Below are 55,302 nucleotides of genomic sequence, written 5' to 3' on the forward strand. Positions count from 1 at the left end.
CCGATTGCCGGCGGCTACATCGCCCGTGTGGGGTCGCAGAAGGTGGTCAAGGTCACCGCCATCATCCTGTCGCCGTTGCTTCTGCTTCTGACGCTTGTCCCCGATGTCTGGACGGCGGCTGTCGCCATGTTCCTGCTTGGCGGTTTTGCCGGCGCGATGGACGTCGCGATGAACGCCAATGCGGTCGAGGTCGAGAAATCCATGCGCCGTGCGATCATGTCGTCCTGCCATGCCTATTGGAGCCTCGGCGGCCTGATCGGTGCCGGTATCGGCGGTTTCCTCATGGCCCGCTTCGGTGTGCTGCCGCATGTCCTTGTCGTCACTGCGATCTGCCTGGTACTGATCGTCGCCGCTTGGCCGATGATCCTGGCTGACAAGCCGCATCCAGGCGCAGCCAAGGAAAAGCTGCGCCTGCCGATGACGCCGCTCCCCTGGCTGATCGGCATCATGGCGCTGTTCTCGATGGTGCCTGAGGGCACAGTGCTCGACTGGGGTGCGCTTTATCTGCGCAACGAGCTTGGCGCCTCCGTTGAGCTTTCCGGCTTCGGCTTTGCCGCCTTCTCCGCCACCATGGCGACCATGCGTTTTGCCGGCGATTTCGTGCGGGATCGCTTCGGCGCCAAACGGACGCTCCGCATCTGCACCGTCACGGCACTCGTCGGCATGATCGTCGCGGGCACGGCGCCCAATGCCTATATCGCCATCCTCGGTTTTGCGATCGCCGGCATCGGCATCTCCAACATGGTGCCGATCGCGTTCTCGGCCGCCGGCAACATGCCGGGCCTGCAGCCGGGCATCGGGCTCTCGGTCGCGACCTTCATGGGCTATTCCGGCATGCTGTTCGCACCGTCGCTGATCGGCTTCGTTGCCGAGCATACGGGCTTTGCCATCATCTTCGCCTCGGTGCCGCTGCTCTTCATCGTCGTGCTTCTCTTGTCGCACCATGCGATCCATGCGGATCACGCTAAGGGGCACTGAGACGGAACGGCGCCATCAAATCGCCGTCAGGGCATGATGTCGCCGTTGACAATCAGGCTTTCCTCATCCACCTGATGGGCAAATGGCCAGGGCGAGTTGAGGAAAGTCCATGCGGGTTCTGCCCGCATCCTCGCCCGGCTCAGTGACCCACGAAGAGGCCTTCATGTCTTCCGCCTTCGATTTCGATCCGCAGCCCCGCCGCGCCTCCGTCGCCGTCGATGTCGGCGGCGTCATCGTCGGGGGCGGCGCACCGGTCGTGGTCCAGTCGATGACCAACACCGATACGGCCGATATCGATGGGACCGTGGCCCAGGTGGCCGCGCTGCACAAGGCCGGTTCGGAACTGGTGCGCATCACCGTCGACCGCGACGAGAGTGCGGCGGCGGTGCCGAAGATCCGCGAGCGGCTCGAGCGCCTTGGTCTTGACGTGCCGCTCGTCGGCGACTTCCACTATATCGGCCACAAGCTGCTTGCCGATCATCCGGCCTGCGCCGAGGCGCTTGCGAAGTATCGCATCAATCCGGGCAATGTCGGGTTCAAGGACAAGAAGGACAAGCAGTTCGCCGAGATCGTCGAGATGGCGATCCGCTACGACAAGCCGGTGCGCATCGGTGTCAACTGGGGTTCGCTCGACCAGGAACTGCTGACGCGGCTGATGGACGAGAACAAGGCGAACGGTTTTCCGCTGACGGCGCAAGAGGTGACGCGCGAGACGATCGTGCAGTCGGCGCTGCTCTCGGCGGAACTCGCCGAAGAGATCGGTCTGCCGCGCAACCGCATCATCCTTTCGGCCAAGGTTTCCGGCGTTCAGGACCTGATCGCCGTCTATGCCATGTTGTCGGCCCGCTCGGACCACGCACTGCATCTCGGCCTCACCGAGGCCGGCATGGGCACGAAGGGCATCGTCGCCTCGTCCGCTTCGCTCGGCATCCTCATGCAGCAGGGCATCGGCGATACGATCCGCATTTCGCTGACGCCTGAGCCCGGCGGCGACCGCACCCGCGAGGTGCAGGTGGCGCAGGAATTGCTGCAGGTCATGGGTTTCCGTCAGTTCATCCCTGTTGTTGCCGCCTGTCCCGGCTGCGGACGCACCACGTCCACGGTGTTCCAGGAACTCGCCCAGAAGATCCAGGACGACATCCGCCGCAACATGCCGGTCTGGCGCGAGAAGTATCCCGGCGTCGAGGGCCTGAAGGTCGCGGTCATGGGCTGCATCGTCAACGGCCCGGGCGAAAGCAAACATGCCGACATCGGCATCTCTTTGCCCGGCACCGGCGAAATGCCGGCCGCCCCCGTATTCATCGACGGGGAGAAGGCAATGACGCTGCGCGGCCCCAACATTGCCGGCGACTTCGAGACGCTGGTTTCCGATTATATCGAGAAGCGCTACGGCCGCGGTCAGGCGGCCGCTGAGTAAGCAGCCGCGCTTTGTCTACGCTGTGGCCTCAGAGCCGTGATGTCAGCAGCTTGAAGCCGGCAAAGGCGAAGAAACCGGCCATCAGGCTTTCGATCAGCCGCCTGGACTTCAGATAGGCGCGGTGTACCGGCGTGAGCGAGAAGACGATCGCAAAGCCGCAGAAGGTCATCAGACCCAAGACCATGCAGCCGCCGATAAAAGTGGCGGTAACGCCGACCGGCGCGCCCGCGGGCATGCCGAGTGACACCAGCATGATCCAGGAGAAGATCGCCTTGGGGTTCGTCAGGTGGATGCCGAGCCCCTTGAGATAGAGCCGCTTCAGCGAGGTCTGCACCTTTGCCGTCGGCACGATCGCGCTCTTGTCGCTGCGCATGGCAGCGCGTAGCGCGTTATAGGCGAGCCAGAAGAGATAGCAGGCGCCGGCGATCTTCAAGACGATGATCGCGTGGCCATAGGCGCGGATCAGCGCCGAGAGACCGGAGGCCGTCAGCATTGCCCAGGTGTAACTTCCCGTCAGAACGCCAAGGGCAAGCGCCAGGCCCGCCTTTCGTCCCTGGCTGACCGAGGTGGTGATGATCGCCAGGATCGCCGGCCCCGGCGATGCGGTCGCGATCAGATAGGCGGTCCAGGCAATGAGAAGCTGCGGCAGATAGGGCGTCAGGTCGAACATGTAAGACAAGCTCCGGCTCGGTCGCCGGAGGCTAGATCAGTCCATCGCTTGTTTGAAACGGCGAAAATGTCACCGAGACAACTTAGAGGATCTCGTCTAGCGCCTCGATCAGGCGCGCGCATTCGGCATCGGTGCCGATGGTGATGCGCAGGAAATCGGAGATGCGCGGCTTGGCGAAATGGCGCACCAGCACGGCGCGCTCGCGGAGCGCCTTCATCAGCGTTTCTCCTCTATGGCCGGGATGCCGTGCGAAAACGAAGTTTGCCGACGAAGGCAGCACCTCGAAGCCGCGCGCTGTCAGTTCGGCCGTGAGCCGGTCGCGCGACGCGATGATCTTGGCGCGAGTGTCCTCGAACCAGGCTTCATCCTCGATCGCGGCGATGGCGCCGGCCTGGGCCGGACGGCCGAGCGGATAGGAGTTGAAGCTGTCCTTCACCCGCTCCAGCGCCTCGATCAGCGGGCGCTGGCCAATGGCGAAGCCGACGCGCAAGCCCGCAAGTGCGCGCGACTTGGAGAAGGTCTGGACGACCAAGAGGTTCTCGTATTTCGAAACCAGTTCTGCGGCCGACTGGCCGCCGAAATCGACATAGGCCTCGTCGATGACGACGGGCTGGTCCGGATGGCTTGCGACCAGCCGCTCGATGTCGGCGAGCGGCAAAGCGATGCCGGTCGGGGCATTCGGGTTCGGCAGGATGATCGCGCCGCAGGGCCGGTCGTAGTCGGCGAGATCGATCTCGAAGCGATCGCTGAGCGGGATCTCGACCGTGTCGATCTCGAAGAGCCGCGCATAGGTCGAATAGAAGCTGTAGGAGATATCCGGATAGAGCAGCGGCGCGTCGTGCTTCAGCAAGCCGGCGAAGATGTGCGCCAGCACCTCGTCCGAGCCGTTGCCGACGAAGACTTCTTCGGCGGTCACGCCATAGCGTACGGCGATGGCCTGGCGCAGCTTCAGCGCCAGCGGGTCCGGATAAAGGCGAAGATCGCTGCTCGCTGCCGCGGCGATCGCGTCGAGCACCTTCTCAGACGGACCGTAGGGGCATTCGTTGGTGTTGAGCTTCACCAGGTTGGCGATGCGCGGCTGTTCGCCAGGCACGTAGGGCTTCAGCTTGGAGACGATCGGCGACCAGTATTTGCTCATGGATCTAGCTCCTGCGATTGGCGATGAAACGGGCGGCTTCGACGAGAATGGCCGAGCGCACTCCATAGGGCGCAAGCAGCGCTTCTGCTTCGGCGACCAGTTGCTCCAGCCGGTCTTCCGCCCAGGTCTGGCCGTTGAGCGCGACCAGCGTGCCCTTGCCACGGGCGGCGTCCTTGCCGGTTGCCTTGCCCATGGTCTCAGCATCCGCGGTAAGGTCGAGCAGGTCGTCGGCAAGCTGGAAGGCAAGGCCGATCTTTTCGCCGAAGGCGCGAAGCCGCGCGCGGTCCTCCTTCGCGGCGCCGGCGACGATGGCGCCAGCCTCGCAGGCAAAGCGGATCAGGGCACCTGTCTTCATCGCCTGCAGCGTGACGATCCCGGCCTCGTCCGGTGGCGACTTTTCCGCGGCCAGGTCGAGCGCTTGTCCGCCGGCCATGCCGCCGTGGCCGGCGGCGCGTCCGAGCGCCAGGATCAGTTCCACCTTCTGCGCATCCGAAAGCGCTGTCTCGGGTGCTGCGATGATATCGAAGGCAAAGGTCAGCAGGCTGTCGCCGGCAAGAATCGCCGTCGCCTCATCGAAGGCCCTGTGCACGGTCGGCTGGCCGCGGCGCATGTCGTCGTCGTCCATCGCCGGCAGGTCGTCATGGACCAGCGAATAGCAATGCACGCATTCGAGTGCCGCGCCGACGCGCAAGGCCGCATCGCGATTGCCGCCGAGCAGATCGGCGCATTCGATCACCAGGAAGGGGCGCAGACGCTTGCCCCCGTTCAGCACGCCGTGGCGCATGGCCGCGAGCAGGTTTGCCGGCCGGGCGATTTCGTCGGCTTCCGTCGTCTGGCCGAGCAGACGTTCCAGCAGACCCTCGACGGTGCGGGCATTGGTGGCGAGGCGACGGGTAAAAGGCGATGTGTCCTGGCTCATGCGCGCTCTTTGACATGGGCGAAGAGGGCTTTCAACGGGGATTCGTGTCGCAGCCGCGCGCTTTCCCTGGGACAGCCTTCTCCGCGCCTTGCCTTTTGCCAGAAAGCCCGTTCAACTCTGCCTGCGCATGCACTAAGAGAAGCGGATGGACAGCGAGGTGAACAGTCAGGCCGCGAACGTCGTTCCGGAAGCGCGCGAGGAGGGCGAATTGCCTTCCAGTCGCTGGTCTTCGCTTCGCCGGACGTTGCGCACGCGTCGCCGCCAGATCGTCCTGGCTGTCCTGGGCTTTCTCGTCCTTCCCTACGCGCTGATCGTTCTCTACCTGGTGGAGTTCATCCATCCCGTCTCGACGCTCATGCTGCGCGATCTCGTGCTGCTGCGCGGCTACGATCGGCAATGGGTCGAGTTCGATGATATCGCCCCGGTTCTCGTGCAGTCGGTGATGATGTCGGAGGACGGGCAGTTTTGCGCCCATGACGGCGTCGACTGGGGCCAGATGCGGGGCGTGGTCGAGGATGCGCTCGAAGGGGAATCCACCCGCGGCGCGAGCACCATTCCGATGCAGACGGTCAAGAACCTCTATCTCTGGAACGGTCGTTCCTTCCTGCGCAAGGGCATGGAACTGCCGCTGGCGGTCGCCGCCGACTTCGTGTGGAGCAAGCGGCGGATGATGGAGATCTATCTGAATATCGCCGAATGGGGCGACGGGATCTATGGTATCGAGGCGGCCGCCCGCCATCATTTCGGGGTTTCAGCGTCGAAGCTCTCGCGCCGGCAGGCGGCGCTGCTTGCGGTGTCGCTGCCCAATCCGAAGGAGCGCAACGCCGGAAAACCAGGCCGCGGTCTCAAGCGTCTGGCGAACCTGATCGAGCGCCGCGCCAGCCGCTCCGGCGGTTACATCACCTGCCTTTATAATTAGGATCAGACCTTTTCATTGGATGGGCTCGTCGGGCGATGTCATGCTCGCGTTGTAGAGTTCTGCCATCTGGGCCTCTCTCCCTTCGAAAGGCCCGATTGCTCCATGACCCTGATTTCCCCCTCGCTTCTCGCCCTTGGCCGCAGCGCCAACGATGCCCCGCCGAGACATCTCGGCACGCGCTACAACACCCAAGGCCTCTTCCTGCTGGAACCGGGCAACACGGTCGTGTCTCACGTTGCCGCCGGATCGCCGTCCGAGGCCGCCGTGCTTGCGGTGCGCGACCGGTTGATGGCGATGCCCGAGGCGCGGCAGTTCGCCTTTACCCAACCGTCCAGCCTGCACATGACGATCTTCCAGGGCATCATCGAACACCGCCGGAAGCTCCCTTACTGGCCGGCTGGCATGCCGCTCGATACGCCGATCGAGGTGATGACGGCGTACTACCGCGAACGGCTTGCGCATTTTGCGCCGCTGGAGCAGTTCCGCGCCCGCGTGACCGGGATCACGCCGACGGGCCTTGCACTCGAAGGCGACGGTGCCGCCGACCGCGCCTGTCTCAAGGCCTGGCGCGACGCTTTCGCGGAAGCCTTCGGCTATCGACATCCGGATCATGACGACTACCAATTCCACATCACCTATGCCTACCCCGTCGACTGGCTCGACGATGCGGCGCTGCCGCGCTGGCAGGCGATGCTGGACGAGCAGCTCGCTTTTCTGCGCGAGCAGGCGCCGGTGATCGCGCTCGATCCGCCGGCCTTCTGCTCGTTCGAGGACATGAACCATTTCGAGGAACTGATCGTTTTCTCGGAGAGACCAGCAATCAAGGAACAGAAATGACCGGACTTACACTCTATGTCGGCAACAAGAACTATTCGTCCTGGTCGATGCGGCCATGGATCGCGATGACGGCAGTCGGCATCGATTTCTCGGACGTGGTCATTCCGTTCGATTTCGCCGCCGGCAATCCGGAGATCCGGGCGATCTCGCCGACCGGAAAGGTGCCGCTGCTGCGCCACGGGGACCTGCTTATCTGGGAATCGCTGGCGATCATCGAATATGTCGCCGAACTCTTTCCCGACGCCGGGCTGTGGCCGGCCGACCCTCAGGCGCGCGCCCGGGCGCGCAGCTATTCGATGGAGATGCTGTCCGGTTTTCGCGCTCTGCGTGGTGCCTGCCCGATGAACATCCGTCGGCCAAAGCAGGCGCTGGACGTTGGCGCGGACGTCCGCGCGGACGTGGCACGTATCGAGCAGATCTGGACGGAGGCGCTTGCGCGTTCCGGTGGCCCGTTCCTCTTCGGGTCCTTCAGCGCGGCCGATGCGATGTACGCGCCTGTGGTTAACCGCTTCGACGTCTACGATCTCGTTGCGGATCGAGAAACGCTCGGCTACATGAACCGCGTGAAGGCACATCCGGCGTTCCTGAAATGGGAGGAGGCCGCCCGCGCAGAGCCGTGGGTCGTCGCCGAAGACGAGGTCTGAAAAGGTCGAGTCGAAAAATTGCCCGTGGGGACTGGTCAAACGGCAGTTGTCCATGTATAAGCGCGCCAAATTTCCGTGATTAACATCTGTTTTACACGGCCATTTCGGCTGCTGAACAGTGTTTGCCCGATAAGTGGAGAATGAAATGGCTGTACCTAAAAGAAAAACGAGCCCGTCCAAGCGTGGCATGCGCCGTTCGGCTGACGCTCTGAAGACCCCGACCTACGTCGAAGACAAGAACTCCGGCGAACTGCGTCGCCCGCACCACATCGACCTGAAGACCGGCATGTACCGTGGCCGTCAGGTTCTGACCCCGAAGGAAAGCGCATAAGCGTTTCCGTTCGCGGATTAGGTTCAAAGGGCTGGCTCTGCCGGCCCTTTTGTTTTGCATCTGACATGATCTTGCTTGGACGCCGTGGTATCGCTGGCGCCTTGCGTGACGACGCCGCATAAACATGGTCCACCATAAACGCGGTCAAGGAGTTCTGATGCTTGCTGCCATACCGCTGCTGATCCTGCCTTTTGCAATCTACAATCTCGCGATGATCGGAATGTTCGGCGGCCTCGCCGGCCTGAACGCCGACATGGTGTCGCTCTCCATGCTATCAGGCGCGACCTGGACGATGCGCTTCGGCGACCTTCTGATCGTCGGCGCCCTGCTGCTGCTCTTCGTCGAATTGCTGAAAGCGACGCGCACGAGCAGCCGCGCACTGATGGATCATCTGCTCTCGATGATCCTGTTCATCGTCTTTTTGATCGAATTTCTGCTGCTCGCACCGGCGGCAACGCAGCTCTTCTTCATCCTGATGACCATCAGCTTCATCGATGTTATCGCCGGCTTTGCCGTGTCGATGCGCTCGGCCGGCCGGGACGTGTCGATCGGCCTCTAGGTCCAGACGGTTCGGGGCGACGCCGCCCCGATTTCCGCGATCTCTGTTCAGGTGAGGTGAAGGCAGGAACCGTTTTCCTGCCTGGTGGTCCTGCTTAGCCGAGATTGTCGAGCTTGGTCTGGAGCGCGCGAAGCTGCTCCTTCAGCTCGTCGATATCCTTGGCTTCGGCCTTCTTCGTTTCCTTCACGGGCGGCGCGGTGATGAAGGGTGAAAACATCTGCATGGCCTGATGGAACATCTCGGTGTTGCGACGCACCTGCTCTTCGACAAGTTGCAGCGGAACCTGCAGGTTTTTGCCGAGCGGCGTGTCGCCGAAGGCCTTGTTGATCTGCTCGCGCATCTGCGACTGCTGCTCGGTGAAAGCCTGCATCGAGTGTTCGAGATAGCTCGGCACCACCATCTGCATCTGGTCGCCGTAGAACGAGATCAGCTGGCGCAGGAAGGAGATCGGCAGCAGCGTGTTGCCGGTCTTGGACTCCTGCTCGAAGATGATCTGCGTCAGCACGGAATGGGTGATGTCCTCGCCGGATTTTGCATCCTGAACGATGAAGTCCTCACCCTTCTTCACCATCACAGCCAGGTCGTCGAGCGTGACATAGGTGCTGGTCCCGGTGTTGTAGAGCCGCCGGTTCGCATATTTTTTGATAACGATCTGGCCTTCGTGCTTCGCCATCAGGGTCTCCTCTCCCCCATCATCCCGTCTTTATTGCGTTTTTCAGAGTATCCGCAAAAGCGCGCCGCTGACAATGTCTTTGTGCGTTGCGGCGACGCAAGTGCAAAATCTTGCGGTTGCGTTTTAGGTGACGCTTTTGTGGCACTGCATCAAGGCGTTTGACTTGCGTCGCGCGCTTTGCCAGTCTGCCTGCATTAGGCAAGAAGATCTGAGGAAACGTCCCATGAGCAATCCCTCCATCGTGATCGCCAGCGCCGGCCGCACCGCGGTCGGTTCCTTCAACGGTGCCTTTGGCAATACGCCGGCGCACGAACTTGGCGCTGCCGTCATCAAGGGCGTGCTCGAGCGGGCAGGCGTCGAGGCTGCCGAGGTCGACGAGGTGATCCTCGGCCAGGTGCTGCAGGCCGGCGAAGGCCAGAACCCGGCGCGCCAGGCGGCGATGAAGGCGGGCGTTCCTCAGGAAAAGACCGCCTGGGGCATGAACCAGCTCTGCGGCTCGGGCCTGCGCGCCGTCGCGCTCGGCATGCAGCAGATTGCAACCGGTGATGCTGAGATCATCGTCGCCGGCGGCATGGAGTCCATGTCGATGGCGCCGCATTGCTCGCATCTTCGCGGCGGCGTGAAGATGGGCGACTTCAAGATGATCGACACGATGATCAAGGACGGCCTGACCGACGCCTTCTACGGTTATCACATGGGCATCACCGCCGAGAACGTCGCTCGCCAGTGGCAACTCAGCCGCGAGGAGCAGGATGCGTTCGCACTCGCCTCGCAAAACAAGGCCGAAGCGGCCCAGAAGGCCGGGCGCTTTGCCGACGAGATCATTCCCTTCATCGTCAAGGGTCGCAAGGGCGACGTCACCGTCGACCAGGACGAATATATCCGCCATGGCGCAACGCTCGACCAGATGACGAAGCTGCGCCCCGCCTTCGACAAGGAAGGCACGGTCACCGCCGGCAACGCTTCCGGCCTCAATGACGGCGCCGCAGCCACCCTGCTGATGACCGAGGCACAGGCCTCCAAGCGCGGCATCCAGCCGCTCGCCCGTATCGTTTCCTGGGCAACCGCCGGCGTCGATCCGCAGGTCATGGGCACCGGCCCGATCCCGGCGTCGCGCAAGGCGTTGGCAAGGGCCGGCTGGGCGATCGGCGATGTCGAACTGGTGGAAGCCAACGAAGCCTTCGCTGCCCAGGCCTGCGCGGTCAACAAAGACCTCGGCTGGGATCCGTCGATCGTCAACGTCAATGGCGGCGCGATCGCCATCGGTCACCCGATCGGCGCTTCCGGCGCCCGCGTGCTCAACACGCTGCTTTTCGAAATGAAGCGCCGCGGCGTTTCCAAGGGGCTTGCAACCCTCTGCATCGGCGGCGGCATGGGCGTCGCCATGTGCGTCGAGCGGTTCTGATCGGTCTGGCGGCATGAACAGCGCCAGGTGGGTTCCATTTTCCCTGCTTCTGGCCGGTTCGCCGATCGTTTCTGCACATGCCAATCCCGCGCCTCTTAACGAGGCGCGGCTGGTAGAGTGCATGCTGGAACATACGACTTCCGACGAGGAGAGCGTTTTCAAGGACGTGATGGTCGCGGCCTTGAACGATGACGGCGGCGCATTGAAGGTGTCGCTGGAGCAGCTCTCCGCGGTGATGATGGGTCTCGCGCTGGAGAAGTGCGAGGTGGCTCTGTCCGCGCTGGCTACGCCGCAGTTTCAAGCGGCCGCCGGGCTCTACGGGCAACAGGTCGGCGAAAAGCTGATGCAGAAGGCATTCGAAAAACTGAACTGATCAAGTGGGAGGCGCATATGAGCAGGGTAGCATTGGTCACGGGTGGGTCGCGCGGCATTGGTGCGGCAATTTCCATCGCACTCAAGAATGCCGGCTACAAGGTGGCTGCCAACTATGCCGGCAATGACGAGAAGGCTCAGGCCTTCAAGCAGGAAACCGGCATCCCGGTCTACAAATGGGACGTTTCCAACTATCAGGCCTGTGCCGAGGGCATCGCCAAGGTCGAGGCCGATCTCGGTCCGGTCGATGTGCTCGTCAACAATGCCGGCATCACCCGAGATGCCATGTTTCACAAGATGACGCCGGAGCAATGGGGTGAGGTGATCGGCACCAACCTCACCGGTCTCTTCAACATGACGCATCCGCTCTGGTCGGCCATGCGCGACCGTGGCTTCGGTCGCGTCATCAACATCTCGTCGATCAACGGCCAGAAGGGCCAGGTGGGTCAGGCCAACTATTCGGCGGCCAAGGCCGGCGATCTCGGCTTCACCAAGGCGCTCGCCCAGGAAGGGGCTGCCAAGGGCATTACCGTGAACGCGATCTGCCCCGGCTATATCGGCACGGAGATGGTGCGGGCGGTGCCGGAGAAGGTGCTCAACGAGCGCATCATCCCGCAGATCCCGGTCGGCCGCCTCGGCGAACCGGAAGAAATCGCCCGCTGCGTGGTGTTCCTCGCCTCCGACGATGCCGGCTTCATCACCGGCTCGACGATTTCGGCGAACGGCGGACAGTTTTTCGTCTGAGCATCAGACAAGCCGAACATTACCGGACGGCGCCTTTCGAGGCGCCGTTTCCATGCGGCGGCAGCGCTGAAAATCCTGCTCGAAATCCTGAAGTTGCGCTGGCAGTTCCGTTGCCGGAGTGGGGCGTAGACACTATATCTTGTGGAGAACAAAGGTGGAATGACGCGCGGTCTGCGAGTCGCTGCCGAATGTTCCCGCACTGGTCGCGACTCTAAACTGCGATTCTCATTCTCTCACTTGGGTGAATCCCTGACGAATTTCGTGAAAAATTTTCCAGGCTTTCCAGAGTCTTGGATTCGGAATCCTTGGACCTGTCAGGCAATGGCAGAGCCGGGATTGTTGCGCGCCAAAGGGCCTGATGCGCGGAATCAGCTCCAGATTCAGCATGTGGTGCAACGTTCGGCGTTGAAATCTATATGTAGTCGTGAACATACAGTGAATCACAATGAGTCGTCGATTCGTCGCCGATTCGTTCCACGGCTGTTCCAATTGTCGATTGCGCCGACCACAACAGGTGGTGCAATGGGCTAAGAGATGCCAAGCGATAGGTTTTAGTTGTCGGCGCCCCTTGCGTTTGGCTCGGTGCGTGGGCATGTGTTTGCCGCCAGCGTGAAAAGACGCTGCCGTAATTTCTGAATGCCCGGGATCGATGACGTGTCCGTTCACCCCATGATCCTGAGCGGCCGCGGTGTCACCGCGGTGCTCGGGCCTACCAATACCGGCAAGACGCACTACGCGATCGAGCGCATGATTGCGCACGACAGCGGCGTCATCGGCCTGCCGCTGCGGCTTCTCGCGCGCGAGGTCTATACGCGCCTGGTCGAAAGGGTCGGCCACCACAATGTCGCGCTGATCACCGGCGAGGAAAAGATCACCCCGCATCGCGCGCGCTATTCGGTCTGCACCGTCGAGGCCATGCCGCGCGAGACGACGGCGTCCTTCGTCGCGATCGATGAAGTGCAGCTTGCCGGAGATCTCGAGCGCGGCCATATCTTCACCGACCGGATCCTGCACCTGCGGGGTCGCGGCGAGACGCTGCTGCTCGGTGCCGGAACGATGCGGCCGATCCTCGAGCAGTTGCTGCCCGGCATCACCGTCGTCGAGCGGCCGCGCATGTCGCAATTGCTCTATGCGGGTTCGAAGAAGATCACCCGCCTGCCGCACCGCACGGCAATCGTCGCCTTCTCTGCCGACGAGGTCTATGCGATCGCCGAGCTGATCCGCCGCCAGCGCGGCGGTGCCGCCGTCGTGCTCGGCGCGCTGTCGCCGCGCACGCGCAATGCGCAGGTGGCGCTCTACCAGGAAGGTGACGTCGAATATCTGGTCGCGACCGACGCGATCGGCATGGGCCTCAATCTCGACGTCGACCATGTCGCCTTCGCGCAGGACCGCAAGTTCGACGGCTATCAGTTCCGCAATCTCAACCCGGCCGAACTCGCGCAGATCGCCGGCCGCGCCGGCCGGCACTTGCGTGACGGTACGTTCGGTGTGACCGGCCGCGTCGATCCCTTCGACAACGAGCTGGTCCACCGTATCGAGGCGCATGAGTTCGATCCGGTGAAGGTACTACAGTGGCGCTCGAAGGCGTTCGACTACGCTTCGATTGCCGCTCTGAAGAAGAGTCTTGAGGCCGCGCCGACGGTTCCCGGCCTTGCCCGGGCGCTACCTGCGGTAGACCAGCAGGCGTTCGAGCATTTGGCCCGCTACCCTGAGGTCGTCGACATCACGACCAATGCCGAGCGGGTGGAAAAACTGTGGGAAGCCTGCGCGCTGCCGGACTATCGGCGCATTACACCGGCTCAACATGCCGACTTGATCTCGACGATCTACGCGGATCTTGTCCGCCGCGGTACCGTAAACGAAGATTTCATGGCCGAGCAGGTCAGGCGGGCCGATCATACGGACGGTGAGATCGACACACTTTCGGCGCGAATCGCGCAGATCAGGACATGGACTTATGTGTCGAACCGGCCAGGATGGCTGGCCGATCCGACACACTGGCAAGAAAAGACGCGGGAAATTGAAGATCGATTATCCGACGCACTACATGAACGGTTGACGAAACGCTTTGTTGATCGCAGGACATCTGTGCTCATGAAGCGCCTGAGAGAGAATGCTATGCTGGAAGCTGAAATCAGTGTGAATGGTGATGTCTTCGTTGAAGGTCATCACGTAGGACAACTAACCGGTTTCCGGTTTACGCTGGCGACCGGCGGCGATGGCCCGGATGCCAAGGCTGTGCAGGGTGCTGCCCAGAAGGCGCTGGCGCTCGAGTTTGAGGCACGCGCCGCGCGGCTGCATGCTTCCGGCAACAACGACCTGGCGCTTTCGTCGGATGGTCTTGTGCGCTGGCTCGGCGATCCCGTCGCCCGTCTGACGGCAAGCGACCACGTCATGCGCCCGCGCGTCATCCTGCTGGCCGACGATCAGCTGCAGGCGAACGCCCGCGAGCACGTTCTGGCGCGCATCGAGCGTTTCGTGAACCATCACATCGGAACGGTCTTGAAGCCGCTCGACGATATTTCGCGCGCTGAAGATCTCGAAGGTCTCGCCAAGGGCCTCGCCTTCCAGCTCGTCGAAAACCTCGGCGTACTGTTCCGCCGCGATGTCGCAGACGACGTCAAGTCGCTCGACCAGGACGGTCGCGCTTCGATCCGCAAGTACGGCGTTCGCTTCGGCGCCTACCACATCTTCCTGCCGGCGCTCCTGAAGCCGGCGCCGGCCGAACTTATCACGCTCCTCTGGGCGTTGAAGAACGACGGCCTCGACAAGCCCGGCTATGGCGACCTCATCCCGATGCTCGCCGCCGGCCGTACGTCTGTCGTTACCGATCCGTCTTTCGAGCGGACCTTCTACAAGCTCGCCGGTTTCCGCTTCCTCGGAAAGCGCGCGGTGCGCATCGATATCCTCGAGCGCCTCGCTGACCTTATTCGACCGCTCCTTCAGTGGAAGCCGGGCACGCAGCCGCGTCCGGAAGGCGCCTATGACGGTCGCCGCTTTACAGCGACCACCTCCATGCTCTCGATCCTCGGTGCAACGCCCGACGACATGGAAGAGATCCTGAAGGGCCTCGGCTACCGCGCAGACAGCGTCAAGGCCGAGGAGGCCCAGGCCTTCCTCATGGGTCAGGATGGTGGTGCTGCGGCTGCTGCCGCCGCTTCCGAACCGGTCGCTGCGGTTGATGACGCCGATGCCGGCGACAGTGCGGCAGAAGCCGAGACTGCAGTCGTCGAGGCACCTGCTGCCGAGGCCGAAAAGGCCGAAGCTGACGTTGCCGTCGCTGCCGACGGGGCCCAGCCTGCTGAGGCTCAGGTGACCGAGACCCAAGTGACGGAGACCGGCGAGCCGGTCGAAGCCAAGCCCGTTCTGCTCTGGCGTCCTGGCACCCGTCAGGACAACCAGCGCCAGGGCGGTGGCCGCCACGAGGGCGACCAGCGTCGCGGCGGTCAGCGCCACGGGCGTGGCCAGGGCCAGGGCCAGGGCGAAGGACGTGAAGGCGGGCGCAAGGGTGGTCAGCAGGCGCGTGGCAAGCGCCATGACGGTGGCAAGCCGGAAGGCGGCCCGCGTCAGGATCGCGGCGAGCGTCATGATCGTCACGACCGCGGCGGCAAGCCGGGTCAGGGCAAATTCGAGGCGCGTCCGCCGCGTCGCGAAAAGCCGGTGGATCCGGATTCGCCCTTCGCCAAGCTTGCTGCTCTCAAGGAGCAGATGAAGAAGTAAGGTAGACCATGGAAAAACAGCCTGCGTCCAACCCGGCATCGCGCCAGCGTCTCGACAAGTGGCTGTTTTTCACGCGGCTGATCAAATCCCGATCGCTTGCGCAAAAGGCGATCGAGGGTGGCCGTGTCGCCGTCAACGACGAGCGCGTGACGCAGTCGTCGTTTCAATTGAAGACGGGTGATATGCTCGAACTTGCGCTCGACCGGCGCAGTCTGATCGTTCGGGTCGTGGGCCCGGGTGAGCGGCGAGGTCCCTATGAGGAAGCGCGTCTGCTTTACGACGATCTGACGCCAGAGCAGCCGAAGGAGAAGTTGTCGGCCTACGAGCTTGCCACGCGCGAGCGCGGAGCGGGCCGGCCGACGAAGAAGGAGCGGCGGGAAACCGATCGGCTAAAGCCCGATTTCGATCCGCGCGAGGACTGATGGGCGCCGCCAACCCTGCCCGCCGCTGGCTGTAAAACACGACGCGCTTTTGCGCGACAGCCTTTAGAAAACTCTGCCTTTGCCGTGGCGTTTCGCGCATTGAATATTCTTGCAAAGGGTCCATAAAGCCTTTACCTGACAGACCCACGTTGGGTGCATCGGGTTTGCTTCGGCAGCTATGCGCGCCGGACATTCCTAGCATGCGCGGACGACGAGCATCACCATTGATTGCCGTCTGCCATCAAACGTGAGCATTGGCTGGAGTACCTCATGACGTATGTCGTGACCGACAATTGCATTCGCTGCAAGTATACGGACTGTGTCGAAGTCTGCCCCGTGGACTGCTTCTACGAGGGTGAGAATTTCCTCGTCATTCATCCCGACGAGTGCATCGATTGTGGCGTTTGCGAGCCGGAATGTCCTGCCGAGGCGATCAAGCCGGATACCGAGCCGGGTCTTGATATGTGGCTGAAACTGAACGCGGATTTCGCTTCGAAGTGGCCGAACATCACCGTCAAGCGCGATCCGATGCCGGAAGCGAAGGAGATGGACGGCGTCGAAGGCAAGTACGAGAAGTTCTTCTCGACCGAGCCGGGCCAGGGCGACTGAGACGAAGCGGTCGCCGCCGTTCGTCGAGGCTGACGAAGCAAAGCTGCCGCCGGGGCGCAAAGCTGGGGAAAACACGAGCCGCGCTCGCAGTTGCGAGAATGGTGGCTTGATGGCTGCCATGCAGCAAATTATTGATTTCGGCACTTTTTTGTGATAGGTTCCTTCTACTGATCCACAGAGGGTGTTTTTGCGCGCCCGAAAACCATCACGAAAGCAAACGATCTCCAAAACGCGGTTTCTCCCTAGTACGCAACATGGCGTTGCTCTGTTGTGACCGCATTTTATGAGGCTGTTTGCATTCCTTGGACGGACCAGGATGTACCCACCCGGCGGTATCCCCGTCTATCCCGGGCCTCACTGACCCGGCCCCGGCCAGAATGGCCGGCGCGAAACAGGGAGTTTTTGAAACGAATGACGACCCAGCAGAAAAAATCTTCGACACGCCAGGGCTTCAAGACCGGTGAATCGATCGTCTATCCGGCCCACGGCGTTGGCCAGATCGTGGCGATCGAAGAGCAGGAAGTCGCCGGCATGAAGCTTGAGCTTTTTGTCATCGATTTCGAGAAGGACAAGATGCGCCTGAAAGTGCCAGTGGCCAAGGCCGTCAGCATCGGCATGCGCAAGCTCTCCGAAACCGATTTCGTCGACCGCGCGTTGAAGGTTGTGCAGGGCAAGGCTCGCGTGAAGCGCACCATGTGGTCGCGCCGCGCCCAGGAATACGATGCCAAGATCAATTCCGGCGACCTGATTTCCATCGCGGAAGTCGTGCGCGATCTCTACCGCGCCGAAAACCAGCCGGAACAGTCCTATTCCGAACGCCAGCTCTACGAAGCTGCCCTCGACCGCATGGCGCGCGAAATCGCTGCCGTCAACAAGATGTCGGAAACCGAAGCTGTTCGCCTCGTCGAGGCCAACCTCAGCAAGGGTCCGAAGCGCGGCAAGGCGATCGACGAAGACGACGCTCAGGACGAAGCTGCATAAGCTGTCTGACTGCACTGAGACTACCAAAAAGCCCGGCCATCGCGCCGGGCTTTTTCTTTGATCGCATGGAACTTTTGCCGTCCGGGCGCATTTATAAAGGCCGGCAGAAGCGCGCCGCTTTCGCGCCGGGCGATCTTGCTTCTGTGATCCCGTCACCGTTCAGGTTCGTGACTTCGAAGTTAGGGCGCCGCGTCGTTTCTTCAAGTTTCGACATCGCGGCGCGAGACGCCCCCTGCTGCCGGACACTGCATCCGTCCGGCCTTTTGGACTTCACACGCAATGGCGCCCGGCGCCAGTCACGGAGTGATCGATGAAGACTCTCACTGCAGACCGGCGGATGATCAAGATCGCAATGGAGGCGCCCTATCTCGAGCGCGACGAGGAGCACAAGCTGGCGCAAGCCTGGCGAAACGACAACGATCAGGAAGCCCGCAACAAGATCGCCATGTCGCATATGCGTCTGGTGATCTCGATGGCCGCGAAGTTTCGCAATTTCGGCCTGCCCATGGGCGATCTCGTCCAGGAGGGCCATATCGGTCTCCTGGAGGCGGCGGCCCGTTTCGAGCCGAGCCGCGAGGTCCGCTTCTCCACCTATGCCACCTGGTGGATCCGGGCGTCGATGCAGGACTATGTCCTGCGCAACTGGTCGATCGTCCGCGGTGGCACCAGTTCGGCGCAGAAGGCCCTGTTCTTCAACCTTCGGCGTCTTCGCGCCCGGCTTGCCCAGGGCGACAGGCAGCTTACATCGCAGGCTATGCATGAGGAGATTGCGGCTGCCCTCGGCGTCAGCATCGCCGACGTGCAGACGATGGATGCACGTCTCTCTGGCAGCGACACCTCGCTGCAGGCGCCGGTCGGCGGCAGTGATTCCGATGGCGGTGAACGGCTGGATTTCCTCGCCAGCGACGCGCCGCTGCCGGACGAGCAGGTGAGCGAGATGATCGACGGCGAACGGGCTCGTGTGTGGCTGCGCGACGCGCTGTGCGCGCTGACGGAGCGCGAAATGCGCATCATCCGCGCCCGGCGGCTGACGGAAGAAGGAGCGACGCTCGAAGAGCTCGGCATCGATCTCGGCATATCCAAGGAACGTGTGCGGCAGATCGAAACTCGGGCGCTGGAGAAGCTCCGGGCGGCCTTGGCGACGCGAGCGCCGGCGCTGACCGCAGGCATTCATTGACCGCCTGACGTCGACCGTCTGCCGCCATGCCCGTACTATTCGCCGGAACCCCGCATTGCGCCGGGAAGCGGCACTGTCCGCTGTCAATTTGGCGATGACGATTGGCGCAGCGTGCTTTCGTTCGTGACCGTTCAGGCGCCTCGCGACGTGCTTGCCTAGCAGATGGCAGGCAATTCACGCTCGCAACCGAACGTGCTTCAGCTGCGCCTGTCTCAATCCTATTCGGAAACGATCTTCACCCTGTCGCCCGGCTTCACCGTCGAGCTGACCTGCATCGCATTGATCACCCGGAAGAGGTCGAGCTTACGATCGGTTCCCATCATGCGGGCCGACAACGTGGTGATCGTGTCGCCGGGCCGGACCGTCACCACCCGGATCCGCAGCGGCTTCAGCGACTGCGTCTCAGCGGCCGTCATGCGGCGGAACGTGCTACGCAACTGGTTTGCGGTCGGCTCGAGTGCACTCGACCCCTTGGGCACAGCGGTCAGGAAGCGGTAGATCCGCGTGTCGATGCGGATGACCGTCACGTCGAAATCCCAGCGGTCGGCGGAGGCGCGCGCGGTTGCGGCTTCCAGGCCGTTGACGCTGATCTGCCGGATCGTGTCGGGCTTCAGGCCGGTAACCCAACCGCTGGCGATATAGTCTGTCAGGCTCCGACCGCCCGTGTCGGCGACGCCATCGAAGCGCACGGCGATGTCGCCGGCGCCGGTCGCCAGAACCGCTTCGGCCTTGTTGTCGATCTGGAACCCGGCGGGCACGTCGAAGCGGATGCCGAGTTGGCCGTGCAGGAAGGTCTGGCCGCGCACGTAGCCCTCCTGCGGGCTGTCGCCATAGAGCAGGCCGTCGATGCCGGCGAGATAATAGTCGCGACCGCGGTCGCCGCTGGTGCCTTCCGGACCGAAGGCGCGGGCGTGCCGACGCGCGAGATCGACACGCTGCGGCGCGTTCGGGTGGCTCGACAGGAAGTCGAGGCTCTGGTCGGATTCCGGATCGACCGCCGTGAAGCGGCTATAGGCGGCCATCGAATCGAGGAAGCGCGCCGCTGCATAGGGGTCGTAGCCGGCTTCGCCGAGCATGCGCACGCCGATCACGTCGGCCTGAAGTTCCTGGTTGCGCGAGAAGGCCGCGAGCCGGAGCTTGCCGCGCGCGAGCGCCTGCTTGCCGGCGATATCGGAGGAGAGGACTTCGGAGACCACGCGGCTGGCGATCACTTCGGCTTCCTCGCGCTGCTGACGCTCGATGCCGTGGTTGGCGGTGACGTGCGCCATCTCGTGCGACAGCACGGCTGCGACCTCGGAGGCATCGTTGGCAAGCGCCAGCAGGCCGCGGGTGACATAGAGATAACCACCGGGCAGCGCGAAGGCGTTGATCGCCGGCGAGTTCAGGATGGTGATGCGGTAGGACTGCTGCGGATTCTCGGAGACCGCCGTCAGCGCGCCGGTGATGCGCGCGACCAGGCGCTCAGTCTTGGCGTCCTTGTACTCGCCGCCGTAGCTTGCGACGATGCGCGGATGTTCGCGCGCGCCCAGCTGCGCCCGCGGATCGTTCTTCTGAACTTCCTCGACGATCTGCGGATTGGAGGAGGGCGAAACGGTCGGTTGGTAGGTCTGCTCGATCACGGATTGGCATGCGGAAAGGAGCGTGGTCGCAAGCAATGCAACCACGGCGCGTCCACGCAGCCGTCCGCCCTTCGGCGGGAACCGGTCGTGTGTGACTGTATGCCTCTCCATGCCTCAGCCCGTTCCCATCCATCGCTCCGCCCGCATCCTGCGGACAAGTGGAACGACAGCGTTGAAAGTCCTACTTTTTCAGCCCGGCAGCGTTGCTCTGCCGCGACCTCTCAGTCCTGGTCTTGCTGTATCTGATTTCAGCGCCACCTGCCTAGTTTGTCTCGGTAGAAATAGTTGCCCCGTGGTATCACGGCAACGGATGCGGGAATATTCGCGCCTTGCCGGATATTTCGCGCGTCGCATGGCGCCGCGGTCAAATTGTGGCAATCGGCCAAGGGCGTGGAGAATCCGATCCGTCCTTCAAGTATTGCCGAGAAAGCGGTCGATCGCCGCATTGTCCCGCCGCGCCAGGAAGCGGTCGAGGCTGTCGTTTGCGATGATACGCCCCTGGTCGAGAAAAAGCACGCCGTCGGCCAGGGCCTTCACGTCTTCGGGATGGTGCGTGATCACCAGGATCGTGTTGCCTTCCTCCGCGTGCAGTTGCCGCAGGAGCGAGCGCATGCTGGCGCGCATGCCGGGATCAAGCGCTGCGAAGGGCTCGTCGAGCAGTAGCAGGGGGCGCTTTCGCACAAGCGCGCGGGCGAGGGCGACGCGCTGGCGCTCGCCGCCTGAAAGCGTCGGCGGCAGCCTTTTCCCGAAGCCTTCGAGCCCGACGCGGCGAAGCGCGTCTTCAATCTTCTCGCGGTCGGTTGCGCTCAACCGAAGCGCCGGGTCGATGCCGAGGCCGATGTTGGTCGCGACGTCGAGATGGGCGAAGAGGTTGTTGTCCTGGAAGATCATCGAGACCGGCCGTTCCGACGGCGCCCGATCGGCAACGTTCTCGCCGAGAATGCGCACCTCGCCGCGATCGGGATCCTCGAACCCGGCAATGAGGTGGAGCAGCGTCGATTTGCCGGAACCCGAGGCACCGGCGACGGCGACGATGCCCCCCTTGGCGATGGTGCAATCGAAGGTGAGCTTGGCCGTTTCGAAACGGACCTCGACATCGCGCAACTCTATCGCGGGAACGGGATCGATCATGCTTTGCGTCCTTCCGGCCGGCTGTCATTGGCCGTGCCGAGGATGGTGAATATCAGGCAGAGAAGCCCGAGGAAAAGGGCGAGACCGGCGGCGTCGGCGGTGCGGTAGCTCCCCATACGGCTATAGAGCAGCCACGGCAGCGTCACCATGTCTTGGCTGCCGAAGAGGGCGACGGCGCCGAGGTCGCCAAGCGACAGCGCCATGGCGAAGGAAAGGGCCATCAATAGCGGCTTGCGCAGCGCCGGAAAGTCGATCCATCGCAGACGATCAAAACCACGAATGCCAAGGCTTGCCGTCAGCCGTTCGGACCGTGCCGCATGGGTCGCCATTGCCGGCGCGAGGGTGCGGTGGACGAAGGGCAGCGCCATCAGCGCGTTGATCGCAACGACGATGGCGGGTGCAAAGCGCGCGACGTCACCGAAGGGACGCAAAAGCAGGAACCATCCGGCGCCCAGCACCACCGGCGGCACCAAGAGGATCAGCGAGGTGCTGGCACCGATGGCACCGGCAAAGCCGTGGGAGAGCGACGTCGCGTGACGCGGCGCGGTGGCGGTTGCCGCCGCCCGGATCATCACGGCTGCCATGGTGACGGAGGCGAGTGCCGAGGCGAGCGCGATTGCCGCACTCGTCAGCAGCGCCCGGTGCACCGCCGGATCGCGGGCGAGCTTCAGCAGATCGGCTTCGAGTCCGGAGATGAGAACCGCGACCAGCGGCGCGCCGAGAAACAGAAAGGCAAGCGTGATCCAGGTGCCATCACTCAGGCGCGCGATCCTTGACGCGCCATCGAAACGGCGCACGGTGCGGCCACCGGTCATGCCCTCTTCCGGCTCGGTCGCCAGATGACGAAGCAGGAGCAGCAGCAGGCCGGTCATGGCGATCTGCAGGGCTGACAGCGCGATCGCGCGCGGCGGATCGAAATCGAAACGCAGCGCCTGGTAGATCGCCACTTCGATTGTGCTGGCCGCAGGCCCGCCGCCGAGCGTCAGCACGAGGGTGAAGCTGGTGGCGCAGAGCATGAAGACGAGGCCGGCGGCACCCGGCAGGAGGCCGCGCAGGACGGGCCATTCGATGAAGCGAAAGAGTGCCCGTGACGGCATGCCGAGATTGGCGGCGCTGCGCCAGTATTCGGCGGGGATGCGTTCGAGCCCGGCCAGGAACAGGCGCGCCGCAAGCGGCATGTTGAAGAAGACGTGGGCAAGCAGGATGCCGAACAGGCCGTAAATGCTGACGGGCTGCGCGAGGCCGAGCCAGCGCAGGCCGGAATTGAGGAAACCCTGCCGCCCCCAGATCTCGATCAGCCCGAGTGCGCCAACCAGAACCGGCAGTCCGAGTGGCAGCGCCATCAAGCGCAGCAGCCAGATGCGGCCGGGGAACTGCGGCCGTCGCGCCAGCGCCCGGGCGACGGGGATGGCAAAGAGCACCGACAGCAACGTCGAGAGGGTCGCCTGCAGCAGCGTGAAGCGGGTGACGCGCCAGATGTAGGCGTCAAACAGCGCATCGTCGCTTGCGCCGCCCGTCAGGCTCAGCAAGGCGACGATCGCAAGACCGACGAAAAGGACGAAGACGCCGAGGCAGGCTGCCCCGGCGACCACTGTCATGCGATTTTCGCGCAGTGCGAACAATCCGGCCTCAGTTCTTGCTCATGGCGGCAAGCCATTCGTCGATCCAGGCCTTGCGGTTCTTGGCGACTTCCTCCGAGGGCAGGAGGAAGGTGTTTTCCGGCTTGACCAGCTTATTGAAGGCGTCCGGCAGCGGCTCCTTGGTCGCTGCGACCGGCATCATCCAGTTCGTCGTCGGGATGATCGACTGGAAGTCCGGACCGGTCATGAAGGCGAGGAACTGCTTTGCCAGTTCCGGCTCCTTGGCGTTCTTGGTCATGCCGGCGACTTCGATCTGGATGTAGTGCCCTTCGGAGAAGGCAGCGGCCTGGTAGCGCTCGGTGTTTTCCGCGACCATGTGGTAGGCCGGCGACGTGGTGTAGGACAGCACCATCGGCGCCTCGCCCTTGGTGAAGAGGCCATAGGCTTCCGACCAGCCGGGGGTGACGGTCAGAACGCGGTCCTTCAGCTTCGTCCAGGCGGCACCCGCCTCATCGCCATAGACGGCCTTGACCCAGAGCAGGAGGCCGAGGCCCGGCGTCGACGTACGCGGATCCTCGATGACGATCTTCTGCGACGGATCGCCTTCCACCAGCTCCTTCAGGCTCTTCGGCGGCGTCTTCAGCGTCTCGGTGTCGTAGACGACGGCGAAGTGGCCGTAGTCATAGGGCAGGAACGTGTCGTCCGAGAAGTTGCCGGGAACGGTGACGCCGGTTGCCTCGACGCCGTGCGGCACGAAGAAGCCCGTTGCTTTGGCTTCCGCAACGAGGTTGGTGTCGAGGCCAAGCACGATGTCGGCCTTGGAAGCCTCGCCTTCGAGCTTCAGGCGGGTGAGCAACTCGACGCCGTCGGCCACGCCGACATAGTTGACCTTGCATTCGCAGGTCTTCTCGAAGGCTTCTGCGACCTTGGCGCCCGGGCCCCATTCGGTGATGAAGCTCTCATAGGTGTACACCGTCAGCGTCTTGTCGGCGGCGGTCGCGGCGCCGGAGAAAACAAGGCTCGCGGCCGTCGCAAGGGCTAGCCGGCTAAAGAATTTAAGTTGCGATGAATTGGACATGGCGAGGACCTCTCTCCCAAAGTTCGTTGTTGCATGGGAAAAGGGCGTATCGATCCGATCGCGTCTAATCCCTCCGCCGGTATGAGCCGGATCAGGTTCCGCGGGTTGGCGTTTTGACGCCTCTCAGCCTCCGGCCGCAATGCGGTCGGGAGGCACCCCGTTAGAGCGGCAAGAGATTTACCGCTGCCTCGGTCCCATGGCAAGCGATGTTTACGGCGAAGCAAGGGGACGCTTGGCCAGCACAATGGCTCGTGTTTGCGTATGCCGCCAACTGCGCTACACAACGGCAGCGAGGAGGAAATGTCATGCCCGATATGCTTGTTCGACTTTATGCCCTGCCGGCTGAACCTCAGTCGAAGCTTGGCCTTGGCATCAGCATTCGCCGCGCCATGGCGCCGGAGCGCCGCCTGGTTGTTTCCTGGATCGAAAGGACTTTCGGTGCCGGATGGGCGGGCGAGGCGGAAGCCGCCTTTTCCTCCACCCCTACGCGCATGCACGTCGCTGTCCATGACGGAAAGATCGTCGGCTTTTCCTGCCACGACGTAACGGCACTCGGCTTCTTCGGTCCGACCGGCGTCGACGAAAGCATGCGCGGGCAGGGGATCGGTGAGGCGCTTCTGCTTGCAAGCCTCACGGCGATGCGCGAGGCCGGCTATGGCTACGCGATTATCGGCGGCGTCGGGCCGGCGAAGTTCTACGAGCGGGTGGCCGGCGCCGTCGAAATTCCGGATTCGACCCCCGGCATTTATGCCGGCATGCTTTTCCCCGATCCGGTGCCCGAGGGGCATTGATGGTCTGACCAAAATATCGAGAACCGCTCGTTCGACGGTTTTCTTCGTTTTCCTTCGGCGGTCCTTTGCGCTATGGGCTTTGCCATGTCTCGATCGACCTTCACCATTCTGCTTGGCGGCGCCCTTTCGCTGACCGACCGGCTGGCTCACCAGCTGGCCGCAAGTCGCTTCATTGCGGCTGACGGCGGCATGCGCCATGCCCGATTGCTCGGCATCGTGCCGGATGTCTGGGTCGGTGATTTCGACTCGACCGAGGAAGCCCTTCTTGCGGACTACGCCTCCGTCCCGCGCGAGCCCTATCCGGCGGCGAAGGCCGCGACGGACGGGGAGATCGCGGTCGAGGCGGCGCTGTCGCGTGGAGCCGACCGCCTGATTTTCGCCGGCGCACTCGGCGGCACCCGCAGTGATCACGCCTTCATGCACCTGCTGCATGCTGTTGCCCTTGCCGAGCGTGGCCTTTCCGTGTTGATGACCTCGGGCGAGGAAGAGGCCTATCCGCTGCTGGCCGGCTCGCTCGACCTTGATTTGCCGAAGGGCTGCCTCTTCTCGGTGCTCGGGTTGACCGAGCTTACCGGTCTTTCGATCGTCAATGCGCGCTATCCGCTCGACGATTTCACCTTGCCGTTCGGCTCGTCCCGAACCGTTTCCAACGTTGCGGAGGGTCCCCTTCGCTTCACTCTCCAGAGCGGTCGCGCCATTGTTCTCGCCCGCCCCTATGATCTTTCCGGAGCCTGAGCCTTGGCGCCTCCCATTCTGAAACTCGACGACATCTTCCTCACCTTCGGTGGCGCGCCGCTGCTAGCCGGCGCCAATTTTCAAGTCGAACCGGGCGACCGCATCTGTCTTGTCGGCCGCAACGGCTCGGGCAAGTCGACGCTGATGAAGATTGCCGCGGGTCTGGCCGAGGCGCAGTCGGGCGAAATCTTCCGCCATCCCTCCGCGACCATCCGCTATCTGCACCAGGCGCCGGATTTCGACGGCTACGACACCGTGCAGGCCTATGCCGAGGCAGGACTCGGCCCGAGTGACGATCCCTATCGCGTCGCCTATCTGCTGCAGCACCTGGGGTTGACCGGCGAGGAAGACCCGAAGCGCCTTTCGGGCGGCGAAGCGCGTCGCGCGGCGCTTGCCCGTGTCATGGCGCCGGAGCCGGATATCCTGCTGCTCGACGAGCCGACCAACCATCTCGACCTGCCGACGATCGAATGGCTGGAAGACGAACTGATCCGCAGCCGTTCGGCGCTCGTTCTGATCTCGCACGACCGGCGCTTCCTGGAAAAGGTCTCGACCGCGACCGTCTGGCTCGACCGTGGCCAGTCGCGGCGGCTCGACCGCGGCTTTGCCCATTTCGAGGCCTGGCGCGACGAGGTGCTGGAGGCCGAGGAGCTGGAGCAGCACAAGCTCGGCAAAGCGATCGAGCGCGAGGAACATTGGCTGCGCTACGGCGTGACCGCACGACGTAAGCGCAACATGCGCCGCCTCGGTGAGCTGCAGACCATGCGGGCGACCTATCGCGGCCACAAGGGGCCGCAGGGAACGGTACAGGCGACGGCCGCCGACGCCAAGGAATCGGGCAAGCTGGTGATCGAGGCGGAGAAGGTCACCAAGGCCTATGGCGAGCGTACCATCGTCGCGCCGTTCTCGATCCGCGTGCACCGCGGCGACCGCATCGGTCTGGTCGGCCCGAACGGCGCCGGCAAGACGACGCTTCTGAAGATCCTGACCGGGCAGATCGAACCGGGTACGGGTACGGTCAAGCTCGGCACCAATCTCGAAATCGCGACGCTTGACCAGAAGCGCGAAGACCTCAATCTCGACGAAACGCTGGCGCACTACCTGACCGACGGGCGCGGCGACAACCTGCTGGTCAATGGCGAGCAGCGCCACGTCACCGGCTACATGAAGGACTTCCTGTTCCAGCCGGAGCAGGCGCGCACCCCGATCCGCGAGCTTTCGGGCGGCGAGCGCGCAAGGCTGATGCTGGCGCGCATCCTCGCGCGCGCAACCAACCTTCTGATCCTCGACGAGCCGACCAACGACCTCGACATCGAGACGCTCGACCTCCTGCAGGAGATCGTCGCCGGTTTTGCCGGAACGGTGATCCTCGTCAGCCACGATCGCGACTTCCTCGACCGCACCGTCACCTCGACGATTGCGCCGGCCAATCCGGAGGCGCCGGATGGACGCTGGATCGAGTATGCCGGCGGCTATTCCGACATGATGGCGCAGCGCAAGGGCGCGATCGAGGAGAAGCGCAAGGCCGAGAAGGCGGAAAAGGCCAAGGCCGAGGCGGCGGCCCCTGTCGCCGAAGCGCCGAAGGCTGCCAAGGGTAAGCTTTCCTACAAGCAGAAATTCGCGCTCGAAAACCTGCCGAAAGAGATTGCCAAGGCGGAAGCCGAGGCTGCCAAGCGCGAAGAAAAGATGGCGGACCCCAATCTTTTCACAAAAGATCCAAATGCTTTTGCGAAGCTGGCGCAGGAGCTGGAAAAGCTGCGTGCCGACCTCGCTCGCATGGAAGAGGAATGGCTGGAGCTCGAAATGCTGCGCGAGGAGCTTGAGGGCTGAGACACAACAAAGACGGTCCCGCGCGGGATTGCGAAGGTAATACGTTGAATCCTTGCGAGTTTTACCGTTAAACTGGCAAGGGAAAGATGGCCTTCCGCGTTGAACGTTTTCACAGGGTATGATAAGTAAAACTTATTATATCACCTGTGAACGATCATGATGCCCTTCAAGCTAGAATCCGAAACCATTGGAATGCTTCTGACCGATGTCTCGCGCCTCTTGCGCGGGGCCTTCGACCGCAAGGTTAATGCCATGGATCTGGGCATCACGCCTGGCGAGGCGCGCACGCTGATCCAGGTGGCGCTCACCGAGGGCATCAAACAGGCCGAAATCGCCACACGCATGGGCATTGAGCCGATGACGCTGTCGGCCTATCTCGACAGGCTGGAGGCGAACGGGCTCGTCGCCCGCGTTCCCGATCCGGCGGATCGCCGCGCCAAGAATGTCGTCATCACCGAAAAGGCCGGTCCGTTGTTCAACGAGCTGATGACCGGTCTTCGCGAAATGATGGATGCCTATACGGAAGGGCTGGACTCGGAAGCGCGCGCGCTTCTCTGTTCCAACCTGCGCATCCTGCGTGACAATTTGCGTCAGCTCGATCCGTGCCTTGCCGGTAAGGAGACAGCGGAGAAGGCCGAAGTCCGGGTCGGAGCCGCGCAATGACGCGTCGCATGAGCGAGCGGCGCACAAGCATCATCGGTGCCTTCCTGGTGGCGCTCGGCCCCGTTTCCATGGCGCTGTATACGCCGGCGATGCCTGAACTGGTGTGCGCCTTCTCCTCCAGCGAAGCGGCGATCAAGATGACGCTGTCGCTCTATTTCGCCGGCTTCGCCTTTGCCCAGTTGGTGTCTGGCACGCTCTCCGATGTCATCGGTCGCCGCCGCGCGACGCTGATCTTCATGGCGATCTACCTCGTCGGCAGCCTGATGGCGGCCTTTGCGCCTTCCGTCGCGGTGCTTTTGGCCGGCCGCCTGGTGCAGGGCATCGGCGCCTCCGTCGGGATGACCGTGGCGCGTGCGATCGTGCGCGACCAGTTCACCGGGACTGAGGCCGCACGCATCATGAACATGATCGGCATGATGCTGGCCCTCGGACCCGCCGTGTCCCCGACGCTTGGCGGCCTGGCGCTCGGTCTCTTCGGGTGGCAGTCGATCTTCTTCCTGATGGTCGGCTTTGCCGCCATGGCCTGTCTCACCGTGCAGTTTTTCATGGCCGAGACCGCGACCCCGGATCCGGCCAAGGGCCACCTGAAGCCCATCCTTGCGGCCTATCGGCGGTTGGTGAGCGACAGCCGCTTCGTTTCCTCGACACTTGTGATCGGCGGAGCGGTCGGCGCACTTTATGCCTGGGCGACCATGCTGCCCTTCGTACTGATCAATGCGGTGGGGCTGACACCGACCGAGTTCGGCGTCGGCATGCTGATGCAGTCGGGCCTTTTCTTTTCGGGAACCGTGGTGGTGCGGCTGCTGATGCGGCGTTTCACGCCGCAGGCGCTGGTGCCGGCCGGCCTCGTCTTCATCGGTGCGGCCAGCCTCGCGCTTGCCTACACCATGCACGTGCTGCCGCCGAGCTTCCTCTCGGTCATGCTGCCGATCGGGATTTATGCCTTCGGCATCGCCTTCGTCATGCCCTATATGATGACGGCGGCGATGGCGCCGTTTCCGGACATCGCTGGCACGGCGTCGGCAGTGATGGGTTTCGTACAGATGGGCTCGGGGCTGCTTGGTGGCGCGATCGCCGCTGCGGTCGGCGCTCCGGTGCTGGCGCTCGGCACGATCATTCCATGCTTCGGCCTCGTCTGCATCCTGAGCTATGTCTGGTATCGCCGCAACGTTCGCTCGCAGCCGCTCGCCGTGCCGGTCAAGGATCCGCTTTCGGAAGCGGCGGAGTAGAAATCTGGTGCGACATCGGCATCGATACCGCTTCGCCCTGCATACGAAAAAGCCTCCGCGAACGGGTCGCGGAGGCTTCTTTTTTCAAAACGCGTCGTCTTAGCGGTTGCGCGCGGCCAGCGTGCGCAGGCGCAGCGCGTTGAGCTTGATGAAGCCGGCGGCGTCCTTCTGGTCGTAGGCGCCCTGGTCGTCCTCGAAGGTGACGAGCTTGTCGGAGTAGAGCGACTTGTCGCTCTCGCGGCCGATGACCATGACGTTGCCCTTGTAGAGCTTCAACGTCACTTCGCCTTCGACATGCTCCTGGCTCTTGTCGATTGCGGCCTGCAGCATCTCGCGCTCCGGTGAGAACCAGAAGCCGTAATAGATCAGCTCGGCGTAGCGCGGCATCAGCTCGTCCTTGAGGTGGGCGGCGCCGCGGTCGAGCGTGATGCTCTCGATTGCGCGGTGCGCGGAGAGCAGGATGGTGCCGCCGGGGGTCTCGTAGACGCCGCGCGACTTCATGCCGACGAAGCGGTTCTCGACGAGGTCGAGACGGCCGATGCCGTTGTCGCGGCCGTACTCGTTGAGCTTGGCAAGCAGGGTTGCCGGCGACAGGCGTACGCCGTTGATCGAGACGGCGTCACCGCGCTCGAAGCCGATCTTGATGACGGTGGCCTGGTCGGGAGCGGCTTCCGGCGAGATCGTGCGCATGTGCACGTACTCAGGGGCTTCCAGTGCCGGGTCTTCGAGAACCTTGCCCTCGGAGGAGGAGTGCAGCAGGTTGGCGTCGACGGAGAACGGCGCTTCGCCCTTCTTGTCCTTGGCAACCGGGATCTGGTGCTTCTCGGCGAATTCGAGCAGGTCGGTGCGGCTCTTGAACGACCAGTCGCGCCACGGCGCGATGATCTTGATGTCCGGGTTCAGCGCATAGGCGGAAAGCTCGAAGCGAACCTGGTCGTTGCCCTTGCCGGTCGCGCCATGGGCGATCGCGTCGGCGCCGGTCTTCTTGGCGATATCGATCAGGTGCTTGGAGATCAGCGGGCGGGCGATCGAGGTGCCGAGCAGGTAAACGCCTTCATAGACGGCGTTGGCGCGGAACATCGGGAAGACGAAATCCTTGACGAATTCCTCGCGGACGTCCTCGATGTAGATCTCCTTGATGCCGAGCATTTCGGCCTTCTTGCGGGCCGGCTCGAGCTCTTCGCCCTGGCCGAGGTCGGCGGTGAAGGTGACGACTTCCGCGCCGAGTTCGGTCTGCAGCCACTTCAGGATGATCGAGGTGTCGAGACCGCCCGAATAGGCGAGAACGACCTTTTTCACGTCTTTATGCGATGCCATGGTTTCCGTCCGTCTGGTCTTGGGGAGGGCGGCGATGCCGCGTGCAAATCTGCGGCACTTTAGCCAGAACCTGCGGCGATACAAGCGCTAGAACGCTTGACGATGCGAATCCGCTGGCAAAAGCGCAGGCGCAGGATTACTGGAGGCGACCCCCGTGCCGAGGAAACGACGATGGACTTCATTCCCAGCCTGCCGACCCTCCTGACCTTTGCCGCTGCGACGCTGCTTCTGGCGGCCACACCCGGCCCGGACATGACGCTTTCGATCAGCCGGGCGCTCGCCCAGGGCAAGAAGGCCGCGCTCTTCGTCGTGCTCGGCACCAGCTTCGGCATCGTCGTGCATACGCTGCTCGTCGCGTTCGGCATCTCGGCGCTGATCACCGCCTCGCCAACCGCATTCACCATCCTCAAGACCGGCGGTGCCGCCTACCTGCTCTGGCTTGCGGTGCAGGCGATGCGCTTCGGCTCCAGCATTTCGGTGCAGAAGGTCGAGCCGACGGAAGGCAAGGCGCTTGCCAACATCTCGGCCGGCTTCTGGGTGAACCTGTTGAACCCCAAGGTCATCATCTTCTTCATGACCTTCCTGCCGCAGTTCGTCAGCGCCGATGATCCCTCGGTCACCGGCAAGCTTCTGTTCCTCGGCCTGTTCTTCATCACCATCGGCATGCCGGTGAACATGCTGGTCGTCTTCACCGCCGACTGGCTTGCCTCCTGGCTGCAGCGCAACAAGGGCGTGATGCGGGCACTTGATTTCAGCTTCGCCGGCGTCTTCTCGGTGTTTGCGGTGAAGATTTTCATGACGACGGCGCGGTAAACAAAAACAAAAAGCCCGGACATCTTGGATGCCCGGGCCTTGTTATGAATTAGTCTTCTGTACTCAGCCGATCAGCAGCGCATCGTCGTCGAGCGTCTGGCCGCGGATGCGGCGGAACATGGCGATCAGGTCCTCGACCTGCAGTTCCTTGCGGCTGTCGCCGGCGACGTCGAGAACGATCTCGCCGCCGTGGAGCATGATGGTGCGGTGGCCGTAGTCGAGTGCCTGGCGCATCGAATGGGTGACCATCATCGTCGTCAGCTTGCGCTCGGAGACGATCTTCTGCGTCAGGTTCATCACGAACTCGGCCATGCCAGGGTCGAGGGCTGCCGTATGCTCGTCGAGCAGCAGCACTTCGGAGCCTGCGAGCGTCGCCATGACCAGCGAGACCGCCTGGCGCTGGCCGCCGGACAGAAGGTCCATGCGGTCGCCCATGCGGTTTTCAAGGCCGAGGTTGAGCTCGGCGATGCGTTCGCGGAAATGTTCGCGGCGCTTGGGGCCGAGCGCGGCTGTGAGGCCGCGGGCCTCGCCACGTTTGGCAGCAAGCGCCAGGTTTTCCTCGATCGAGAGTGCGCCGCAGCTGCCGGTCAGCGGATCCTGGAAGACGCGAGCGACGAGTCCCGCGCGCGCAGCGGTACCCTTGCGGCTGACGTCTGTCTTGCCGATCGTCACCTGGCCGGCACTTGGCAGCACATCGCCGGCGAGCACGCCGAGCAACGTCGACTTGCCGGCGCCGTTGGAGCCAATGACGGTGACGAAGGAGCCCTGCTCGATCGTCAGGCTGACGCCGTTCAGCGCCTGCTTCTGCAGCGGCGTGCCCTTGCCGAAGATGACCTCGATGTTGTTGACGCTGATCATGCCGCACCTCCACGACGCAGACGGGGAAGGACGAGGGCGAAGGTGACGAGTGCCGCGGTCACGAAGTTGAGGTCGGAGGCCTGCAGCCCGAGCATGTCGGTCGACAGCGCCAGCTGGATCGCTATACGGTAGAGGATCGAGCCGAGCACGCAGCCGATCAGCGCAATCAGGATGCCGCGGGCACCGAGCAGCGTCTCGCCGATGATGACCGCCGCAAGCCCGACGACGATGGTGCCGACACCCGAGGTGACGTCGGCAAAGCCGTTGGTCTGGGCGAACAGCGCGCCACCGAAGGCGACGAGCGCGTTGGAGATCGCCATGCCGAGATAGATCTGGCGGTTGGTGTCGACGCCCTGTGCGCGGGCCATGCGGGCATTGGCGCCAGTGGCGCGCATCGCAAGACCGGCATCGCTCTCAAGGAAGCGCCAGACGATGATGACGGCGACGATCACGAGCACGCCGATAAACAGCGGCCGGACGTAGAAATCGCGCAAGCCGAGGCCGTAGAAGGGTGACAGCATCGTGTCGGCGTTGATCAGCGCGACGTTCGGCTTGCCCATGACGCGCAGGTTGACCGAGAACAGCGCGATCATCGTCAGGATCGAGGCGAGCAGGTTGAGGATCTTGAAGCGCACGTTAAGCATCGCCGTGACGATGCCGGCTGCGGCACCAGCGACCATCGCCACGCAGGCGGCAAGCCACGGATTGACGCCGGCGATGATCAGGACCGCGGTGACGGCGGCGCCCAGCGGAAACGATCCGTCGACCGTGAGGTCGGGAAAATCGAGAACCCGGAATGCGAGAAAGACGCCGAGGGCAACGAAGGCATAGACCAGCCCCAGCTCCACGGCTCCCCAGAAAGCAATTAGACTCAACCCCAGACCCTCTTTTCTACCTGTCGCGCCTGATTGTGCTTATGAGCGCGACGCTCCCGCTTGGCACATGGGGCGCACGGCCGGGCGCATGTGCGGCTTAGAAACTTGGAGCGGCCTCCGGTGTTCCGGGCCCCTCATAGCGAACCGCCCCCGTATGGAACGGAGGCGGGCAAAACGCAACAAACTTGAACCTGAAAAGGCCGAAAGCCTTATTCAACGACGCGGGTTGCGCGCTTTACGACACTTTCCGGAAGGGTGACGCCCATTTTCTCGGCGGCCTTCTTGTTGATCACCAGGTCGGAACCGGCAGCAACCTTGACACCGATATCACCCGGGTTTTCGCCCTTGAGGATGCGAACGACGATTTCGCCAGTCTGTTTGCCGACGTCGTAGTAGTTGAAGCCGAGGGCTGCGAGCGAGCCGCGGGCAACCGAGTCCGTGTCGGCGGTGAAGAGCGGCAGCTTGGCTTCTTCGGCGACGGCGACGGCACCTTCAAGTGCGGAGATGATCGTGTTGTCGGTGGGCACGTAAATCGCATCGGCGCGGCCGACGAGGGCACGGGCAGCACCCTGGACTTCAGCCGACTTGGTCGCGGCGGACTCGACGACGGTCAGGCCGGCCTTTTCGGCCTCGGTCTTCAGCACCGCGAGCAGCGAAACGGAGTTGGCTTCACCGGAATTGTAGAGGTAGCCGATCGACTTGGCGTTCGGCAGGATTTCCTTGATCAGGGCGACGTGTTCGGCAACCGGCGACATGTCGGAGAGGCCAGTGACGTTACCGCCGGGCTTGTCCATGTCCTTGACCAGCTGGGCGCCGACCGGGTCGGAAACGGCGGTGAAGACGACCGGGATATCGCGGGTCGAGGAGACGACCGCCTGGGCCGACGGCGTCGAGATCGGAACGATCACGTTCGGCGCTTCGCCTGCGAACTGGCGGGCGATCTGCGCGGCGGTCGCCGGGTTGCCCTGGGCCGACTCGTAGATGAATTTGAGGTTCTCGCCTTCCTTGTAGCCGGCGGCGGCCAGCGCGTCCTTCACGCCGTCGCGTGCCGCGTCGAGTGCCGGATGCTCGACGATCGCGGTTACGGCGACGGTCACCTCATCGGCACGGGCGGGCAGGGTGAATGCCACCGTGGCGGCAAGGGCGATGAGAAGTGAGCGCATGGGTTGTCCTCCAATTGATGTCCCGCTTTCTTAGGAAACCGATGACTTGAAATCAATCGATAGGAACTGCATCACCCATCAAAGTTCTTCATCGATGGGTGATGGGCGAGGAACGAAGGACCCGAGGAGGCGCTTCGTCTCAATCTTCGCCGTGATTGGCGATCATCATCGCTTCGAAGGCGAGGCGGTCGACCTTGCGCATGCGTTCGGATTCCGACTTCAGCTGGCCGCAGGCGGCAAGGATGTCGCGGCCGCGTGGTGTGCGGATCGGCGAGGCGTAGCCGGCCTGGTTGATGAAGTCGGCAAACTTCTCGATGTGCTCCCAGTCGGAACACTGGTAGTTGGTGCCCGGCCAGGGGTTGAAGGGGATGAGGTTGATCTTCGCGGGCACACCCTTCAGGAGCTTCACCAACTGCTTGGCGTCTTCGAGGCTGTCGTTGACGTCCTTCAGCATCACGTATTCGAAGGTGATGCGGCGGGCGTTGGAAAGGCCGGGATAGGCGCGGCAGGCGTCCATCAGTTCCTTCAGCGGGTACTTCTTGTTGATCGGCACCAGCATGTCGCGCAGGTCGTCGCGCACGGCATGCAGCGAGATCGCCAGCATGACGCCGATCTCTTCGCCGGTGCGATAGATTTCCGGCACGATGCCTGAGGTCGACAGCGTGATGCGGCGCTTGGACAGCGACAGGCCTTCGCCGTCAGAGGCGATCAGAAGGGCGGTCTTGACCTGCTCGAAATTATAGAGCGGCTCGCCCATGCCCATCATCACGATGTTGGTGATCTTGCGGCCTTCGGCCGGCACGATCGCGCCCTGCGGGGTGTCGCGCTCCGGGAAGTCGCCGAGCCGGTCGCGGGCAAGCAGCAGCTGCGCGAGGATTTCCTCGGCCGTCAGGTTGCGCACCAGCTTCTGGGTGCCGGTGTGACAGAAGGAACAGGTGAGCGTGCAACCGACCTGGCTCGAAATGCAGAGCGTGCCGCGGCCTTCCTCGGGAATGTAGACGGTCTCGATCTCGACCGGTCGTCCGGCGCCGCGCGCCGGGAAGCGCAACAGCCACTTGCGGGTGCCGTCGCCGGAAATCTGTTCCTCGACGATCTCCGGGCGCGCGATGGTGAAATGCTGCTTCAGCATCTCGCGCATGTCCTTGGACACGTTCGTCATGTGATCGAAGTCGGAGACGCCGCGCACGTAGAGCCAGTGCCAGAGCTGGCTGACGCGCATCTTGACCTGGCGTTCCGGCACGCCCTTTTCGACCAGTGCCTTGGCCATGTCCTCGCGCAGAAGTCCGATCAGCGACGGCTTTTCCGCCTCTACGGCTGCGCGCACCTGCGGCGCCTTGGCGATTTCCACCCGGTTCAGAATTTCAGTGGCTGCCATGCTCATGATGTCCTGTCATACGGCGAGAGGCCGTCCGGAGAGCGGGTCCGGAAATCGTCCTGATGCGCGAATTGAAATCGGTCGAGCCATCGAAAGCGGCCTATCGGGGCGCGGAGGCTCTCAAGTTGGCCGCCCTTTAGCATTGTTTTGGCCGGGAGTCACGAGGCAGGCCCCTTGAACGCAAAAGGCCGGCTTTGCAGCCGGCCCCTACGCGTGACTTTCGGTCTCGCGATTACTTGCAGGCTTCGATCTGCTTCAGCGCAGCGGAGATGCCCGAGAGCGAGTAGGAGTAGGAGGTCGCGGTACCCTTGCGCGACTTGGCGTTGACCGACATGGCCTTGCCGTTCTTCATGGCGGCAACCAGTGCCGGCTCTTCGGCAGCATTTTCGACCCAGGCCGAATTGCCCTTGGTGAACATCACGAAGGTGCGGCCGTCGATGACGACGTTGACCTTGGAGTTCTCCTGCAGCGCATAGCCCATCATTGCCTGAGGCTCGTAGCTGATGTTCTGGCCGGGGCGCTGGGAAACGAGGAAGAAGATGTCGCCATGGTCGACGCCGGCCGGGCTCTTTTCCTTCGGAACCGAAAGGACGTAGCAGACCTTGCCGCCGCCGGCATTGTAGGAATAGGCGCCCCAGGCGTTGAACTGCTGGATGCGCGTCGGAGACTGGGCGGCAGCCATGCTGGCGGTGGCCAGAACGAGTGCGATTGCGGTTGCGATCTTTCTTACAAACATGAGGTCCTGCCGCTTTTCTTGCTTTTCGATCACCCGAAACAGGTCAGACGGGCGACGCGTAGTCATGATTTGATTTGTTTTGACTTAATTCAGGTTACCAAACCGTCAACGGTGGCCGAAAACCGCGGCTTTAGCCCCGAAATGGAGCGGTTTGCCCCATCGCACAGTGCCTTTCGACCGCCGATTCGCGCCTTCGCCGAACCGGGCTCGATCGAGGATGCGCGTTGCCTCGGAATGCCCGTTCCAGAAGGTTTCCTGCCCCAAGCCATTGCATGGCGTCAGCCGCACCAAAGCGCGCGACCAGCGTCACTTGCAGATCTATGCCACAAAGAATTAGGCAAGAGTTTGACTTTCGGGCGGGAATGCGGCGCCACAACCGGACAGGCGGCGTCCGGCGTCAGCTCTCCGGCGTATCGGCCAGCGTCTCGTCGGCCTTGGTATAGTGCGTTTCCTTGATCTGCCCGCTGATGGCAGCAAAGGCCGCGGTCAAGACGGCAACGTCATCGGAGAAGCCGACGACGGCCAGCACGTCGGGGATGATATCGATCGGCAGCACGAAGTAGGCGAGGGCTGCAAGCAGGATGCCGCGGGTGCGTGTCGGGGTCTTCGGATCGATGGCGCAGTAATAGGCGGCAACCAGGTCGCGGCTGAATGGGATCTGGCGGGCAGCTCGGCGAAAGGTCGGCCAGAAGCGGCGCTTCACGCGCTTTTCCCGCCGCTCCTGCTCGGATTCTTCGCCAGGCAAGAGAATTTCACCAATCTTGATGTCGTCCATCGTCCCGCTTCCGCTATATTCTCGGGCGCCAGGCGTTCTCGTGAACGCGCGGCGCTCCGGCGCTTTCAATATGGGAATTCCGCGTCCTATTTCAAATGATCGGGCATGCGGCCTGCCGCAGCCTTGTCCATGCGCGCCGCCAGCTTGAAGTCGAGTTCGCTCAATCCGCCGGCGTCATGGGTCGTCAGCGTTACGTCGACGCGATTGTAGACGTTGAACCATTCCGGGTGATGGTTGAGCTTCTCGGCGACGATCGCGCATTCGGTCATGAAGCCGAAGGCCTCGACGAAGTTCTTGAAGCGGAACGCCTTCCAGATCGAGTTGCCGTCTTCGGCCCGCACCCAACCTTCCATCTTGTGAAGGTTGTCGGCAATCGTCGCCTCGTCCAGTCTCTCCGCTGCCATTGCTTGTCTCCTCCCATGCGCCTGTTCGAAGCCCGAGCTGTCGCGTATAAGCGTCAACTGTCTCCAGCCTTCGAATCTGAATAGCATGAAACCAGTCAGAGTTCTTTTCGTTTGTCTCGGCAACATCTGCCGGTCGCCGCTTGCCGAGGGCGTGTTGCGCGCGTTGGCGGTGCAAAAGGGATTGGCTTTAGCGCTGGAGATCGATTCGGCCGGAACCGGCGCCTGGCATATCGGCGATCCGCCGGACCGGCGATCGATAGAGACGGCGCGGCGGCACGGCTTCGATATTTCTGCGCTGCGCGGACGCCAGGTGGCTGCGGCAGATTTCAGTGATTTCGACCTCATCCTCGGCATGGACGAGAACAATGTCCGCACGCTGAAAAGGCTCGCGCCGGATGGCACGGCGCAGAAGGTGCATCTCTTTCTCGATTATGCGTCAGGCGACCTGCGGGACGTGCCGGATCCCTATTACGAAGGGCGGGAAGCCTTCGAGGCGCTTTACCAGATGCTGGAGGCCGGATGTTCGTCGTTGCTCGAAAGGCTCGGCGAACGCACCTCGTGAAGCGGGAAAACCTCTTCCGTCAGGTACGGTCCGCCGCCGACTGAATCGCGCGACGAGAGCAGCACGAAGCGGGAGACCGTGAAGAGCGAGGTCATGAAGTTGCCGCGCCCCGAGAGGTACTCGACCACGTCTTCGACACGGCTGGAGCGCAGCCGCGCCAGCGTCACGTGCGGGGTGAACTTGCGCGGGTCCGGCCCCAGTCCGAGCCTTTGGCAGATGCGCTCGATTTCGGCCTGCAGCGCATACATTTCCGGATGGTTGGTAACGCCGGCCCAGACCGAGTGGGGCTTCTTCGAGCCGAAGGCGCCGGTGCCGTTCAGTTGCAGTTGGAATTCAGGACGTTCGATGCGATCGAGTTTGTCGATGATCTCGTCGGCGGTGCGCCAGTCGACGTCACCGATGAAGCGCAGGGTGATGTGGTAGTTCTCCACATCGATCCAGCGAGCTCCGGGAAGACCTCCGCGCAGCAATGAAAGACTCATTGCAGCATTGCGCGGAATTTCGAGGGCGGTGAATAGTCTCGGCATGGCGAGCTCCCCGAATCTCTTGCAGATGTCTTAGCGAATCACGCATCGCATCTGCACGCAACTGGTATTTGACGCTTCAGAATATTAACGTTGCCTTAACTGTGGACGATGTCATCACTCCGTCTTGTTCAGCGTTGCCAGAAACCGCTCGACGACGGGCAGGGCCTTCTCGACCATGACGCCGACGCCGTCGCCATTGGGATGCATGCCGTCTTCGAGCTTGAGCTTGGCCTCCGTCACCACGCCGTCGAGAAAGAACGGATAGAGTTCCAGCCCATATTTTTTGGCGAGTTCCGGATAGATCGGGTTGAAGCGGGCGGCGTAGTCGGCGCCCATGTTCGGCGGCGCCATCATGCCGGCGAGCAGCACGGCGATGCCGCGGTCCTTCAGCCGGGTGATCATCGCCTCGATGTTCTTGCGGGTCTCTTCAGGCGCGATGCCGCGCAGCGCGTCGTTGGCGCCAAGCTCGAGGATCACGCCCTTGGTACCATCCGGCACCGACCAGTCGATGCGGGCAAGACCGCCGGAACTCGTGTCGCCGGAAACGCCGGCGTTCGCGATCGTCACGTCGAAGCCCTTTTCCTTCAGCGCCTTTTCGAGCCGGGCCGGGAAGGCGTCCTCCGGCGGGAGCTGATAACCCGCCATCAGGCTGTCGCCGAACCCGATGAGGCTGATCGTCTCGGCGCGTGCGGTGCATGATAACGCAAATGTCATCATCAGTGCCAAGAAAACCCGTTGAAATCCTTTTAATGCCATGGGCCTGTTCCTAAATCCCGAATGCCGTTTCTGTTCCCCACTTCGTTTCATATAGGGTTGTTTCGCTTGGCCAGCACCATCATCGAACTTAAAAACGCGGATCTGACGCTGGGCGAGGCGGCCGCCTCGGTGCATGTGCTGAAAGGCATGAGCCTGACGATCAATGCCGGAGAATCGGTCGGCATCGTCGGCCCGTCCGGTTCAGGCAAGTCGACTTTGCTGATGGTGCTTGCCGGGCTCGAGCGGCTGGATCGCGGCGAGATCGTCATCGACGGCACGCCGCTGCACCGGCTCGACGAGGACAGGGTTGCGGACTTTCGCGGGCGCAACATCGGCATCGTCTTCCAGTCTTTCCACCTCATTCCCAACATGACGGCACTCGAAAACGTCGCCGTGCCGCTCGAACTGGCCAATGTCCCGGGCGCCTTCGAGATCGCGCGCAAGGAGCTTGTCGCCGTCGGCCTCGGCGAGCGGCTCAGCCATTATCCCGGCCAGCTCTCGGGCGGCGAGCAGCAGCGCGTTGCGATCGCCCGGGCGCTTGCGCCCTCGCCGAAGCTTCTGATCGCCGACGAACCAACCGGCAACCTCGACGCCGAAACCGGACGGCAGATCGCCGATCTGCTTTTCGCCGAACAGCGTGACCGCGGCATGACACTCGTGCTCGTGACCCATGACGCCGCCCTTGCCGACCGCTGCGCGCGGCAGGTGCGGGTGCGCTCGGGCGAGATCGTTGCCGGCGGCGCCGCGGACCCCGTGGCCGTGGCGCCGGTCCAGCAGGCGGCCTCGGCATGATCGGCGCGCCTTCGGTACGGCTGCGGCCGCTGCTTGCCCTGCGGCTGGCGCTGCGTGAAATGCGCGGCGGGCTCAAGGGCTTCTACATCTTCCTCGCCTGCATTGCGCTGGGTACGGCGGCGATTGCCGGCGTCAACTCGCTGTCGCAGTCGATCACAGCGACGATCGCATCGCAGGGTCAGGAACTGCTCGCCGGCGATATTCGCTTCGAGCTTAACAATCGTGTCGCAACGACCGAAGAGCGCGCCTATCTCGATGGTCTTGGGACCGTTGCGGTTTCCGCTGGCCTGAGATCTATGGCGCGGCTGCCCGACGGTTCCAATCAAGCCCTGGTGGAACTGAAGGCCGTCGATGCGGCCTATCCGCTCTATGGCACGCTGGAAAGCCAACCCGACAGGCCGCTGCACGACCTCATCGCACGCGACGGCGATGTCTTCGGTGCGGTCGTGGCGCCTCTGCTGCTCGACCGCCTGGACGTTAAGGTCGGAGACGAAATCCTTCTCGGCAACGCCCGTGTCCGGATCGCCGGCACGATCACGCGCGAGCCGGATGCGCTTTCCGACGGCTTCGGCTTCGCGCCCCGCCTGATGGTCTCGGACGAAGCCCTGGCGGCGACGGGACTGGTGCAGACCGGAAGCCTCGTCGAGCACACATACAAGGTGAAGCTCGCCGATCCGGCAGGGGTTGCGGCCGTTCGCACCGAGGCGGAGAAAAGCCAGCCGGCAGCCGGCTGGTCGATCCGCACCAGCGGCAACGCAGCACCGGCGCTGACGGCCAACATCACGCGTTTCTCGCAGTTCCTGACGCTTGTCGGCCTGACGGCGCTCATCGTCGGCGGCGTCGGCGTCGCCAATGCGGTGCGCGCCTATCTCGATGCCAAGCGCAGCGTGATCGCGACCTTCAAATGCCTGGGCGCCCCCGCCGCCTTGGTGGCGATGATCTATCTCGCACAGATCCTGATGATCGCCTTGATCGGCATCGTTATCGGGCTCGTGCTCGGAGCTCTGATCCCCTTTGTCGCGGCGCAGTTTTTGGCCGACCTGTTGCCGATTTCGACCGCCTTCCATCTCTATCCGGGCGCGCTCGGGCTTGCCGCCCTGTTCGGCGTGCTGACGGCGCTGACCTTCGCCATCCTGCCGCTCGGACGGGCGCGCGCCATTCCTGCGACCGCACTCTTCCGCCAGCAGGGTTTCGATCCCTCGGGTTTTCCGGCCTGGCCCTATCTGCTCGGCGCCGTCGCGTGTCTTGCCGCACTCGCCGGCCTGGCGATCTTTACGGCTTACGACCGCTATATTTCGCTCGTCTTCCTCGGCGCGATTGCCTTCGCCTTCATCGTGCTCAGGGCCGTTGCGCTCGCGATCGCCTGGCTCGCGCGCCGCAGCCCGCGGGTCAATTCGCCGGCTCTCAGACTGGCGATCGGCAACATTCACCGTCCGGGTGCGCTGACCTCCTCGGTGGTGCTGTCGCTTGGGCTCGGTCTGGCGCTTCTGGTGACGCTGGCGCTGATCGACGGCAATCTGCGCCGCGAACTCACCGGAAGCATGGCGGAGCGAGCGCCGAATTTCTTCTTCGTCGATATCCAGGGCAGTGAGATTGAAGGTTTCCGCTCGGTGCTGAACCAGGCGATCCCGAAGGGCAAGGTCATCGAGGTGCCGATGCTGCGCGGCCGCATCACCGCCTTCAACGGTGAGGACGTGAACAGCCGCAACGTGCCGCCTGCAGGCCAATGGGTGCTGCGCGGCGACCGCGGTATCACCTACGCCAAGAACAAGCCGGAGAATTCGACGCTGTCCGAAGGCGCCTGGTGGCCGGCCGACTACAGCGGCGAACCCCTGGTTTCCTTCTCGTCCGAGGAGGCCGGCGAACTCGGCCTGAAGATCGGCGATACGGTCACCGTCAATGTGCTCGGCCGCAACATCACCGCCAAGATTGCCAACTTCCGCAATGTCGAGTGGGAATCGCTGTCGATCAACTTCGTCATGGTGTTCTCGCCGAACACCTTTGCCGGCGCGCCGCATGCCTGGCTGGCGACTGTGATCGATCCGTCGGCGACGCCGGAAGAGGAGGCGGCGGTCCTGAAGGCCGTCACCAATGCCTATCCGACGATCACCAGCGTACGGGTGAAGGACGCTCTCGACATTGTGAATGGGCTGCTCGGTCAGCTGGCAACGGCGATCCGGGCGGCCGCGGCCGTGGCGCTCGTCGCCTCCGTGCTGGTGCTGGCCGGCGCGCTTGCGGCCGGCAACCGGGCGCGCGTCCATGATGCGGTGGTCCTGAAGACGCTGGGGGCAACGCGGGTGACGCTGATCAAGGCGTTCAGCTACGAATACGCGATCCTCGGTCTTGCAACCGCAGTTTTTGCGCTGTTTGCCGGCGGTATCGCCGCCTGGTTCGTCGTCAACCGCATCATGACGCTGCCGTCGAGCTTCCTGCCCGACGTGGCGATCGTGACGGTTGTGGCAGCGCTGGTGATGACGGTCGGCATCGGACTTGCCGGTACATGGCGCATTCTCGGGCAGAAGGCGGCGCCGGTCCTGCGCGAACTTTGACCGGGCCGAGTTAACCGTAAATCCCTATTGCGCCGGTCTGAATCGGTCCGGTGCAACGGAATCCGGGAGTGCCGGGTCTTGTGTGCAGCGGGTTTCGGCATCATATTTGTCCACAGGCATGCTGGAGCTCCGCAGCGGCGCCTGGGCGTGGAAGCTCATCTTCCAGGGCGATATTCGCCGCCCGACACCGTAACTTCCACCGGAGCTTGAATGAGGAAACAATGGCTGATCTGAGAAATTACCAAACCCGAATGTCGCCCGCCGGCGCTCAGGCGGGTGCCGTGATTGACGAAGGCCTTCGCGCATACATGCTGAAGGTCTACAACCTGATGGCGCTTGGTCTGGCGATCACTGGCGTCGCGGCCTACCTGGCCTTCCAAATGGCGTTTTCGGATGGCCAGCTGACTGCCTTTGGTGCTGCGATCTATACGAGCCCGCTGAAGTGGGTGGTGATGCTGGCGCCGCTGGCGCTCGTGTTCTTCATGAGCTTCCGCATCAATAGCATGAGCGTTTCTGCCGCGCAGACGACGTTCTGGATCTATGCGGCCCTGATGGGCCTGTCGCTGTCGTCGATCTTCCTGATCTACACCGGCCAGAGCATCGTTCAGACGTTCTTCGTGACGGCCGCCTCGTTCGGCGCCCTGTCGCTTTACGGCTACACCACGAAGAAGGACCTGTCCGGCATGGGCTCGTTCCTGATCATGGGTCTGTTCGGCGTCATCATCGCGTCGATCGTCAACATCTTCCTCGCCTCTTCGGCGCTCGCCTTCGCGATCAGCGTGATCGGCGTGCTGATCTTCGCTGGCCTCACCGCCTACGACACGCAGAAGATCAAGGAAATGTACTACGAAGCCGATGACAGCACCGTTGCCGGCCGCAAGGCGATCATGGGCGCGCTGACGCTCTATCTCGACTTCATCAACCTGTTCATGTTCTTGCTCCAGTTCATGGGCAACCGGAACAACTAAGTCTGAACAGCAGACGGAAAAGGCGGCTTCGGCCGCCTTTTTTGTTTGCTGAAGCAGCTTGAAAGCGTCCGGGCTCCGTGGGAGTGAAAGGACGACGAAACCTTGGGATCAAAGTCTTTAGCCATGTCCCTGACCCTGCGCGACGCCACCCTGGCCGATCTTCCCGTCATCACCGAGATCTATCGCGAATCCGTGTTGCACGGGGTTGCGACCTACGAGATCAACCCGCCATCCGAAAAGGAGATGCGGGCGCGGTTCGAAACGATCATCGGCAGCGGCTACCCGTACATGGTTGCGGTAGACGCGGGCGGGACGATCATCGGCTATGCCTACGCATCCGGCTTCCGCACGCGCACGGCCTATCGCTTCCTGGTCGAGGATTCCATCTACCTGGCGCCGGAAGCGCGCGGCAAGGGTGCCGGCAAGGCGCTGCTGGTCGAACTCGTCCGGCGTTGCACGGAACTCGGCTTCCGCCAGATGGTCGCGGTGATCGGCGGTGCCCATCCGGCCTCGATCGCCGTGCACCGGTCGCTCGGCTTCGAACTCCAGGGCACGATGAAAGCGACCGGCTTCAAGCATGGCCGCTGGCTCGACACGACGATCATGCAGCTCGCGCTCGGCGAGGGCCAGGCGACCGACCCGCCGGAAGACGTCTATCCGGACACCCTCTACCAGTGACCATCGCTTGCTGAAAAATGTCAGTCGGCGAAGCGCCTCGCAGCGCGCCGTAGGCAGGTCGTGCCGTTGCTGCCCGTGACGTCGGCGTGCGTCTCCTGATGGCACCCTTTCCCGCTGGTCAGGTTTCCACCAGCCTCAGCACCTTGTCGAATACCTTGAGCACCTGGGCGAGCTCGTGACCGCGCTTCAGGATCGTGCCGTGAATGTTCAGCACGCTATAGGCGCCCTGTTTCGCGGCCAGTTTCGGGTTCTTCTCGATCCGGTAGAGCGGCATTTCGCCCGAACGCTTGAACACTGAGAAGACCGCGCGGTCCCTCAGGTGGTCGATCGCGTAGTCCCGCCACTCGCCTTCGCCGACCATACGGCCGTAGACCCACAGGATCTGATCCAATTCGCGGCGATGGAAAGTGATGGGGGGAGCGTTCTTGGCGTTCTTGTATTCGTGAAGATCGACGACCACTTCGGAAGTGGTCTCGCGCTGATGGCGCGCCTCGCCTTGCGGCAAATCCGGCTCATCGGTCATCGGCAATCCGGCCTTCTGTTGTGACAGAACGATTACAGTGTGCCTGACACGAGCCGAAAAGCAAGCTGGAAGCCATGGGACGATGAGGTCATTTCTTGCCTCTGCCCCATTTCAGTCAAACCGGCGCCCCAATTCATCGCAAAACTCGCGGGCGCTGACGGACAGAGTCGTTGCCACCGTATGTCCGGTCAGATCGTCATGCTGCGGGAGTTCACCGAACGCAGTTATGGCCGGTTCGGTCCGGTAACTTCGAACCCTCAGCCCCAGCCCCTCGATGCTGCCGGGCCGAACCAACCCCTTGCGCTTCGCCGTCCCTACAATTTGCCCTGAGGGCCGGCGAGCACGGCCGCAGCGCCGATGATGGCACCCGGCGTTTCCTTGTCCTTCATCGATTGCAGCAGGATCGCGCAGCCGCTGTTTCCCGGGCGCTCGGTCAGCACCGTCGCCGGCAGCGTGAAGGACGCGGGCTGGCCGTCCCACATGCCGATCGTCTGTATGTCACGCACCGCATGCCAATAGGGGACTTCCTTGCCGCTGTTCTCCCCCTTCTCCATCTTCACGATCTTGGCGCGGTCGAAATAGACGACGACGACATTGGCCTTGCCGATGCCGCTACCGATGGTGATCTGGATTTCTTCGCCGAGGATCTTGGCGCCGACGGGAACGGCAAGCCCTTTGCCTTCCGCCTTCATCGTTTCCAGCCGCGTCTTGATTGCCTGCAAGTTGCCGCCGTTCAAGTGGTCGCGGCCGTTCAGGATTGCCTGGGGCGTGTAGACGCCGTTGCGCCCGAGCATGCGCGCATAGGCATATTGCCGCTCGGTGTTTTCCTTCGATGCCAGCGTGTCGGCCCAGCCGAGATAGTTCCAGTAGTCGACGTGATAGGCGAGCGCCACCACATCGCCTTCGTCGACCAGCGACTTCAGCGCCGCATCCGCCGGCGGACAGGACGAACAGCCCTGGCTGGTGAACAGTTCGACAACGCCCTTGACCGCCTGTTTCTCCTGCGCCCCGGCAGGGGCACCGGCGGCTGCGAGCAGCCCGAAAGCCAGTGCAACAGGGCGAATGAAAGAACGGTCTGCGGATGTCATGGCGTCACTTCGTTACCGGCCAGCGGCCTACTCCTTGTGGGGGAGTTCACTACATACGACGCCCCTGCATCAACGGGAAGTCACGTTGGAGTGAGGTGGCAAGTGAGCGCGATCCAGCACCCGATCGCTGGCCGGTGCACCTCAAAGAAAGAGCCGGGGCGCCTTTCGGCGTCCCGGCTCCAGAGCCTTGTATGCGCTCGCGCGATTAAGCGGCGAGGTCGCGCAGAACCGTCTGCAGGATGCCACCGTTGTTGACGTAGGTCACTTCATCCAGCGTATCGATACGGCAGACGAGCGGCACATCTTTCACGCTGCCGTCGCCGTAGGTTACCTTGGCAACGCGCTTTTCGCGCGGCTGGACATTGGCGAGGTTTTCGATCGTGACGATCTCATCGCCCTTGAGGCCCAGCGATTCCCAGGTCGTGCCTTCCTCGAAGACGAAGGGAATGACGCCCATGCCGACGAGGTTCGAGCGGTGGATACGCTCGAAGGACTGCGCGATGACGGCCTTGACGCCGAGCAGGTTGGTGCCCTTGGCAGCCCAGTCGCGCGACGAACCGTTGCCGTATTCGACGCCGGCGAAGATGACGAGCGGAACGCCCTCTTCCTTGTACTGCATGGCGGCGTCGTAAATCGACATCTCTTCCTTGGACGGATAGTGGATGGTGTAGCCACCTTCCTTGCCGTTCGGGCCGAGCATGTGGTTGCGGATGCGGATGTTGGCAAACGTGCCGCGCATCATCACCTCATGGTTGCCACGACGCGTGCCGTACTGGTTGAAGTCGGCAACGCCGACGCCGTGACCGATGAGGTAGGCACCGGCCGGCGAGGCCGCCTTGATCGAACCGGCCGGCGAGATGTGGTCGGTGGTGATCTTGTCGCCGAAGAGACCAAGCACGCGGGCGCCCTTGATGTCGGAGATGCCCGAACCGGACTTGCCCATGCCGACGAAGTAGGGCGGGTTCTGCACGTAGGTCGAACCGTCGTCCCAGGCATAGGTCTGGCCCGGAGGAACCTGAACGGCCTGCCAGTTTTCGTCGCCCTTGAACACGTCGGCGTACTTGGTCGCGTAAAGTTCGCGGGTGACGTACTTGAAGATGAACTCCTGGATTTCCTTGGAGGTCGGCCAGATGTCCTTGAGGAAGACCGGCTTGCCGTCCTGGTCTTCGCCGAGCGGCTCGTTGGTCAGGTCCTTCTGGACGGAACCTGCAAGCGCGTAGGCGACGACGAGCGGCGGCGAAGCGAGGTAGTTCGCCTGGACGTCCGGCGAGATGCGGCCTTCGAAGTTACGGTTGCCCGAGAGAACGCCGGCGGCGATCAGGCCCTTGTCGTTGATCGTCTTCGAGATCGGCGCCGGCAGCGGGCCGGAGTTGCCGATGCAGGTCGTGCAGCCGAAGCCGACGAGGTTGAAGCCGAGCGCGTCGAGGTCCTTCTGCAGGCCGGACTTGGCGAGGTATTCGCCGACGACCTGCGATCCCGGTGCGAGCGAGGTCTTGACCCACGGCTTGGACTTCAGGCCCTTGGCAACCGCGTTGCGGGCGAGCAGGCCGGCAGCGATCAGGACCGACGGGTTGGAGGTGTTGGTGCAGGACGTGATCGCAGCGATGGCAACGTCGCCATGGCCGAGATCGAAATCGGTACCTTCGACGGCATAGCGGTTCGAAAGCTGGCCCGGCTTCTTGTAGTCGCCTTCAAGCGAGGTTGCGAAGCCCGATGCGATGCTTTCGAGCGGGATGCGACCTTCCGGACGCTTCGGGCCAGCCATGGCCGGAACGACGTCGCCGAGGTCGAGTTCGAGGGTGTCGGTGAAGACGAGCTCGGAACCGTCACCGTCACGCCACATGCCCTGAGCCTTGGAATAGGCTTCGACCAGCGCGATGCGCTGCTCTTCACGGCCGGACATGGTGAGGTAGTTGATGGTTTCGCTGTCGACCGGGAAGAAGCCGCAGGTGGCGCCGTATTCCGGACCCATGTTGCCGATGGTGGCGCGGTCGGCGAGCGTCATGTTGTCGAGGCCCGGGCCGAAGAATTCGACGAACTTCGAGACAACGCCCTTCTTGCGCAGCATCTGCACGACCATAAGCACGAGGTCGGTCGCGGTGACGCCTTCCTTGAGCTTGCCGGTGAGCTTGAAGCCGATGACCTCAGGCAGGAGCATGGAGACCGGCTGGCCGAGCATGGCAGCTTCCGCTTCGATGCCGCCCACGCCCCAGCCGAGAACGCCGAGACCGTTGATCATGGTGGTGTGGCTGTCGGTGCCGACGCAGGTGTCCGGGTAGGCGGTGACGACGCCATCTTCTTCACGGGTCCAGACGGTCTGGCCCAGATACTCCAGATTGACCTGGTGACAGATGCCGGTGCCGGGCGGAACGACGCGGAAGTTCTTGAACGCCTGCTGGCCCCACTTCAGGAAGCGGTAGCGCTCGCCGTTGCGCTCGTACTCGAGCTCGACGTTGCGGGCAAAGGCGTTCGGGGTGCCGAATTCGTCGACGATGACGGAGTGGTCGATGACGAGGTCGACGGGAACGAGCGGGTTGATCTTTTCCGGGTCGCCACCGAGCGAGACCATGGCGTCGCGCATCGCCGCGAGGTCGACGACAGCAGGCACGCCGGTGAAGTCCTGCATCAGAACGCGGGCCGGACGATAGGCGATTTCGTTTTCAGCCGTGCCCTTGTCGTTGAGCCAGGCGGCAACGTTCTCGATGTCCTTCTTGGTGACGGAGCGGCCATCTTCGTTGCGCAGCAGGTTCTCGAGCAGAACCTTCATCGAATAGGGCAGCTTGGAAACGCCGGCGAGACCGTTCGCCTCAGCCTTGGGCAGGCTGTAATAGACGTAGTCGACACCGTTGACGGTGAGCGTGGAGCGACAATTGAAGCTGTCTAGGGATTTGGACACTGGATAATACCCCGTTCCGTCTGATCGCCAAAAACTGACGTACGAACGCCCGAGCGCCTGTGAAGCGCGAATTGGGATGCGGGTGCGGCCATTTCCGCTGTCCGTACGTGGAAATTCATTCCATGTTCGGCGCTAGGATGAAATTCACGCCGACCGCTGGCGTGTTGGCCGCCTTATAGATAATTTCTCCAAAACGTGCCAGAGCAACGAAGGTCGAAACGGGACTTTTTTTTGCCCTGCGACAAAGAGAGTGAAGGGAAGCTGAAAATTCATGCGCCTCATGGCTGAAGGGTTGAGCGCGAAGCGCGGTGAGGACCTGATTTTTAACGATATTTCCTTTATTCTCGACGCCTCGGAAGCCCTTGTCGTGACGGGTCCGAACGGCTCCGGCAAGTCCACTTTGCTGCGGGTTCTGGCGGGGTTGTTGAGGCCCGAAAGCGGGCACCTGAAACTTGAGAATGGCCCCCCGGAAATCGCCCATCCATCCGAGCTCAGCCACTATCTCGGACACCGCAACGCGATGAAGCGCGAACTGACCGTCGCGGAAAATCTTTCCTTCTGGCGAGACTTCATGGGTGATTCGCCCGGGGGGCGCGGCGCCACGCTCACCGAGGCGGTCGAAGCGGTCGGCCTGCCCGATATCGCCCATCTGCCCTTCGGTTATCTTTCGGCCGGCCAGCAGCGGCGCATGGCGATGGCCAAGTTGGTCATTGCCTATCGCCCGATCTGGATCCTCGACGAGCCGACCGCAGCGCTTGACGCCGGCGCCGACCGGCTGTTTGCCGATCTGGTGAAGGCGCATCTTGGCAAAGGCGGCATCGTCATTGCGGCGACCCACCAGCCACTCGGGCTCGACCGCACGAAGGAGCTGCACATGACGGGGTTCGAGCATCTGGCAGGAGATCACTGGCATGATGCATAGGGTCGCAATGCCTGGAAGCCCATTGTCGGAAAACGCGCGCGTGCCGATCCGGAGGTTGCCGCTATGATCGCGCTCTTTTTCCGCGATCTCAAACTGTCGATCCGCGCCGGCGGCGGGGCGATGATCGGCGTGCTCTTCTTCATGACTGTGGTGGCAGTCATTCCCTTCGGTGTCGGTCCCGACCTGAACCTGCTTTCGCGCATCGGTCCGGCGATCCTGTGGATCGGCGCGCTGCTCGCCTCGCTGCTCGGCCTCGACCGGCTGTTCCAGGCGGAGCGCGACGACGGCTCGCTCGACCTGATGCTGATGCAGGAAACGCCGCTGCTTTTCACCGTCTTCGTCAAATGTGCGGCGCATTGGGCGGCGACCGGCCTGCCGCTGGTGATCGCCTCGCCGCTGCTCGGCCTCTTCATGAACATGAGCGAGATCGCCATCGGCGCCACCATGCTGACGCTTCTGATCGGCACGCCGGCGATCACCTTCATCGGTGCAGTGGGGGCGGCCGTTGCCGTGTCGCTGCCGCGTGGCGGGCTGCTGGTTTCGATCCTTGTACTGCCGTTGGCGATCCCGGTGCTGATCTTCGGTGTCAGCGCTGTCTATGCGGCGATCGAGGATCCGGCGCCGTTCCTGCCACCTTTGATGATCCTTGCGGCAATCACCCTGTTCTTCGCCGTCATCGGCCCGGTTGCCGCCGCCGCAGCACTTCGGCACGCGTCCGATTGACGCAATCGGGCCAGAACGGGCGAAAGTGTTTGCGGCATTCCCATGGATTTGTCGCTAAGCTGTTCAGATCGATAACATTTATGATCCGCGTTCCAACTCGATCGTGATCGGGCGATTGACGCGGATCAATTGCAGGCGGGCGCCTTAAGCGCTAAAGAGCGACCATGAGCGAAAACAGCCTGGCCATCCGCAAATTCAGCGATCTCGCCAACCCGACGCGGTTCCTGGCGCTGGCCGACCGTTTGTTGCCCTGGCTTTCCGGGCTGACGGCGCTGTTCTTCGTTGCCGGCGTCTGGCTTTCCTTCACGACGGAAGGCGATTACCAGCAGGGCGAAACGGTGCGCATCATGTATGTGCACGTGCCCGCGGCCTGGCTGTCGATGATGTGCTATTCGGTGATGGCCTTGGCAGCTCTCGGTACGCTCGTCTGGCGCCATCCGCTTGCCGACGTCTCCTCGCGCGCGGCAGCCCCGATCGGCGCCTGTTTCACCTTCCTGGCGCTCGTCACCGGCTCGCTCTGGGGCAAGCCGATGTGGGGCACCTGGTGGGTCTGGGATGCGCGGCTGACCTCGGTCTTCGTGCTGTTCCTGATGTATCTCGGACTGATGGCGCTCAACCGCGCGATCGACGATCCGGCGCGGTCCTCCAAGGTTTCGGCCATTCTGGTTCTCGTCGGCTTCGTCAACATCCCGATCATCAAGTTCTCGGTCGAGTGGTGGAACACGCTGCATCAGCCGGCGAGCGTCATGCGGCTCGACGGACCGACGATCGATCCGGAGTTCCTGTGGCCACTGATCGTGATGGCGATAGCCTTCACGCTGCTGTTCTTCACGCTGCACATCGCCGCCATGCGCAACGAAATCCTGCGCCGGCGCGTCACGGCGCTCAGGCGCCTTGCGGCCCGTGCTGCCGGACGGGGAGCCCGCGCACAATGATGAGCCACGCCGCCTACGTTTTCACGAGCTATGGAATAGCCACGCTGACGGTCCTCGGTCTGATTGCCTGGGTCGTGCTCGACGGTCGTGCCCGCCGGCGTGAACTCACCGAACTCGAAGCCGCAGGCATCCGCCGGCGCTCGGCCGAACCGGCTTCCGGAGAAACACGATGAGCAGCGCACCCGCTCCGGGTAACGAGGAGCGCAAACCCGGCCCCATGCGTTTCGTGCTGGCGGCGCTGCCGCTCGTCATCTTCGCCGGGCTTGCGGCGATCTTCTGGAGCCAGCTCAATTCCGGCAAGGACGTGAGCGAAATCCCCTCCGCGCTGATCGGCACCAAGGCGCCGAAACTCGACATGCCGGCGCTCGAAGGTGCGACGCGCGATGGCCACCCGATGCCGGCTTTGACCGATGCGGCGATCAAGGGCAAGCTGACGCTCGTCAACATCTGGGCCTCCTGGTGCGTGCCTTGCCGGCAGGAGCATCCCTTCATCCTGGAACTGTCGAAGGATCCGCGGCTGACCGTCGTCGGTATCAACTACAAGGACCAGAACGAAAACGCGCTCAGGTTTCTCGGCGAACTCGGCAATCCCTTCTCCGCCATCGGCGTCGACCCGCGCGGCAAGGCGGCGATCGATTGGGGCGTCTACGGTATTCCGGAATCCTATCTCGTCGGCGCTGACGGCACGATCCTCTACAAGCGCGTCGGCCCGTTCGACGAAAACAGCGTGAAGACGGGTCTGCTGCCGGCGATCGAAAAGGCGACTGCGGGTTCGTAACCGCTCCCGGCATTAGCTCTCATTCGGATGGGAGGGATTTGCTCCTCATCCGCCTGCCGGCTCCTTCTGCCCGCAAGCGGGGCGAAGAAGACACGTAGCGCTCGGTTGCCCTAAACTCTCGCATCGCATCGACGGCGTAAAACCGTGCCTTCCCTGCCGGGCAGTCGTGGAATGAAGTGAGTGCCTCAAGTCCCTTCGCCCCATCTGCCGGAGAAGGTCGCGGATGCGGGATGAGGGGCTGCGACGGCGACCGAAGCCCGCTTAAATCCCCGCCTGCCAGTCCCTGACCGCATCAAGCGGCCAGACGAGCATCAGTACGTTGAGCGTGAGATTGTCGCGGATCAGCCAGCCGGTGAAGAGCTCGAAGACGATGGCGACCGTTACGGTCAGCCAGACGGGCATGCGGGCGGCAAACAGGAAGCCGGCGGCCATGGCCAGTGTATCCATCGTCGAATTCAAGATGCTGTCGCCGAAATAGTCGAGCGAAATCGTTGCCGAGCGGTAGCGGTTGATCACCATCGGCGTGTTTTCGGCGATCTCCCAGGCGGATTCGATCACGGTCCCAAGGAAGAGCTTTGCCGTCAGCGGCTTGCCGCGCAGGAGCAGATGGCCGAGGCCGTAGAACAGGAAGCCGTGGATGATGTGCGACGGTGTGTACCAGTCGGCGATATGCTGCGAGTTGCCGCTGGATTTGACCACGGGCTCGAACAGTTTGACGTAGCCGCATTCGCAGATCCAGAGGCGACCCATCAGATGTTGGGTGACCATCTGGATGATGAGAACAGCAAAACAGGCGGCGAGCCAGAGGAGTGCGTGCCGGTTGCGGCTGTCATTCTCCTCGAGCATCGTGCTCACTCGGCGTTCTCCTTGTCAAGCGAGTGTTTCATGATCAGCGGCATCTGGGCGAGCGTAAAGAGAATGGTGATCGGCATCGTGCCCCAGACCTTGAAGGCGACCCAGAAATCGGTCGTGAACGAGCGCCAGACCACTTCGTTGAGCACGGCGAGGACCAGGAAGAACAGGCCCCAGCGCAGCGTCAGCTTGCGCCAGCCGGCCTCATCCAGCTTGAAGGCGGAGTGGAAGACGTAGCCGAGCAGCGACTTCCCGAACAGCAGGCCGCCGAGCAGGATCGTGCCGAACAGCGTGTTGACGATCGTCGGCTTCATCTTGATGAAGGTGTCGTTCTGCAGCCAGAGCGTCAGCGCGCCGAAGACGAAGACGACGATGCCCGAAATCAGCGGCATCATCGGCAGGGTGCGGGTCAGCACCCAGGAGACGGCAAGCGCGATTGCGGTCGCGGCCATAAACAGGCCGGTGGCGATGAAGATCGGACCGCCGAGTTCGGCGAGCGCCGGAAAATGCCCGGCCAACCATTCGCCACGCGAATTGGCAAAGAAGAAGACCATCAGCGGCCCAAGCTCCAGCACCAACTTGAGCAAGGGGCTGACTTCCTTCTGCGGCTTGGCAGCCTCGATCGACGACATCTGGGGGTCCTGTTTCTGCATGTACCTGCTGCTCATAACACCAGCTTTGCGGCAAAACCATATCAAGGCAACGGGCCGGCGTAACTACGCGCAGGCCCGATCGTCCCGTCAGGCGGCAACGCCGGCGATCGCCTCGGCAAAATCCTTGGCTTCGAACGGCTCGAGATCGTCGATCCCTTCGCCGACGCCGATGAAATAGACCGGCAACTTGTGCTTGGCGGAGATGGCGACGAGGATGCCGCCGCGCGCCGTGCCGTCGAGCTTGGTCATGATCAACCCGCTGACGCCGGCGACGTTGCGGAAGATCTCGACCTGCTGCAGCGCGTTCTGGCCGGTGGTGGCGTCGAGCGTCTGCAGCACGGTGTGCGGTGCATCCGGATCGAGCTTGCCGAGCACGCGCACGATCTTTTCGAGTTCGGCCATCAGTTCCGCCTTGTTCTGCAGGCGGCCGGCGGTGTCGATGATCAGGACGTCGGACTTCTTCTCGCGCGCCTGCTGGAAAGCCTCATAGGCAAGGCCAGCGGCATCGGCGCCGAGTTTGGACGAGACGATTTCTGAGTTGGTGCGCTCGGCCCAGATCTTCAGCTGCTCGATTGCCGCGGCCCGGAAGGTGTCACCGGCGGCGAGCATGACTTTCAGGCCCGCGCCGGAAAGCTTGGCGGCGAGCTTGCCGATCGTCGTGGTCTTGCCGGTGCCGTTGACGCCGACCACCAGGATCACGTGCGGCTTGTGGCTGAGATCGAGTTCCAGCGGCTTGGCGACGGGCGAAAGCACCTTGGTGATCTCGCCGGCCATGATGCGCGACACGTCCTCGCCCGAGACATCCTTGCCGTAGCGTTCCGAGGCGAGCGTGTCGGTGATGCGCATCGCCGTTTCGACGCCGAGGTCGGCCTGGATCAACAGGTCTTCGAGATCCTGCAGCGTCGCTTCGTCGAGCTTGCGCTTGGTAAACAGGCTGGCGATCTGGCCGGTCAGTTGCGATGAGGTGCGCGCGAGGCCGCGGCGCAGGCGCTGGTACCAGCTGAGCTTTTCCTTCGGCGCGGCGACGGGTTCTTCCTTGGGCTTGCGCTCGGTGGCGGAGAAGCCCTTGGGCAAAGCGGGCGTAGCGGTGGGCTCGGCCTCTGCTGTCTCGGTCGGCGCGACGTCGGTGGCGGCTTCTGCTGCGTTGGCTTCTGCGGTCTCGATGCTTTCGCGGAGGGCTGCGGCTTCACCCCCGTCTGCCCTGCCGGGCATCTCCCCCACAGGGGCGGAGATCACGCTGGGCTCGCTCTCGAGTTCGGAAGCAAGCGTTTCGGTTGGCGTGACCTCGTCTGCTTCGGCAGTCGTGACGTCGCTTGCCGTGGGTTCGGCATCGTCAGCAGCTTCTTCGATTCTCTCGACGATTTCGGCCTCGCGGGAGGCTACGATGATCTCATCGGAGGGAGCAGGCGCCTTGTGCGCAACAGGCGCCGCAGTCTCGGTGGCAGCTGTTGCTTCCTCAGCTGTGGCCTTGGTCTCCGTCTGCTCTCCCGCCTTGTGGGGGAGATGTCCCGAAGGGACAGAGGGGGGTATCGCGGCTTCAGTCTCGGCCGGCGTTACCACAGCTTCGACCGGGGCGGCTTCGTCGCGCGCCAGCTCTTCGGCGTCGTCGGAGG

The 55,302-nt window shown here is 63.1% G+C and carries 55 protein-coding genes and 1 riboswitch (2 of these 56 running past the window's edge); of the genes, 31 read left to right on the forward strand and 24 right to left on the reverse strand.

Features of this window, described 5'->3' with window-relative positions; translation table 11 throughout:
* Positions 1-978 carry the 3' portion of an MFS transporter gene (locus ASD01_RS23865; protein ID WP_034802948.1) on the forward strand. It extends 207 nt beyond the left edge of the window, so the window shows 978 of its 1,185 coding nt (coding positions 208-1,185); the start codon falls outside the window, past its left edge; it ends in the stop codon at positions 976-978.
* 163 nt (positions 979-1,141) lie between these two features.
* Complete coding sequence (gene ispG, locus ASD01_RS23870; protein WP_034803175.1) at positions 1,142-2,395, forward strand: flavodoxin-dependent (E)-4-hydroxy-3-methylbut-2-enyl-diphosphate synthase; 1,254 nt, start codon at positions 1,142-1,144, stop codon at positions 2,393-2,395.
* Between the two features lie 28 nt (positions 2,396-2,423).
* Here ispG and ASD01_RS23875 read toward each other — a convergent pair whose 3' ends face one another.
* The 3 genes from ASD01_RS23875 to ASD01_RS23885 form a co-directional block, all read right to left on the reverse strand.
* A complete protein-coding gene (locus ASD01_RS23875; protein WP_034802945.1) occupies positions 2,424-3,065 on the reverse strand; it encodes a LysE family translocator in 642 nt (213 codons plus the stop codon).
* 82 nt (positions 3,066-3,147) lie between these two features.
* A complete protein-coding gene (gene hisC / locus ASD01_RS23880; RefSeq protein WP_034802942.1) occupies positions 3,148-4,203 on the reverse strand; it encodes a histidinol-phosphate transaminase in 1,056 nt (351 codons plus the stop codon).
* A gap of 4 nt (positions 4,204-4,207) precedes the next feature.
* Complete coding sequence (locus tag ASD01_RS23885) at positions 4,208-5,122, reverse strand: polyprenyl synthetase family protein (protein WP_034802940.1); 915 nt, start codon at positions 5,120-5,122, stop codon at positions 4,208-4,210.
* Positions 5,123-5,267: 145 nt separating this feature from the next.
* Between ASD01_RS23885 and mtgA the strand changes: the two genes are divergently transcribed.
* From mtgA to ASD01_RS23910, 5 genes are all read left to right on the forward strand, one after another.
* Positions 5,268-6,041, forward strand: a complete 774-nt coding sequence (mtgA, locus tag ASD01_RS23890; RefSeq protein WP_060529995.1) for a monofunctional biosynthetic peptidoglycan transglycosylase — start codon at positions 5,268-5,270, stop codon at positions 6,039-6,041.
* A 102-nt stretch (positions 6,042-6,143) separates the two neighbouring features.
* Positions 6,144-6,878: a DUF1868 domain-containing protein gene (locus ASD01_RS23895; RefSeq protein ID WP_034802934.1), complete on the forward strand. Its 735-nt coding sequence runs from the start codon at positions 6,144-6,146 to the stop codon at positions 6,876-6,878.
* Positions 6,875-7,522 (forward strand): glutathione S-transferase family protein, encoded by a 648-nt coding sequence (locus ASD01_RS23900; RefSeq protein ID WP_034802931.1) that lies wholly within the window; start codon positions 6,875-6,877, stop codon positions 7,520-7,522. Before ASD01_RS23895 ends, ASD01_RS23900 begins: the two co-directional genes overlap by 4 nt.
* Positions 7,523-7,667: 145 nt before the next feature.
* Positions 7,668-7,853: a 50S ribosomal protein L32 gene (rpmF, locus tag ASD01_RS23905; protein ID WP_034802928.1), complete on the forward strand. Its 186-nt coding sequence runs from the start codon at positions 7,668-7,670 to the stop codon at positions 7,851-7,853.
* Positions 7,854-8,010: 157 nt separating this feature from the next.
* Positions 8,011-8,412, forward strand: a complete 402-nt coding sequence (locus ASD01_RS23910) for a membrane protein (protein ID WP_034802925.1) — start codon at positions 8,011-8,013, stop codon at positions 8,410-8,412.
* Between the two features lie 94 nt (positions 8,413-8,506).
* Here the strand turns inward: ASD01_RS23910 and phaR are convergent, their stop codons facing one another.
* On the reverse strand, positions 8,507-9,085 hold the full coding sequence (phaR, locus tag ASD01_RS23915) for a polyhydroxyalkanoate synthesis repressor PhaR (RefSeq protein ID WP_034802922.1): 579 nt from the start codon (positions 9,083-9,085) through the stop codon (positions 8,507-8,509).
* Positions 9,086-9,308: 223 nt separating this feature from the next.
* On the opposite strand from phaR, the gene ASD01_RS23920 reads away from it, so the two are divergent.
* From ASD01_RS23920 to ASD01_RS23955, 8 genes are all read left to right on the forward strand, one after another.
* Positions 9,309-10,490, forward strand: coding sequence for an acetyl-CoA C-acetyltransferase (locus tag ASD01_RS23920; RefSeq protein ID WP_034802919.1), 1,182 nt, complete (start codon positions 9,309-9,311; stop codon positions 10,488-10,490).
* A gap of 13 nt (positions 10,491-10,503) precedes the next feature.
* Positions 10,504-10,863: a hypothetical protein gene (locus tag ASD01_RS23925; RefSeq protein ID WP_034802905.1), complete on the forward strand. Its 360-nt coding sequence runs from the start codon at positions 10,504-10,506 to the stop codon at positions 10,861-10,863.
* A gap of 17 nt (positions 10,864-10,880) precedes the next feature.
* A complete protein-coding gene (gene phbB, locus ASD01_RS23930; RefSeq protein WP_060644528.1) occupies positions 10,881-11,606 on the forward strand; it encodes a beta-ketoacyl-ACP reductase in 726 nt (241 codons plus the stop codon).
* Positions 11,607-12,260: 654 nt separating this feature from the next.
* The gene (locus ASD01_RS23935) at positions 12,261-15,326 is read left to right on the forward strand and encodes a helicase-related protein (protein ID WP_034803172.1); all 3,066 of its coding nucleotides are present in this window, start codon (positions 12,261-12,263) and stop codon (positions 15,324-15,326) included.
* Between the two features lie 8 nt (positions 15,327-15,334).
* On the forward strand, positions 15,335-15,748 hold the full coding sequence (locus tag ASD01_RS23940) for an RNA-binding S4 domain-containing protein (RefSeq protein ID WP_034802899.1): 414 nt from the start codon (positions 15,335-15,337) through the stop codon (positions 15,746-15,748).
* A 270-nt stretch (positions 15,749-16,018) separates the two neighbouring features.
* On the forward strand, positions 16,019-16,357 hold the full coding sequence (fdxA, locus tag ASD01_RS23945) for a ferredoxin FdxA (RefSeq protein ID WP_034802896.1): 339 nt from the start codon (positions 16,019-16,021) through the stop codon (positions 16,355-16,357).
* A 411-nt stretch (positions 16,358-16,768) separates the two neighbouring features.
* Positions 16,769-17,338 (forward strand): CarD family transcriptional regulator, encoded by a 570-nt coding sequence (locus ASD01_RS23950; RefSeq protein ID WP_034802893.1) that lies wholly within the window; start codon positions 16,769-16,771, stop codon positions 17,336-17,338.
* A 310-nt stretch (positions 17,339-17,648) separates the two neighbouring features.
* Positions 17,649-18,515: an RNA polymerase factor sigma-32 gene (locus tag ASD01_RS23955; protein WP_034802890.1), complete on the forward strand. Its 867-nt coding sequence runs from the start codon at positions 17,649-17,651 to the stop codon at positions 18,513-18,515.
* Between the two features lie 218 nt (positions 18,516-18,733).
* On the opposite strand, the gene ASD01_RS23960 is transcribed toward ASD01_RS23955, so the two are convergent.
* The 4 genes from ASD01_RS23960 to thiB form a co-directional block, all read right to left on the reverse strand.
* A complete protein-coding gene (locus ASD01_RS23960) occupies positions 18,734-20,245 on the reverse strand; it encodes a M48 family metalloprotease (RefSeq protein ID WP_034802887.1) in 1,512 nt (503 codons plus the stop codon).
* A 300-nt stretch (positions 20,246-20,545) separates the two neighbouring features.
* Positions 20,546-21,265, reverse strand: coding sequence for a thiamine ABC transporter ATP-binding protein (gene thiQ, locus ASD01_RS23965; RefSeq protein ID WP_034802884.1), 720 nt, complete (start codon positions 21,263-21,265; stop codon positions 20,546-20,548).
* Positions 21,262-22,887: a thiamine/thiamine pyrophosphate ABC transporter permease ThiP gene (gene thiP, locus ASD01_RS23970; RefSeq protein WP_257785172.1), complete on the reverse strand. Its 1,626-nt coding sequence runs from the start codon at positions 22,885-22,887 to the stop codon at positions 21,262-21,264. The genes thiQ and thiP overlap by 4 nt, the downstream gene beginning before the upstream one ends.
* 7 nt (positions 22,888-22,894) lie before the next feature.
* Positions 22,895-23,923 carry a thiamine ABC transporter substrate binding subunit gene (thiB, locus tag ASD01_RS23975; RefSeq protein ID WP_034802881.1) on the reverse strand — a complete coding sequence of 343 codons (1,029 nt, stop codon included), beginning with the start codon at positions 23,921-23,923 and terminating at the stop codon, positions 22,895-22,897.
* Between the two features lie 51 nt (positions 23,924-23,974).
* A riboswitch (TPP riboswitch) is annotated at positions 23,975-24,093 on the reverse strand.
* Between the two features lie 135 nt (positions 24,094-24,228).
* On the opposite strand from thiB, the gene ASD01_RS23980 reads away from it, so the two are divergent.
* From ASD01_RS23980 to ASD01_RS24000, 5 genes are all read left to right on the forward strand, one after another.
* On the forward strand, positions 24,229-24,714 hold the full coding sequence (locus tag ASD01_RS23980) for a GNAT family N-acetyltransferase (RefSeq protein WP_034802878.1): 486 nt from the start codon (positions 24,229-24,231) through the stop codon (positions 24,712-24,714).
* A gap of 84 nt (positions 24,715-24,798) precedes the next feature.
* Positions 24,799-25,449: a thiamine diphosphokinase gene (locus tag ASD01_RS23985; RefSeq protein WP_034803166.1), complete on the forward strand. Its 651-nt coding sequence runs from the start codon at positions 24,799-24,801 to the stop codon at positions 25,447-25,449.
* 3 nt (positions 25,450-25,452) lie between these two features.
* A complete protein-coding gene (locus ASD01_RS23990; protein WP_034802875.1) occupies positions 25,453-27,279 on the forward strand; it encodes an ABC-F family ATP-binding cassette domain-containing protein in 1,827 nt (608 codons plus the stop codon).
* A 159-nt stretch (positions 27,280-27,438) separates the two neighbouring features.
* Positions 27,439-27,942 carry a MarR family winged helix-turn-helix transcriptional regulator gene (locus ASD01_RS23995; protein ID WP_034803154.1) on the forward strand — a complete coding sequence of 168 codons (504 nt, stop codon included), beginning with the start codon at positions 27,439-27,441 and terminating at the stop codon, positions 27,940-27,942.
* Positions 27,939-29,171 carry a multidrug effflux MFS transporter gene (locus tag ASD01_RS24000; RefSeq protein ID WP_034802873.1) on the forward strand — a complete coding sequence of 411 codons (1,233 nt, stop codon included), beginning with the start codon at positions 27,939-27,941 and terminating at the stop codon, positions 29,169-29,171. The genes ASD01_RS23995 and ASD01_RS24000 overlap by 4 nt, the downstream gene beginning before the upstream one ends.
* A gap of 99 nt (positions 29,172-29,270) precedes the next feature.
* Here the strand turns inward: ASD01_RS24000 and ASD01_RS24005 are convergent, their stop codons facing one another.
* Positions 29,271-30,488, reverse strand: a complete 1,218-nt coding sequence (locus tag ASD01_RS24005) for an argininosuccinate synthase (RefSeq protein WP_034802869.1) — start codon at positions 30,486-30,488, stop codon at positions 29,271-29,273.
* 171 nt (positions 30,489-30,659) lie between these two features.
* Between ASD01_RS24005 and ASD01_RS24010 the strand changes: the two genes are divergently transcribed.
* Positions 30,660-31,301, forward strand: a complete 642-nt coding sequence (locus tag ASD01_RS24010) for a LysE family translocator (RefSeq protein ID WP_034802866.1) — start codon at positions 30,660-30,662, stop codon at positions 31,299-31,301.
* A gap of 63 nt (positions 31,302-31,364) precedes the next feature.
* On the opposite strand, the gene ASD01_RS24015 is transcribed toward ASD01_RS24010, so the two are convergent.
* The 7 genes from ASD01_RS24015 to ASD01_RS24045 form a co-directional block, all read right to left on the reverse strand.
* Positions 31,365-32,159, reverse strand: coding sequence for an ABC transporter ATP-binding protein (locus ASD01_RS24015; protein WP_034802864.1), 795 nt, complete (start codon positions 32,157-32,159; stop codon positions 31,365-31,367).
* Positions 32,156-33,034, reverse strand: coding sequence for an ABC transporter permease (locus ASD01_RS24020; protein ID WP_034802862.1), 879 nt, complete (start codon positions 33,032-33,034; stop codon positions 32,156-32,158). The genes ASD01_RS24015 and ASD01_RS24020 overlap by 4 nt, the downstream gene beginning before the upstream one ends.
* Positions 33,035-33,243: 209 nt before the next feature.
* Positions 33,244-34,197 carry an ABC transporter substrate-binding protein gene (locus ASD01_RS24025; RefSeq protein WP_060529996.1) on the reverse strand — a complete coding sequence of 318 codons (954 nt, stop codon included), beginning with the start codon at positions 34,195-34,197 and terminating at the stop codon, positions 33,244-33,246.
* A gap of 139 nt (positions 34,198-34,336) precedes the next feature.
* A complete protein-coding gene (rlmN, locus tag ASD01_RS24030; RefSeq protein WP_034803143.1) occupies positions 34,337-35,572 on the reverse strand; it encodes a 23S rRNA (adenine(2503)-C(2))-methyltransferase RlmN in 1,236 nt (411 codons plus the stop codon).
* Between the two features lie 232 nt (positions 35,573-35,804).
* A complete protein-coding gene (locus ASD01_RS24035; RefSeq protein ID WP_034803141.1) occupies positions 35,805-36,308 on the reverse strand; it encodes an invasion associated locus B family protein in 504 nt (167 codons plus the stop codon).
* A gap of 397 nt (positions 36,309-36,705) precedes the next feature.
* Complete coding sequence (locus ASD01_RS24040; protein WP_034802857.1) at positions 36,706-37,083, reverse strand: YkvA family protein; 378 nt, start codon at positions 37,081-37,083, stop codon at positions 36,706-36,708.
* Between the two features lie 86 nt (positions 37,084-37,169).
* On the reverse strand, positions 37,170-37,487 hold the full coding sequence (locus tag ASD01_RS24045) for a 4a-hydroxytetrahydrobiopterin dehydratase (protein WP_034802855.1): 318 nt from the start codon (positions 37,485-37,487) through the stop codon (positions 37,170-37,172).
* An 85-nt stretch (positions 37,488-37,572) separates the two neighbouring features.
* Between ASD01_RS24045 and ASD01_RS24050 the strand changes: the two genes are divergently transcribed.
* Entirely contained in the window at positions 37,573-38,049 is a 477-nt protein-coding gene (locus ASD01_RS24050; protein ID WP_060529997.1) for a low molecular weight protein-tyrosine-phosphatase, read from the forward strand.
* Here ASD01_RS24050 and thpR read toward each other — a convergent pair.
* Both thpR and ASD01_RS24060 read right to left on the reverse strand, forming a co-directional pair.
* A complete protein-coding gene (gene thpR, locus ASD01_RS24055) occupies positions 37,986-38,576 on the reverse strand; it encodes an RNA 2',3'-cyclic phosphodiesterase (RefSeq protein ID WP_060521463.1) in 591 nt (196 codons plus the stop codon). The genes ASD01_RS24050 and thpR overlap by 64 nt on opposite strands.
* A gap of 114 nt (positions 38,577-38,690) precedes the next feature.
* Positions 38,691-39,332, reverse strand: coding sequence for an arylesterase (locus ASD01_RS24060; protein WP_051659632.1), 642 nt, complete (start codon positions 39,330-39,332; stop codon positions 38,691-38,693).
* A 66-nt stretch (positions 39,333-39,398) separates the two neighbouring features.
* Between ASD01_RS24060 and ASD01_RS24065 the strand changes: the two genes are divergently transcribed.
* From ASD01_RS24065 to ASD01_RS24080, 4 genes are all read left to right on the forward strand, one after another.
* Positions 39,399-40,124, forward strand: coding sequence for an ABC transporter ATP-binding protein (locus ASD01_RS24065; protein WP_034803135.1), 726 nt, complete (start codon positions 39,399-39,401; stop codon positions 40,122-40,124).
* A complete protein-coding gene (locus ASD01_RS24070; RefSeq protein WP_051659631.1) occupies positions 40,121-42,673 on the forward strand; it encodes an ABC transporter permease in 2,553 nt (850 codons plus the stop codon). The genes ASD01_RS24065 and ASD01_RS24070 overlap by 4 nt, the downstream gene beginning before the upstream one ends.
* 221 nt (positions 42,674-42,894) lie before the next feature.
* A complete protein-coding gene (locus tag ASD01_RS24075) occupies positions 42,895-43,641 on the forward strand; it encodes a Bax inhibitor-1/YccA family protein (protein WP_034802850.1) in 747 nt (248 codons plus the stop codon).
* Between the two features lie 123 nt (positions 43,642-43,764).
* Positions 43,765-44,319, forward strand: coding sequence for a GNAT family N-acetyltransferase (locus ASD01_RS24080; RefSeq protein WP_034802847.1), 555 nt, complete (start codon positions 43,765-43,767; stop codon positions 44,317-44,319).
* Positions 44,320-44,437: 118 nt separating this feature from the next.
* Here ASD01_RS24080 and ASD01_RS24085 read toward each other — a convergent pair whose 3' ends face one another.
* From ASD01_RS24085 to acnA, 3 genes are all read right to left on the reverse strand, one after another.
* The gene (locus ASD01_RS24085; protein WP_034802844.1) at positions 44,438-44,842 is read right to left on the reverse strand and encodes a DUF2794 domain-containing protein; all 405 of its coding nucleotides are present in this window, start codon (positions 44,840-44,842) and stop codon (positions 44,438-44,440) included.
* 314 nt (positions 44,843-45,156) lie between these two features.
* Positions 45,157-45,930 carry a DUF1223 domain-containing protein gene (locus ASD01_RS24090; protein ID WP_034802841.1) on the reverse strand — a complete coding sequence of 258 codons (774 nt, stop codon included), beginning with the start codon at positions 45,928-45,930 and terminating at the stop codon, positions 45,157-45,159.
* Positions 45,931-46,135: 205 nt separating this feature from the next.
* Positions 46,136-48,826 carry an aconitate hydratase AcnA gene (gene acnA, locus ASD01_RS24095; protein ID WP_034802837.1) on the reverse strand — a complete coding sequence of 897 codons (2,691 nt, stop codon included), beginning with the start codon at positions 48,824-48,826 and terminating at the stop codon, positions 46,136-46,138.
* A gap of 271 nt (positions 48,827-49,097) precedes the next feature.
* On the opposite strand from acnA, the gene ccmA reads away from it, so the two are divergent.
* From ccmA to ASD01_RS24120, 5 genes are all read left to right on the forward strand, one after another.
* Positions 49,098-49,748, forward strand: coding sequence for a heme ABC exporter ATP-binding protein CcmA (ccmA, locus tag ASD01_RS24100; RefSeq protein WP_034802834.1), 651 nt, complete (start codon positions 49,098-49,100; stop codon positions 49,746-49,748).
* Positions 49,749-49,811: 63 nt separating this feature from the next.
* The gene (gene ccmB, locus ASD01_RS24105; protein WP_034802831.1) at positions 49,812-50,471 is read left to right on the forward strand and encodes a heme exporter protein CcmB; all 660 of its coding nucleotides are present in this window, start codon (positions 49,812-49,814) and stop codon (positions 50,469-50,471) included.
* A gap of 164 nt (positions 50,472-50,635) precedes the next feature.
* Positions 50,636-51,406 (forward strand): heme ABC transporter permease, encoded by a 771-nt coding sequence (locus ASD01_RS24110; protein WP_034802828.1) that lies wholly within the window; start codon positions 50,636-50,638, stop codon positions 51,404-51,406.
* Positions 51,403-51,579 (forward strand): heme exporter protein CcmD, encoded by a 177-nt coding sequence (ccmD, locus tag ASD01_RS24115; RefSeq protein WP_082566526.1) that lies wholly within the window; start codon positions 51,403-51,405, stop codon positions 51,577-51,579. The genes ASD01_RS24110 and ccmD overlap by 4 nt, the downstream gene beginning before the upstream one ends.
* Entirely contained in the window at positions 51,576-52,184 is a 609-nt protein-coding gene (locus tag ASD01_RS24120; protein ID WP_034802825.1) for a DsbE family thiol:disulfide interchange protein, read from the forward strand. Before ccmD ends, ASD01_RS24120 begins: the two co-directional genes overlap by 4 nt.
* A gap of 261 nt (positions 52,185-52,445) precedes the next feature.
* On the opposite strand, the gene ASD01_RS24125 is transcribed toward ASD01_RS24120, so the two are convergent.
* The 3 genes from ASD01_RS24125 to ftsY form a co-directional block, all read right to left on the reverse strand.
* The gene (locus ASD01_RS24125) at positions 52,446-53,030 is read right to left on the reverse strand and encodes a DUF2585 domain-containing protein (RefSeq protein WP_034803129.1); all 585 of its coding nucleotides are present in this window, start codon (positions 53,028-53,030) and stop codon (positions 52,446-52,448) included.
* A 5-nt stretch (positions 53,031-53,035) separates the two neighbouring features.
* The gene (locus tag ASD01_RS24130) at positions 53,036-53,668 is read right to left on the reverse strand and encodes a septation protein A (protein WP_082584685.1); all 633 of its coding nucleotides are present in this window, start codon (positions 53,666-53,668) and stop codon (positions 53,036-53,038) included.
* A 108-nt stretch (positions 53,669-53,776) separates the two neighbouring features.
* Positions 53,777-55,302, reverse strand: the 3' portion of a protein-coding gene (ftsY, locus tag ASD01_RS24135) for a signal recognition particle-docking protein FtsY (RefSeq protein ID WP_034802818.1). It continues 289 nt past the right edge of the window; 1,526 of the gene's 1,815 nt are visible here — the last part of the coding sequence; its start codon lies off the right edge, out of view; the stop codon is at positions 53,777-53,779.

The organism is Ensifer sp. Root423 (genome assembly GCF_001426275.1).
Lineage (GTDB): Bacteria > Pseudomonadota > Alphaproteobacteria > Rhizobiales > Rhizobiaceae > Ensifer > Ensifer adhaerens.

Excerpts from the sequence above, each read along its gene's own strand:
- ispG (WP_034803175.1), top strand. The coding sequence starts at position 1,142 with ATGTCTTCCGCCTTCGATTTCGATCCGCAGCCCCGCCGCGCCTCCGTC.
- ASD01_RS23875 (WP_034802945.1), bottom strand. The coding sequence starts at position 3,065 with ATGTTCGACCTGACGCCCTATCTGCCGCAGCTTCTCATTGCCTGGACC.
- hisC (WP_034802942.1), bottom strand. The coding sequence starts at position 4,203 with ATGAGCAAATACTGGTCGCCGATCGTCTCCAAGCTGAAGCCCTACGTG.
- ASD01_RS23885 (WP_034802940.1), bottom strand. The coding sequence starts at position 5,122 with ATGAGCCAGGACACATCGCCTTTTACCCGTCGCCTCGCCACCAATGCC.
- mtgA (WP_060529995.1), top strand. The coding sequence starts at position 5,268 with ATGGACAGCGAGGTGAACAGTCAGGCCGCGAACGTCGTTCCGGAAGCG.
- ASD01_RS23895 (WP_034802934.1), top strand. The coding sequence starts at position 6,144 with ATGACCCTGATTTCCCCCTCGCTTCTCGCCCTTGGCCGCAGCGCCAAC.
- ASD01_RS23900 (WP_034802931.1), top strand. The coding sequence starts at position 6,875 with ATGACCGGACTTACACTCTATGTCGGCAACAAGAACTATTCGTCCTGG.
- rpmF (WP_034802928.1), top strand. The coding sequence starts at position 7,668 with ATGGCTGTACCTAAAAGAAAAACGAGCCCGTCCAAGCGTGGCATGCGC.
- ASD01_RS23910 (WP_034802925.1), top strand. The coding sequence starts at position 8,011 with ATGCTTGCTGCCATACCGCTGCTGATCCTGCCTTTTGCAATCTACAAT.
- phaR (WP_034802922.1), bottom strand. The coding sequence starts at position 9,085 with ATGGCGAAGCACGAAGGCCAGATCGTTATCAAAAAATATGCGAACCGG.
- ASD01_RS23920 (WP_034802919.1), top strand. The coding sequence starts at position 9,309 with ATGAGCAATCCCTCCATCGTGATCGCCAGCGCCGGCCGCACCGCGGTC.
- ASD01_RS23925 (WP_034802905.1), top strand. The coding sequence starts at position 10,504 with ATGAACAGCGCCAGGTGGGTTCCATTTTCCCTGCTTCTGGCCGGTTCG.
- phbB (WP_060644528.1), top strand. The coding sequence starts at position 10,881 with ATGAGCAGGGTAGCATTGGTCACGGGTGGGTCGCGCGGCATTGGTGCG.
- ASD01_RS23940 (WP_034802899.1), top strand. The coding sequence starts at position 15,335 with ATGGAAAAACAGCCTGCGTCCAACCCGGCATCGCGCCAGCGTCTCGAC.
- fdxA (WP_034802896.1), top strand. The coding sequence starts at position 16,019 with ATGACGTATGTCGTGACCGACAATTGCATTCGCTGCAAGTATACGGAC.
- ASD01_RS23950 (WP_034802893.1), top strand. The coding sequence starts at position 16,769 with ATGACGACCCAGCAGAAAAAATCTTCGACACGCCAGGGCTTCAAGACC.
- ASD01_RS23955 (WP_034802890.1), top strand. The coding sequence starts at position 17,649 with ATGAAGACTCTCACTGCAGACCGGCGGATGATCAAGATCGCAATGGAG.
- ASD01_RS23960 (WP_034802887.1), bottom strand. The coding sequence starts at position 20,245 with ATGGAGAGGCATACAGTCACACACGACCGGTTCCCGCCGAAGGGCGGA.
- thiQ (WP_034802884.1), bottom strand. The coding sequence starts at position 21,265 with ATGATCGATCCCGTTCCCGCGATAGAGTTGCGCGATGTCGAGGTCCGT.
- thiB (WP_034802881.1), bottom strand. The coding sequence starts at position 23,923 with ATGTCCAATTCATCGCAACTTAAATTCTTTAGCCGGCTAGCCCTTGCG.
- ASD01_RS23980 (WP_034802878.1), top strand. The coding sequence starts at position 24,229 with ATGCCCGATATGCTTGTTCGACTTTATGCCCTGCCGGCTGAACCTCAG.
- ASD01_RS23985 (WP_034803166.1), top strand. The coding sequence starts at position 24,799 with ATGTCTCGATCGACCTTCACCATTCTGCTTGGCGGCGCCCTTTCGCTG.
- ASD01_RS23995 (WP_034803154.1), top strand. The coding sequence starts at position 27,439 with ATGCCCTTCAAGCTAGAATCCGAAACCATTGGAATGCTTCTGACCGAT.
- ASD01_RS24000 (WP_034802873.1), top strand. The coding sequence starts at position 27,939 with ATGACGCGTCGCATGAGCGAGCGGCGCACAAGCATCATCGGTGCCTTC.
- ASD01_RS24005 (WP_034802869.1), bottom strand. The coding sequence starts at position 30,488 with ATGGCATCGCATAAAGACGTGAAAAAGGTCGTTCTCGCCTATTCGGGC.
- ASD01_RS24010 (WP_034802866.1), top strand. The coding sequence starts at position 30,660 with ATGGACTTCATTCCCAGCCTGCCGACCCTCCTGACCTTTGCCGCTGCG.
- ASD01_RS24015 (WP_034802864.1), bottom strand. The coding sequence starts at position 32,159 with ATGATCAGCGTCAACAACATCGAGGTCATCTTCGGCAAGGGCACGCCG.
- ASD01_RS24025 (WP_060529996.1), bottom strand. The coding sequence starts at position 34,197 with ATGCGCTCACTTCTCATCGCCCTTGCCGCCACGGTGGCATTCACCCTG.
- rlmN (WP_034803143.1), bottom strand. The coding sequence starts at position 35,572 with ATGGCAGCCACTGAAATTCTGAACCGGGTGGAAATCGCCAAGGCGCCG.
- ASD01_RS24035 (WP_034803141.1), bottom strand. The coding sequence starts at position 36,308 with ATGTTTGTAAGAAAGATCGCAACCGCAATCGCACTCGTTCTGGCCACC.
- ASD01_RS24040 (WP_034802857.1), bottom strand. The coding sequence starts at position 37,083 with ATGGACGACATCAAGATTGGTGAAATTCTCTTGCCTGGCGAAGAATCC.
- ASD01_RS24045 (WP_034802855.1), bottom strand. The coding sequence starts at position 37,487 with ATGGCAGCGGAGAGACTGGACGAGGCGACGATTGCCGACAACCTTCAC.
- ASD01_RS24050 (WP_060529997.1), top strand. The coding sequence starts at position 37,573 with ATGAAACCAGTCAGAGTTCTTTTCGTTTGTCTCGGCAACATCTGCCGG.
- thpR (WP_060521463.1), bottom strand. The coding sequence starts at position 38,576 with ATGCCGAGACTATTCACCGCCCTCGAAATTCCGCGCAATGCTGCAATG.
- ASD01_RS24060 (WP_051659632.1), bottom strand. The coding sequence starts at position 39,332 with ATGGCATTAAAAGGATTTCAACGGGTTTTCTTGGCACTGATGATGACA.
- ASD01_RS24070 (WP_051659631.1), top strand. The coding sequence starts at position 40,121 with ATGATCGGCGCGCCTTCGGTACGGCTGCGGCCGCTGCTTGCCCTGCGG.
- ASD01_RS24075 (WP_034802850.1), top strand. The coding sequence starts at position 42,895 with ATGGCTGATCTGAGAAATTACCAAACCCGAATGTCGCCCGCCGGCGCT.
- ASD01_RS24080 (WP_034802847.1), top strand. The coding sequence starts at position 43,765 with ATGTCCCTGACCCTGCGCGACGCCACCCTGGCCGATCTTCCCGTCATC.
- ASD01_RS24085 (WP_034802844.1), bottom strand. The coding sequence starts at position 44,842 with ATGACCGATGAGCCGGATTTGCCGCAAGGCGAGGCGCGCCATCAGCGC.
- ASD01_RS24090 (WP_034802841.1), bottom strand. The coding sequence starts at position 45,930 with ATGACATCCGCAGACCGTTCTTTCATTCGCCCTGTTGCACTGGCTTTC.
- ccmA (WP_034802834.1), top strand. The coding sequence starts at position 49,098 with ATGCGCCTCATGGCTGAAGGGTTGAGCGCGAAGCGCGGTGAGGACCTG.
- ccmB (WP_034802831.1), top strand. The coding sequence starts at position 49,812 with ATGATCGCGCTCTTTTTCCGCGATCTCAAACTGTCGATCCGCGCCGGC.
- ASD01_RS24110 (WP_034802828.1), top strand. The coding sequence starts at position 50,636 with ATGAGCGAAAACAGCCTGGCCATCCGCAAATTCAGCGATCTCGCCAAC.
- ccmD (WP_082566526.1), top strand. The coding sequence starts at position 51,403 with ATGATGAGCCACGCCGCCTACGTTTTCACGAGCTATGGAATAGCCACG.
- ASD01_RS24120 (WP_034802825.1), top strand. The coding sequence starts at position 51,576 with ATGAGCAGCGCACCCGCTCCGGGTAACGAGGAGCGCAAACCCGGCCCC.
- ASD01_RS24125 (WP_034803129.1), bottom strand. The coding sequence starts at position 53,030 with ATGCTCGAGGAGAATGACAGCCGCAACCGGCACGCACTCCTCTGGCTC.
- ASD01_RS24130 (WP_082584685.1), bottom strand. The coding sequence starts at position 53,668 with ATGTCGTCGATCGAGGCTGCCAAGCCGCAGAAGGAAGTCAGCCCCTTG.